This is a genomic window from Streptomyces spinosisporus (assembly GCF_022698145.1).
Classification (GTDB): Bacteria; Actinomycetota; Actinomycetes; order Streptomycetales; family Streptomycetaceae; genus Streptomyces; species Streptomyces spinosisporus.
Genome location: NZ_JALDAX010000015.1, coordinates 1 through 55,447, shown reverse-complemented (window position 1 = coordinate 55,447; position 55,447 = coordinate 1). Strand labels below are relative to the sequence as shown.

Sequence of the window (55,447 nt, the reverse complement as noted above, 5' to 3'; positions counted from 1 at the left end):
TGCACGGTCTCGACGACGGGCTCCGGAGCGGGCGGTGCGACCTCGTTGCCCCACGGGCTCTGGGCGCCCGGCAGCAACAGCAGGTCGTCGTCCTCGGCGGTGGACTCGGAGAGGTAGGTGTACGAGCCGTGCGGGACGCCCGGCTGCTCCACCGTGCCTGCGCTCTCCGGCAGTCCCTCGCCCGGGACCTGGCCGGTGTCGGTCATGCGTACCCCTCGCCCATCGGTTAGTGCTTCTCGGTCCAGCTCTTCGGGAACGGCGCACCGACCGCCCCTGCAGTGAAGAACGAGCGTCCGCGCCCAGCGGCACGAACGACCCGTCCGGAAAAGGCGACAAAGCCATTCAGTGGCATTGTCTCGGCCGCTCCGCCGTCACGACACCTTGATCCGCGACGACCCGCTGTGGACTGCGCCACGTTGCGCGTCCTCCGGTTCTGCCGTACCACACCCGCCCCAAAAGGGGCGTGTTTTCCGGACATTGGCGAACGAAGTGCCGGGCCACCCGGTGCAGTGCAACGATCGGCCAGCCTACCGCGAGCGATACGACTACAGGATCACCGGTAGGGCAGAAAACAGGATCACTGGGACGGCGCGGGGGTCACGATGCGCGCTCCGGGAGCACGCCGCTGAGCAGGAACGCCACGCTCCGCTCCGTCTCCGTCCAGGCCCTGGTGTCGAGTTCGACGGACTGCAGCAGCGCGCACTCGACGCGGTAGCCGTGCTCCGTCAGGTCGCGGCCGATCAGTTCGGCGGCGTCGCGCGTCGCGGCGTGCGTGACGATGCGCTGCGGGCGGCGGTCGGCGACCGCGGAGACCACGGCCGCTCCCCCGCCGCAGACCCGTACGACATCGGGCTCGGGGAGGTTCTCCAGGACGTGCGGGGCGGTGCCCTGCACGATCTGCAGCTGCACCCCGAAGGCGCGCGCGTTGGACTCGGTGCGTTCGCAGGCCCGCGGATCGCTGTCGACGGCGATGACGGCGGCACCGGCCCGTGCGGCCTCCGTGGCGAAGGCGCCGCTGCCGCAGCCGATGTCCCACACGAGGTCGCCCACGCGCGGGCCGAGCCGGGTGAGTTGGGCCGTGCGCAGCGGTTCCAGTTCGCCCTCGCCCATGAGACCGCCGTAGGACTCGGCGGGAAGGGTCCAGCCGCGCGGTGCGGTACCCGGGTCGCGGCCGGCGATCCACCCGCCGTCCTCCGCCGCGGCGACCGTGGCGCCGATGACGATGACGACGTTCGGGTCGCGCCAGGTGTGGTCGGCCGCCTTGTCGGAGGTGACGACGGTGACCTGTTCGCGCTCGGTGCCGAGTTCCTCGCAGATGACGAAGGTGCGGTGCACGCCCTCCAGGAGCAGGCCGAGTTCGGCGGGTCCGGCGCCCGGCGAGGTCAGAACGGCGACTTTGGTGTGGGCTCGGCACACATTCACCGCGCGTCGCAGGGTGCGGCGGTGTGCGACGACCACTTGGGCGTCGTCCCAGGGCATACCTGCGCGGGCGAAGGCCGCGGCCACGGAGGAGACCGCGGGGACGACCTCGACCTCCAGGCCGAACTCGGGTGCGCGCAGGGTCCGTACGACTCCGAAGAACCCGGGGTCGCCGTCGGCGAGCACCACCGCGGTGCCGCGATGGCCCGTGATGCGGCGGGCGGCGAGGGCGACGCTGCCCAGGCGGATGCGCTCGGCGGTCTTCGGCACTTCGGGCAGTGCCAGATGGTGGGCGGCGCCGGCCACCAGCGTGGCGGCTCCCAGGGCCGAGCGGGCGGCAGCGGTCAGCGGCGAGCCGTCCCAGCCGATCACCGTGACGCGGTCGGCCATGGTCGTCAGTCTCCAGGGGTTTTGCGCAGGTCGTCGAAGGCAGCCCGGGCGGGCTTGGTGAGGGTACCCGGTGGGGCCGGCGCGGGCGGCGGGCGGTGTGCCGTCCGCTGCGCCCCCGGGTTCAGTTCCAGTCGGGGAAGGACGTGAAACCACCGGTGTCGGCGAGCTGTTCGCCGGCGCCGTCGAGGTCCTCGGGCAGCAGGCTCCACACGATGTAGTCGGTGCGTACGTCGCTCCAGGTGCCGTCGTCGGCGCGGACCCGCGCTATGCAGGCGCCCCGCAGCACGCCCTCGCTGATGCAGCCGATCTTCTGCGCGACCTGCTGGGAGGCGGTGTTGTCGGCGGCCGTGCGCAGCTCGATGCGCTCGAACTTCTGGTCGCCGAGCAGCCATTGGGCGGTGGCGAGCGCCGCCTCCGAGGCGTAGCCCTCGCCGCGCGCCCACGGGGCGATGATGTACGACATCTCGGTGGAGCGCACATGCCAGTTGGTCTTCGCGAGCTGGACGATGCCGACAAGGCGCTGGGTGAGGAACTCGGTGACGGCGAAGTCGAGTCCGCGGCCGGCCACCCGCTCCGCGGGTGCGTCCGCGGTGATCCAGGTGCGGGCCCGCTCCTCGGTGTAGGGCTGGGGGACGCCGGTCCAGGCGCCGACCTGCTCGTCGTTCATCATCTCGGCCAGTGCGGGCACGTCGTCCTCGTCGAGGGGACGCAGCACCAACCGCTCCGTGCTGATGGAGATGTTGGGGAAGGTGCTAGTCATGCGCCGCTCCGTAACCTTCGGAAACCTTCAGGGCCTGCTGAACTGCCCAGCATGCAGCATGAACCCACCGAAGCGCACGACGGGGTCCACCCGTCCTGGACGAGTGGACCCCGTGCGGGGTGATACGCCTCAGAAGGACGGGATGACCGATCCCTGGTACTTGTCCTCGATGAACTTCTTGACCTCGGGCGAGGTGAGGAGCTTCGCGAGCTTCTTGACCCGCGGGTCCTTCTCGTTGCCCTGCTTCACCGCGAGGAAGTTGCCGTACGGGCTGTTCTTCGCGGACTCCAGGACGAGAGCGTCCTTGGCGGGCTTGATCCCGGCGGAGATGGCGTAGTTGCCGTTGACGACGGCCGCGTCCACGTCGTCCAGGGAGCGCGCGGTCTGGGCGGCCTCGACCTCCTTGAACTTGAGGTTCTTGGGGTTCTTGGCGATGTCCTGCGGGGTCGCTTCGGTGCCCGCGCCGGCCTTGAGCGTGATGAGGCCGTTCGTGGCGAGCAGCTTCAGGGCGCGCGCCTCGTTGACGGCGTCGTTGGGGACGGCGATCGTCGCGCCGCTCTTCAGTGCGTCGGCCTTCTTGACCTTGTGGGAGTAGAGGCCGAGCGGCTCCAGGTGGACCGTGACGACGGGCACGATGTGGGTGCCGCGCTTCTTGTTGAAGTCGTCCAGGTACGGCTGGTTCTGGAAGTAGTTGGCGTCCACCGAGCCGTCCTCGGTCGCGGTGTTCGGGACGATGTAGTCCTGGAACTCCTTGACCTCCAGGTCGAGACCGGCCTTCTTCGCCAGGTTCTTCTTGACGAAGTCGAGGATCTCGGCGTGCGGGGTGGGGCTCGCGGCGACGACCAGCGGGCCGCTGTAGTCGGCGGAGCCGGACGTGGACTCGGAGCCCCCGCAGGCGGTGAGCCCGAAGGTGAGGGCTCCGGCGGCGAGGACGGCGGTGGAGAGCTTTGCGGTGTTACGCACGAAAAGTGCCTTTCCTTATGGGTGCAGCGACCCCGCGGTGGGTGGTGCGGGGAGTCTGAGGGGGTGCCGGGGCGCTCAGGCGACCTTGCCGATGTCCGCCGACGCGGGCTCCTTCGCCTTGAGCAGGCGCAGCTTCGGTGCCCGTCCCGAGCGGCCGCCGCGGTTGTACAGCGAGCGGGCCGCGAAGTCGCCGGCGAACTGGATGAGCGAGATGACCACGGCGAGGATGCCCACGGTGATCCACATCAGCTCGGTCTCGAAGCGCTGGTAGCCGTAGCGGATGGCGATGTCACCGAGGCCGCCGGCGCCGACCGTGCCCGCCATGGCGGAGTAGCCGATCAGGGCGACGATCGTGGTGGTGGTGCTGGCGATCAGCGAGGGCAGCGCCTCGGGGACGAGCACCTTGCGGACGATCGTCCAGGTGTTGCCGCCCATCGCCTGCACGGCCTCGACCAGACCGCCGTCCACTTCGCGGACGGCCGTCTCGACCAGCCGCGCGAAGAAGGGGATCGCGCCGATGGCGAGCGGCACGATGGCGGCCTCACGGCCGATGGTCGTCCCGGTGATCCAGCGCGTGAAGGTCATCAGCGCGACCATCAGGATGATGAACGGCATGGAGCGGGTGATGTTCACGACCTGCCCGATGACCTTGTTGGCGACGACGTTCTGCAGCAGGTGGCCGCGGTCGGTGAGGACGAGCAGGATGCCGAGCGGGAGTCCGCCGACGACGGCGATCAGCGTGGACCAGCCGACCATGTAGAGGGTGTCCCAACAGGCCTGGGACAGCAGGGGCTGCATCTCGGACCAGGTCACTTCACGGCCTCCTTGGCGAGCGCGGTCTTGGCGTCCGAAGCGCCCACCACGTCGATCTGCAGTCCTTGTTCGCGCAGGAAGCCGATCGGTACGACGTTGTCCTCGTAGCGGCCGGGCAGTTCGATGCGCATCCGGCCGACCTGGAGGCCGCCGACGGTGTCGATGGCGGCACCGAGGATCGATATGTCGATGTTGTAGGTGCGCGAGAGCTGGGAGATGACGGGCTGGGTGGCGGCCTCGCCCTGGAAGGTGACGTCGACGACGGTGCGGTCCGGTCCTGCGGCCTCGCCGCCCACCGGGAAGAGCGCGGCGGCGAGCTCGGAACCCGGGGTCGCGAGCAGCTCGCTCACCGTCCCGGACTCCACGATGCGGCCCTTCTCCATCAGGGCGGCCGAGTCGCAGATCGACTTCACGACGTCCATCTCGTGCGTGATGAGCAGGACGGTGAGTCCGAGCTGCCGGTTCAGGTCGCGCAGCAGCTGCAGGATGGAGCGGGTGGTCTCCGGGTCGAGGGCGCTGGTGGCCTCGTCGGAGAGCAGCACCTTGGGGTCCGCGGCCAGGGCGCGGGCGATGCCGACGCGCTGCTTCTGGCCGCCGGAGAGCTGGGCGGGGTAGGCGCCCGCCCGGTCGGCGAGGCCGACCAGGTCGAGCAGCTCCAGCGCCTTGCGCGAGCGCTCCTTGCCGGACCTGCCGAGGATCTCCAGCGGCAGCTCGACATTGTCCTGGACGGTGCGCGAGGACAGCAGGTTGAAGTGCTGGAAGACCATGCCGATACGGCTGCGGGCCTGCCGCAGCTCCTTGCCGGCCCGGGGCCCGCGCCCGGCGAGGGCGGTGAGGTCCTGCCCGGCGACGCTGACCGTGCCGGCGGTGGGCCGCTCCAGCAGGTTGATGCAGCGGATGAGCGAGGACTTGCCGGCGCCGGACTGGCCGATGACGCCGTACACCTCGCCCTCGCGGACATGCAGATCGACGCCGTCGAGCGCGGTGATCTCACGGCCGCGGGAGCCGTCGGCCCCGTAGATTTTCGTCAGGCCTGTTGTCGTGATCACTGGGGTTTTCCGTCACTGTCGAGTACGCGGGCGTGGGTGTGCCCTGGTACGAAGGGGGAAGTCATGCGCGGGCATCTCGGTCACGTACGGCACAGGGCGTACGGACGTGCCACGGCGGCTCGCTTCGGGGCGCGAGGCTGGGATGGTGCGGGGGCCCTCTAGCAGGCGCGCATTCGACCCGTACAACGAGCACCGGGCGTCATGGTCGCCTCGGTCGCAGTGGTGCGGCAGCTCGTCGTGGTCATGCGATCAGTAAAACAGACGTATGGAAGTGACCAGGAACCGCTGTCCACATCGCGGACAGCGGTGGACCGGCGTCAGTCGCGGACGGAGATCTCCACTCCCCCGTCGGTGACCAGTACCGACAAGGCCGAGAGGTCCTTGACCACGAGGTCCGCCGTCACCTCGTGGGCCTGGTGCGTTGTGGCCAAGGCCACGGTGGTCATGCCGGCGGCGCGGCCGGCCTCCAGGCCCGCGGGGGCGTCCTCGAAGACGACGCAGTGGGCCGGGTCGACGCCCAGCCGGTGGGCGGCGAGGAGGTAGGGCTCGGGGTCCGGCTTGCCGCGGGTGATGTCGTCGGCGGCGATCAGTGTCTTGGGCAGGATGCCCACGGCGTCGAGCCGGGCCTCGGCGAGCCGGCGGGTGGCGGAGGTGACGACGGCCCAGCGGTCGGCGGGCAGCGCGTCCAGGAAGTCCTTGGTGCCGGGCAGCAGACGCACGCCGCCGTTCGGCACGTCCTCCACCTCCAGCAGCTCGATCCGCGCCACCGCCTCGGGCACGACGTCCGCGGGCAGCAGATCGGCGGCTATCTCCACGGCCGGGCGTCCGTGCAGTTCGACGCGGCCGAACTCCTCGGCGGTGAGGCCGTACTCCGTGGCCCAGCGGGTCCAGCAGCGGTGCACGGAGTCGAGGGAGGAGACAAGGGTGCCGTCGTTGTCGAAGAGCAGGGCCTGGGCGTGGATCTTCATGCCCTCGACCCTACGGTGGCTCTCGCGGCGGCCGTGGCCGGGGGCGACGGCATCAGGGCCTTTGGCCCGTAATAAGGTCACGGCATGCTTGATGTCCTGACGCTGGTGACCGGCGTCGCCGCCCTGCTGCTCGCCGTCTGGTGCGGCTGGGCCGCCTCCCGCGACCAGCCGACGAAGGACTGGCACTTCATCGGCATGGGCGTGGTGTCGCTGCTGGCCCTGGTGCAGCTGGTGATCGGGATCGTGCAGCTGGCGAGGGGCGAGAAGCCGGAGCAGGGCACGACGATCTTCGTGGCGTATCTGATCGGCGCCTTCGCTTGCATCCCGGCGGCGGGGTTCATGTCGCTCGCGGAGCGCACCCGGTGGGGCTCGGTGACGGTCGCCGCGGGCGGTGTGGTGCTGGCCGTGCTCGAGGTGCGGCTCTTTGACATCTGGGGAGCGTGAGTTGACCACCGTGGAACAGAAGCCGAAGCGCCTCATCAGCGGGCCCGGCATGCTGCTCGTCTGGTTCTACGGCGTGATGGTCGTCGGCGCGGTGTCGCGCTCCGTCTACCAGATCGCCACCGAGTTCGACCGGGCGCCGCTGGCCTACTCCCTGTCCGCGGTGGCGGGAGTGGTGTACGGCTTCATCACCTACACCCTGATCCGCGGCGGCGAACGGGCCCGCCGGGCGGCGCAGGTGTGCTGCGCCGCCGAACTCGCGGGTGTGCTGATCGTCGGCACCTGGACGCTGGCCGACCCCTCGGCCTTCCCGGACGCCACGGTCTGGTCGGACTACGGCATGGGGTACGTCTTCATCCCCGTCCTGCTGCCGCTGTCCGCGCTCTACTGGCTGCGCAGGAACCGCGAGGTCACGCGGTAGCGACGTACGCCTCCGCCGCCTTCTCCAGGACGATCATCGGGACGCCGTCGCTGCCCTGGGACGTGCCCACCGTCTCGTAGCCGACGCGGCGGTACAGCCGCAGGTTGTTCTCGCTGCGGTGGCCGGTGTGCAGGCGGAAGCGCTTGGCGCCGCGCTCCCCGGCCAGCGCCGACTCGGCCGCGCGCAGCAGCCGGGCGCCGATGCCGTGGCCCTGGAGGCGGGGGTGCACACAGAGCTTGCCGATGGAGGCGGAGCCGTCCTCGGTGACGCTGCCGCGCACGGAGCCGACGACCTCCTCGCCGAGCCGCGCGACGTACACGCAGTCCGCGGCCACCTCCTGCCGGACCGAGTCGAGGCTCTGGACGAGCGGGTCGATGCGGTAGTTGCCGTACAGCGCCGCCTCGCTCTGGAAGCACAGGTACTGGAGCTTGAAGATCTGCTCTGCATCCTGCTCGGTCGCCACCGAGATGGTCACGCTCATGCCCATGTGCGCACGCCTCCCGCTCACCTGATCGCCGGTCGTACACACTCCTATCCCCGCGGTTCGCGGGTCGCAACCTCCGGCGCGAGCAAACGACGCAGACATCCCAGACATCTGGAGCGTTCCGGGCCGAGACTTCCCTGTGAGATACCCAACTCCCCCGCGATTTCCCGGTATGTCAGGTCCTTCGGGGACAGCAGGGCCTCCATCAGCCGGGGGCATCGGCCGGGCAGCCGGCCGACGGCCTCGCGCAGGGCCCGGCGGCGCGCGGCGGCGAGGACCAGCTGCTCGGGGTCGCGGTCGAGGTCGTCCACGGGCTCGATGTCGTACGGGCGCTCGAAACTGGTGGTACGGCGGCTGCGGCGCGCCTCGGAGCGGACGGCGCTGCGCAGCCAGTCGTGCGGGTCGCGGGGCGGACCGTCCTCCTGGAGATGCTCCAGGAGCCGCAGCCAGACCGCCTGTTCCAGGTCGTTCGCCTCGGTGCCGGATGCATGTGCCTCGGCGGAGGCCTCGGCCGTGAGCAGCGGGCGCAGGGCAGCGACCAGGTTGTGCGTCATATGCAGCACGACGCGGCCGCCCGGGCACGGGTTGCCCGGTCGGCCGCGAATCACCCCAACCGGGGCCGCCGGCTCAGTCGTTGACGAAGTCCGCGCGGGCCAGCAGGCCGGTGTCGGCGTTGTCGGTGAAGACACCGTCGATGCCGGTGGCGAAGTACGTCCTGAACGCGCCGAAGGCGTCGCCGTATCCGTCGGCGTCGCTGCCCTTGCGGAACTCCAGCGGCAGGAACGGGTTCTCGTTGCGCATGGTGTACGGGTGCAGGATCAGCCCGACCCGGTGCGCGTCGGCGACGAGCGTGGTCCGCTTGCCGAGGCTGCCGTCGGCGTTCTTCGTGATGACCAGGTCGAGGGTCGGGCCGATGCCCTGCGCGTAGCCGGCGATCTCCCTGAGGCCCTTCGGGGTGATCAGGTCCGCGACGGTGCGCGGGTCGCCGGAGTCGACGAAGTCGTACGGCCTGCTGTCCGCCGTGGACAGCAGGACGACGAGCGGGTTGTCGACCAGGGTGTTCAGCCTCTGGATGCTGGTCGGCTCGAAGGACTGCACGATGACCGGCGAGTTCCGCTTGTCCTTGCCGTACTTGCGCAGCAGCTTGGCGACCCGTTCCTCGACGCCCAGGCCCAGCTTGCGGAAGTACGTGGGGTGCTTGGTCTCGGGGTAGATCCAGACCTGCTTGCCGCGCCTGCGGGTCTGCTCGTCCTGCCACTTCAGGACTTCCTCGAAGGTGGGGATCTCCCAGCGGCCGTTGTAGAGCGTGTTGTGCGGGCGGTTGGCCGGGATGCGCTCGATCGCGCGCAGCGTCTTCAGTTCGGCGAGCGTGAAGTCCTCGGTGAACCAGCCGGTGGTGGGGACGCCGTCCAGCACCTTGGTGGTCCTGCGGCCGGCGAACTCGGGGTGGTCGGCGACGTTGGTGGTGCCGCCGATCTCCGGTTCGTGGCGGCAGACCAGATGGCCGTCCTTGGTGGGGCACAGGTCGCCGGCCTCGACGATGTCGGCGCCGAGGTCCAGGGCCAGGTCGTAGGAGCCGAAGGTGTGCTCGGGCCGGTAGCCGCTGGCGCCGCGGTGGCCGATGATCGTCGGCTTCGGCAGGCTCTTCAGGCCGCCGCCGTGATGCGCGCCGGCTGCTCTCGCGGTCCCGGACAGGCCCAGTACGGCTCCGCCCGCACCCAGCACGGCCGCGCCGAGCAGCGCGCGCCGTCCGGTGCCGTCCCTCTGCTCGTCCTGCGATCCCATGAGCGCCTCCTGTGACGTCGGCTCGGTCGATGCGCGCCGATCGTAGGGGCGTGGACATGACGCAAGGGAGACCTTGGCCGGAACACGCGGGTGACGGGGCATGTCGCAAGGGAACCCGGGGAAGATCTCGCCGCTTGCCCGCGAGCGATGTCCGTCACACCATGACGGGGCGGCTACCGGCAGACACCGGGACGTCACCGCAGGTAAACGCGCATCAATTCCTCGTAAGACCTGGGTGAACCCGATGTGCACGACACCGGGGACCGCGAGTATCGTCCTCACCTGCACATACTCATACCGAATCCCTTGACACCGGAGGGCCCGTTGTCCCGCTTCGCGCTCATCAAGGCAGTGCTCGGACCGATCATGCGCCTGATGTTCCGCCCACGGGTGGAGGGCGCGGAGCACATCCCGGGCGATGGTCCGGTCATCCTGGCCGGCAACCACGTGACCTTCATCGACTCGATGATCCTTCCCCTGGTCTGCGACCGTCAGGTCTTCTTCATCGGCAAGGACGAGTACGTCACCGGCAAGGGCTTCAAGGGCCGCCTCATGGCCTGGTTCTTCACCGGCGTCGGCATGATCCCGGTCGACCGCGACGGCGGCCGGGGCGGCGTCGCCGCGCTGATGACCGGGCGCCGCGTCCTGGAGGAGAACAAGGTCTTCGGGATCTACCCCGAGGGCACGCGGTCGCCCGACGGCCGTCTGTACCGGGGGCGCACCGGTATCGCACGGCTGACGCTGATGACGGGCGCGCCGGTCGTCCCCTTCGCGATGATCGGGACGGACAAGCTGCAGCCGGGCGGGGCGGGGGTGCCCCGTCCCGGGCGGGTCACGGTGCGGTTCGGTGAGGCGATGGAGTTCTCTCGTTACGAGGGGATGGATCGGGACCGGTATGTGCTGCGGGCCGTGACCGACTCCGTGATGGCCGAGGTCATGCGGTTGTCGGGGCAGGAGTATGTGGACATGTATGCGACCAAGGCGAAGGCTGCGTAGCGGTTCGTCGTCGGGTGCGGGTTTTCCGTGGTTGCTCGCGCAGTTCCCCGCGCCCCTAAAAGCAAAAGACCTAGAGGCGTTGCCCTCGCAGCAGTACCCACGCTGCCGCCGCCGTTGTGAGCAGGACTGCTGCACCGACCCCTGACGCCATGCTCAGGCCGTCGACGAATGCCTCTCGGGCCGAGGCCAGCATGGTGTGGGCGGTGTCGGCCGGCATTCCGGTTGCTGCCTCCGTCGCGGCGCCCAGGGACTCGTGTGCTCCCGCAGGGGTGCCCGCCGGGGCCGGGAAGCCTCGGTAGACGCCCGTGACGATCGTGCCGAGGAGCGCGATGCCGAGGGCGGCGCCGAGTTCGTACGCCGTCTCCGAGACGGCGGAGGCCGCGCCCGCCTGTTCCTTCGGTACGGAGGAGAGGATGACGTCGGCCGTCACCGTGAAGGAGAAGCCGGCGCCCACTCCCACGACCAGCAGGGCGGTGCCCAGCAGGGGGTAGCCCGTCGACGCGTCGATCAGGGTGAGGGAGGCGAGCGCCAGGCCCACCGCGGCCAGGCCGCCCGACACCACCGCGCGGACCGAGAAGCGCCGGGCCGCCCGGCCCGCGACCAGACCCGCCGCCACCGCGCCCACCGCGGCGGGCAGTTCGGCCAGACCCGCCTCGAACGGGTGCCGGCCCTGGACGAGTTGCAGATACTGCGAGAGGAAGAAGACCAGGCCCGACAGGCCGAGGATGGTCAGCAGGTCGGCCAGGACGGCGCCGCTGAAGCCGCGGTTGCGGAACAGCCGCATGTCCAGCAGCGGTGTGGGGAGCGTCAGTTGGCGGCGCACGAACCAGTACAGGGCCGCCGCGCCCAGCAGGCCCGCGCCCGGCGCCTGCCACGAGATGCCGTGCGTGGCCGCCTCCTTGACCGCGTAGACGACGGCGATCATGCCGACCAGCGACAGCACGACGCTGATCAGATCCCAGGGGCCGGGGTCCGGGTTCTTCGACTCCGGCAGCAGCTTGATGCCGACCAGGACCAGGACCGCCATCACCGGCAGGTTGATCAGGAAGACCGAGCCCCACCAGAAGTGCTCCAGCAGGAAGCCGCCGGCGATCGGCCCGACGGCCGTGCCCGCGGAGGCCGTTGCGCCCCAGATGCCCACCGCGAGGCTGCGCTCGTGCGGGTCGTGGAAGAGGTTGCGGATCAGGGCGAGCGTCGCCGGCATCAGGGTGGCGCCCGCGACGCCGAGCAGGGCGCGGGCCAGGATCAGCAACTCGGGTGTCGTCGCATAGGCGTTGAGGACGGACAGCGCGCCGAAGGCCGTGGCGCCGCCGAGCAGGATCCGCTTGCGGCCGATGCGGTCGCCGAGGCTGCCCATGGAGACGAGCAGTCCGGCGATGACGAACGAGTAGACGTCGCCGATCCAGAGCAGCTGGGTGCCCGAAGGCTTCAGGTCCTCACTGATGAAGGGGGTCGCGAGACCGAGGACGGTCGCGTCGACGGCCACCAGCAGCACGGCGAGCACGAGGACGGACAGCGCGAGCCAGCGGCCCGGGCGCTTCACCGCCTCGGTCGTGGTCGCCGGCTGCAGGGTGCTGGTCATGATTCCTCTCTCACTGATTCGTTCGGCGCAGTGCGCCACCGAGCAGCAGCTCGGTGATCATGAAGGTGAAGTCCTTGGGTGCCACGCGGCCCTCCAGCACGGCCCAGGCGCCGGAGGCCAGCAGCCCGTAGAGCGCCTCGGTGAGCCAGGCCGGCGTGAGGTCGATACGGAACTCGCCGGACGCCTGGCCGCGCCGGAACAGGGCCGCGATGCGGTCGTCGATGCGGGTCCAGCCCGCGTGCTGCTGCTCGCCCTCGAACAGCTGGTTCTCGGTGTAGAGGAAGGCGAGCAGGGCGGCCGAGGGCTCCACCGCCGAGATGAGCCGCCGTACGGCGTCGGCCGCCGGGCCCTCGTCCGGGCGGGCCGCGTCCAGCGCGGCCTCGCACTCGGCGATGCCGAGCGACTCCAGCGCCCGTACGAGCGCGTCGCGGCCGGCGAAGTGGCGGTGCAGGGTGGCGCGGCTGATCCCGGCCGCCTTGGCGACCTCGTCCATCGTCGCGGTGGACTTGCGGGTCAGCAGGGCGGCGGCGGAGCGCAGGACGTGGTCACGGTCGACGGGCATGAGGCAAGGGTAACCCAGGTGAGACATTTTTGTCTCACCAGCGGCATGCGCGACTCAAGGGCGGTGAGTCGGGACGCTGCCGTCAGTGCCAGGGAAGGCTGCTGCGCCTGGACCAGTACGCCTGGGGCTCCTCGGCCAGGGCGGTGAGCCGGGCGAGCTGGTCCTCGTCCAGGTCCACGACCGCCGCATGCAGATTGGAGGCGAGCTGGTTGACCGTCGCCGCGCCGGAGAGCACGACCCCGGCCCAGGGCTCGCGCAGGATCACGGCGAGGGCCACCGCGTCGCAGCCCAGCGATGTTTCCACGGCCACGGCCCGGAGCGCGTCGGGGGCGTGCGGTGCCGCGAGGCGGCCGTTGGCCATGCCCTCCTTGACGATCACGGTGAGTCCGGCGTCGTGCGCCTCGGCGAGGGCGGGGGCGGCCGAGGTCTCCAGGATGTTGTACGTCGACTGGACGGTACGGAAGAGGGGCTCACCGTCGACCGTCACGGCGAGGGCGGCCCGGATGGCGTCCGCCTGGGCCGGGCCGCTGGTGGAGAAGCCGATGGTCGTGCCCTGGGCGGCCGCTTCCGCGAGCTTGGCGTGCAGTTCCTTGTCGGTGAGGGCGGGGCTGTCCGGGGTCACCGAGTGGATCTGGTAGAGGTCCAGGCGGTCGCCGAGCAGTGCGGCACTCTCGGCGCGCTGACGCTCGTACGTCGCAAGGGTGTGGTCCTTGACCTCGTGCTGCTCCGCGTCCGTCGTCCAGTCCGCGGTGTAGGTGTAGCCCCACTTGCTGCCCACGACGATGTCGTCGACGTCCGGGCGGGCCCGCAGCCAGTCGGCGAGGAACTCCTCCGAACGGCCGTAGGAGCGGGCCGCGTCGAAGTAGCGCACGCCCTGGGCGTAGGCGGCGTCGAGGAGTTCATGGGTGCGGGCGCGCAGCGTCTCGACGCTGCGGTCCTCTCCGAGGTCCTCGTCGCGGCCGAGGTTGATGTAGCCGGGGCGGCCGATCGCGGCGAGTCCGAGGCCGATGTGGCAGGTGGGGGTGGTCGCTGTTGCCAGTCGGGCGAAGGGCATCGCGGGCTCCGTTCGGTCGGCTCCGGTACGGCTTGCGACCCAACGTACCCGCGATGACCTTCGAGAACCGTCCTTGAGGACGCGGTACTCAGGCCTTCTTGGCCGTCGCCCAGGCGTGCTGCGCCGCCACGTCGGCCTTCACCTCCGCCAGCTGGACCGCGACCGCACTCGGGGCCGTGCCGCCGCGGCCGTTGCGGGAGGCCAGGGCGCCGGGGACGTCGAGGACGGTGCGGACCTCGGGGGTGAGGTGGGCGGAGATCTTGGCGAACTGGTCGTCCGTCAGGTCCGCCAGCTCCTTGCCCTCGGCCTCGGCGGCCTTGACGCACTCGCCGGCCACCTCGTGGGCGACCCGGAAGGGCACGCCCTGCCTGACCAGCCACTCGGCGATGTCGGTGGCGAGCGAGAAGCCGGCCGGGGCCAGTTCCTCCATGCGCTCGCGGTTGACGGTGAGGGTGGCCATCATCCCGGTGAAGGCCGGGAGCAGGACCTCCAGTTGGTCGCAGGAGTCGAAGACCGGCTCCTTGTCCTCCTGCAGGTCGCGGTTGTACGCGAGCGGGAGGGCCTTGAGCGTGGCCAGCAGGCCGGTCAGGTTGCCGATGAGGCGGCCCGACTTGCCCCGCGCCAGCTCGGCGATGTCCGGGTTCTTCTTCTGCGGCATGATCGACGAGCCGGTGGAGAAGGCGTCGTGCAGGGTCACGAAGGAGAACTCCTTCGTGTTCCAGATGATGACCTCCTCCGCGATCCGGGAGAGGTTCACCCCGATCATCGCCGTGATGAAGGCGAACTCTGCGACGAAGTCGCGGGAGGCGGTGCCGTCGATGGAGTTCGCGGCGCTGCCGTGCTCGAAGCCGAGGTCCCGGGCGACCGCCTCCGGGTCCAGGCCGAGGGAGGAGCCCGCGAGCGCGCCCGAGCCGTACGGCGACACGGCCGTGCGCTCGTCCCACTGGCGCAGCCGCTCGGTGTCCCGGGACAGCGACTGGACGTGGGCGAGGACATGGTGGGCGAACAGCACCGGCTGGGCGTGCTGGAGGTGGGTGCGGCCGGGCATCGCCGTGTCCGGGTGGGCCTCGGCGAGGCCGATCAGGGCGTCCTGGAGGTCGGCGATCAGGCCGCCGATGATGCGGGCGTGGTCGCGGAGGTACATCCGGAAGAGGGTGGCCACCTGGTCGTTGCGGGAGCGGCCCGCGCGCAGCTTGCCGCCGAGCTCGGGGCCCAGGCGTTCGAGCAGACCGCGTTCCAGGGCGGTGTGGACGTCCTCGTCGGCGATCGTGCCGACGAAGTCACCGGACGCCACGTCCGCCTCCAGCCGGTCGAGCCCGGCGAGCATCCGGGTCAGCTCGTCCTCGGTGAGCAGCCCCGCCTTGTGCAGCACGCGCGCGTGCGCACGGGAACCGGCGATGTCGTACGGCGCGAGCCGCCAGTCGAAGTGGACGGACGCGGACAGCTTGGCCAGGGCCTCGGCGGGGCCGTCGGCGAAACGGCCGCCCCAGAGCCGAACGTCACCGCTGTTGCTGCTCACTTGCGCTGCTCCTAGGGAGGGTTGGTCGGTGTCGGACCGGAGGGACCGGGCCGGGCGAGGTCGGGTCGGATCCGGTCGGCGTCAGGCTATGCCCGCGGACCCCGCTGCCGCATGCATGAGTATGCAGTGCTCTGCATGAATCGTCAATCCGAGGGGCGCTTGAACGTCCGCAACCGCTTTCTCGTACTTTCCCGGTGAACGCAGGCGCCGCGTTTGTGCACACCGGCCACACAGCAGTGACACATCCGTCACTCCAGACCCGAGTGAGGCATTCGCATGTCCAGGGCTCTTCCTAAGTACAACAAGCGTCGCGTCGCACTCATCGGCGGCGCCGCCGCGGTGGCGCTGTCCGGCGCGGTGATCGCCGGCACCGCTCTCGCCGGAACACCGTCTACGAGCAACGACGACGCCCGGACGCTGGCCGCATTACCCGGCACGATCACCTGCCCGGACGTCGCCTCCCAGCTCCCGGAGATCCCGGCCTCCGCCAAGGCCGAGGTCGACCGCAACCTCGCGCTCCTCGACACCCAGATCGACGAGGCCAACAAACGCCTGCAGTCCACCGTCGGCCAAGGCGGACCGAACTTCGTCCAGAACGCCATCCTCGGCCCCCTCGAAGACAAACGAATCTCCACCGTCAACCGCATCGCCACCGCCATCGGACGCACGGCCGAGAAGCCGACAGGTCTGGACGCGCTTGCGCCGTGCACGCTCGACGCGGACGGTGCGGCGAGCGGTGCCGGCGCCGAGTCGGGGGCGGGGGACGCTGCGGGCACCGGCGACCAGTCCACCGCCACGCCCAGCGCGACGGCCTCGGCCTCGGACGGCGCGGACGACGCCACGGGCGAGAGCGGGAACACCGGAGTCGGCACCATCACCTGCCCGGACGTCGCGTCACAGCTCCCGGAGGTCCCGGCCTCCGCCAAGGCCGAGGTCGACCGCAATCTGGCGCTGCTCGACACCCAGATCGACGAAGCGAACAAACGCCTGCAGTCCACCGTCGGCCAAGGCGGACCGAACTTCGTCCAGAACGCCATCCTCGGCCCCCTCCAAGACAAACGGATCTCCACCGTCAACCGCATCGCCACCGCCATCGGACGCACGGCCGAGAAGCCGACGGGCCTCGACTCCCTGGCCGCCTGCACGCTCACCGAGTGACGTGACAGGCGCTGTGGCCGCCCCGATTCAGCGCCGGCCGGGGTGGCCACGGCCGGAGTCCGGCAGGTGATACGGGACAAGCGGACGCCGCAATTCATTAGACAGACGAAAGACCTGCGCGGATAATCGCCAGGCGTGGGAAAAACTTACGAGCGCATCGACGGCAGGCTGCGGACCTTCATCGAGGAGCAGCCCCTCTTCTTCACCGCGACCGCGCCCCTGTCCGGCGACGGCACGGTCAACCTCTCCCCCAAGGGCCTCAAGGGTTCCTTCGCGGTGCTCGACGAACGCACCGTGGCCTACCTGGACTTCGCCGGTTCCAACGCGGAGACGATCGCGCATCTGCGGGAGAACGGCCGGATCACGCTGATGTGGTGCGCCTTCCAGGGCCCGCCGAACATCGTGCGCGTGCACGGCCGCGGCGAGCCGGTCTTCCGTGACGACGCCCGCTTCGGCGAACTGCTCACCCACTTCCCGGACATCGACGCCTACGGGCACGGACTGCGCGCCATCGTCGTCGTGACCGCGGAACTCATCCGTGACACCTGCGGTTACGCGGTGCCCTTCATGACGTACGACGAGGATCGCGACCTGCACGGCAAGCGCTTCGCGCGCGAGGACGACGCCTCCCTCAGCGCGTACTTCGCGAAGAAGGAGCATGTCGCGACGAGCCTGGATGGCCTACCCGGGCTGCCGTTGCCGCTGCCGCCGTCTACGGTCTGAGCCATGCGAACCGCAGTCGCCGCGGGCGCCCTGGTGTCCGCCTCCGTCCTGGTGCTCGGCGCCGTACCGCCCGCGTCGGCCTCCTCCTCCGCGCCGCCCTTCGCCGCGAGCGCTCCGCTGCCCGCCCGTATGGCCGACACCGGTGGCGGTACGCAGCTGATCACCGCCGTGGCGCCGGGCAGGGGCTCGACGACGGGCACGGTCACCTGGTGGGACCTGCGGCGCGGGCACTGGGTGAAGTCCGGTTCGGCGTCCGCCCGGTTCGGGGCGAAGGGGCTCGTGGAGGGGACCTCCCGCAAGCAGGGCACCAACACGACGCCCACCGGCCTGTACGACCTCCCCTTCGCCTTCGGCATCAAGGCCGCACCGTCCGGGACGGTCTACAAGTACCGCCGTGTGCACCAGAGTTCGTGGTGGTGCGAGGACAACGCCTCCCGCTCCTACAACCGCTGGACCGAACCGCGCCCGGCCGACTGCCGCGCCTCGGAGTCGGAGCACCTGGTCGCGTACCCGACGCAGTACGCGTACGCGCTCGTCATCGGCTTCAACTACCACCGACGCGTGCACGGCCGCGGGGCCGGGATCTTCCTCCACGTCAACGGCCGGGGAGCGACGGCCGGTTGTGTCTCCGTACCGTCCGCCGCGATGCGCAGGATCCTCACCTGGGCCCGCCCTGGGCGTGCGCCGCACATGGCGATCGGCACGACGAGCGGCAGCACCGCCATCACACGGTACTGAGCCGCACGACGAACGCGGTCGAACCCGGCCGGCTCTCCAGGCCCACGCTGCCCCCGTGTGCCTCCGTCACCGCCGCGACGATCGACAGCCCGAGCCCCGCTCCCGCGCCGGGGGCGTCGGTGCGGCGGCGGTCGGCCCGGGTGAAACGCTCGAAGACGCCGGGCCGGAGGTCCTCGGGTACGCCCGGGCCGTCGTCGTGCACGGTGAGCACGGCCGAGGTGCCCTCCGTCTCCAGGGACACCGTGACCTCGGTGCCGGGCGGAGTGTGCACACGCGCGTTGGCCAGCAGATTGGCCAGCACCTGATGGAGCCGGTGCTCGTCGCCGGTGACCGTGACGGGCTCCGTCGGCAGCTCCAGGGCCCAGCGGTGGCCGGGGCCGGCGGCCCGGGCGTCGGTGACGGCGTCGAGGACCAGCCGGGTCAGGTCGACGGGCCGGCGTTCCAGGGGACGTCCCGCGTCCAGCCGGGCCAGGAGCAGCAGGTCGTCGACCATCGCGCCCATACGGCCGGACTCGGCGGCGATGCGTTCGAGGGCGCGGGTGACCTCCGGCGGCACGGGGCCCGGGTGCAGCAGGGCGAGCTCCGCGTGTCCGCGCACCGAGGCGACCGGCGTACGCAGCTCATGGCTGGCGTCGGCGGCGAAGCTGCGCAGCCGCTCCTCGCTGGCGTGCCGCTTGGTCAGCGCGTCCTCGACATGGCCCAGCATCCGGTTGAAGGCACCGGCGACCCGGCCCACCTCGCTGCGCGGGTCGGGCTCGGGGGCGCGCGGCGGCAGCGCCACCTCGCCGCTGGCCAGCGGGAGTTCACTGACCCGGGCGGCGGTGGCCGCGACCCGGCTCAGCGGCCTGAGCGACCAGCGCACCCACAGCGCGCCCGCGACGCCGGTGAGGGTGAGGGCGGCGCCGAAGACGATCCCGGCGACCAGTTCGAGGCGGTGAACGGTGGCCTCCACCGGCTCCAGGGGCAGCCCGGTGAGCAGGACGTCGCCGTCGCGGCCCCGGGTCGCCGTCACGCGGTAGTCGTCCAGGGCGGAGAGTTCGACGGTGTGGCCCTGTCCGTCGACCGGGACGGCGGCGAGTTCCTTCGTGTCGTGCGCGGTGGGCGTGATGTGGACGATGCCGGTCGGCCGGATGACCGCCGCCGAGGTGACCGTGGGGCCGACCAGGCGGGCGCCGAAGGTGCCGGTGGCCTGTCTGCGGTCGTCGCCGTGCTCGTCGCCGTCGTGGTCGTCCGGCAGGCTGCCGCCGTGTTCAAGGCTCACGGCGAAGCGGTTGCCCGTTTCGGCCAGCTGTTCGTCGAGGCGGCTGGTCAGGAACCCGTTCAGCTCGATCACCGCGGCCAGGCCGACCGCGGCACAGCTGATCGCGAGGAGCACGACCAGACCGAAGGTGAGGCGGGCGCGGAGCGTGCGCGGCCACGGCGGACGGCGCCACCGGCCCCTCATGGGGACACCGGCTTGAGGACGTATCCGGCTCCCCGCACCGTGTGGATCATCGGCTCCCGGCCCGCGTCCACCTTCTTGCGCAGATACGAGATGTACAGCTCGACGACATGGGCCCGGCCGCCGAAGTCGTAGGACCACACCCGGTCGAGGATCTGCGCCTTGCTGAGGACGCGGCGGGGGTTGCGCATCAGGAAGCGGAGCAGCTCGAACTCGGTCGGGGACAGTTCGATCAGGTCTCCCGCGCGGGTCACCTCACGCGCCTCCTCGTCCATGACGAGGTCGCCCACGGTCAGCCGCGGTCCCTCCTCCTGCTGCCGGGCCATGCCCGCGCGGCGCAGCAGGCCACGGACCCGGGCGACGACCTCCTCCAGGCTGAAGGGCTTGGTGACGTAGTCGTCGCCGCCCGCGGTGATGCCCGCGATCCGGTCCTCCACCGCGTCCCGCGCGGTCAGGAACAGCACGCAGACGTCGGGTTTCACGGTGTGCAGGGAGCGCAGCACGGCGAAGCCGTCGGTGTCCGGGAGCATCACGTCCAGGACGACGGCGTCGGGCATCAGCTCCCGGGCCTCGGCGAGGGCGGCGGCGCCGTCGCCCGCGGAGCGGACCCGCCAGCCCTCGTAGCGCAGGGCGCCGGACAGCACCTCGGCGAGGTCCGGGTCGTCGTCGACGACGAGGACGCGCAGCGGGGTGCCGTCGGGGCGGGTCAGTGCGGGGCGGCCGGAGCGGGTGGTGTTCATGGCTCCACCAGCATCTCTCCGCTCCGGGTCCGCGGGCGGCCTTGGATGCTCTGAGTTTCCTCTGAGTGCGCTCTCAGGCCGCCCGTTCAGAGCTGTCTGAGAGGTTGCGGCGGCACAGTTGCGTCCCGAACAGGCGAAAGGACGCATCCATGACCACTGTGTACGAGCGGCGGACGGTGTCGGCGGCGCCGGCCGCCCCGCGCTCCCCCGCGGGCGCCGTGCTGGCGCTGCTGTGGGCGGGGGTGGCCGCCGTTCTCGCCGTGTGGTGGGTGGACACCGGTTCGGTGGTCGGCACCGCGGGTGTGCTGACGGGGGCCGGGCGGATCGCCGGGCTGCTGTGCGGGTACTCCTGCGCGGTGCTGGTCGGGCTGATGGCGCGGGTGCCGCTGCTCGAGCGCCGGGTGGGCTCGGACCGGGTGGCCCGCTGGCACGCGATGGCCGGCCGGTACACGGTGTGCCTGCTCGTCGCGCACATCGTGCTGATCCTCCTCGGATACGCCGCCCAGGACAGCGCCTCGGTGTGGCACGAGACGGTCACCGTGATCCTGGACTACCCCGAGATGCTCAAGGCCACCGCCGGCACCGTGATCCTGTTCGCCGTCGGCATCACCTCGGCGCGCGCCGTGCGCCGTCGCACCGGTTACGAGTTCTGGTACTACGTCCATCTCCTCACCTACGCCGCCGTGTTCCTCGCCTTCGGCCACCAACTGGCCCTGGGCAACGACCTCAGCGGCAACTCCCTGGCCACGGCCGCCTGGTACGCGCTCTACCTCGGCGTCGCGGCCCTGGTGCTGTGGTTCCGGATCCTCGCGCCGGTACGGCTGAACCTGCGGCACCGGCTGCGGGTGGAGTCGGTGCACCGGGAGGCGCCGGGCGTGTTCTCGGTCGTCGTGCGGGGCCGCGATCTGGACGAACTGGGCGCACAGGCAGGGCAGTTCTTCCGCTGGAGGTTCCTCGGCGCGGGCCTGGGGTGGACGTCGACGCCGTACTCGCTGTCGGCGCCGCCGCGCCGGGACCTGATGCGGATCACGGTCAAGGCGCTCGGCGACCACAGCGCGGCGGTCGCCCTGCTGCGTCCCGGGACGCGGGTGTGGGCGGAGGGCCCGTACGGCTCGCTGACCGCGGACCGGCGGACCGCGCCGAAGTCGCTGCTGATCGCCGCCGGTGTCGGCATCACCCCGCTGCGGGCCCTGTTCGAGACCCTGCCCGGCGAGGTCACGCTCCTGTACCGGGCCCGTACGGCCGAAGACCTCGCCCTGGGCGGGGAGTTGGAGGCGATCGCACGCTGGCGCGGCGCGCAGGTGCGCTACGCGCTCAACGGGCCGGACGGAAGCCGCCCGGACCTGTCGCCGCAAGCGCTGCGCGCGAACTTCCCGGACCTGGCGGGCCACGACGTCTACATCTGCGGACCCCACGGCTTCGCCCGCGATCTGTACGCGGCGCTGTGCGCCGCCGGTGTCCCCGACCGCCGTATCCACCATGAGTCGTTCGAGTTGTGAGGCAGTGCCCGTGCATGCGTTGAAGAAGAACCGCCCGCTGCGCCGCGTCGTGCTCGCGAGTGCCGCCACCGTCTCCTCGATGGTGCTGCTGCTGTCGCTCAAGCCGCACTCGACGCCCGCGCCCGCCGTGGCGGTGCCCGCGCCTTCCGGAAGCGCGGGTGCCGTCACCGGTACGAGGACCGTGACCGGCGACTCGGTGCAGACCCGCTGGGGCCCGGTCCAGGTCCGTATCACCCTCAAGAGCGGCAAACTCACCGAGGTGACGGCGGTCGTCTACCCGACGGAGAACCCACGCGACCAGGAGATCAACAGCTTCGCCCTGCCACGGCTGCGCAGCGAGGCGCTCCAGGCGCAGAGCGCGGACATCGACACCGTCTCGGGTGCCACGTACACAAGTGACGGTTACCGCCAGTCACTCCAGTCCGCACTGGACTCGGCACGCGGCTGAACACTCCTGCGCCCCGGCACGTATTCCAGGGCCAAGGGACCACGTCGACCCCCTTGCCCCCGCCCCGGAGGAACAGTGACCACCACGCTCGCAGGCGGCCGCGCCGCCCGCCGCCAGACGATGCGCCGCATCCGCCCGCGCCGCTCCCCGGCGACCGCCCTGCTGCTGGCCGTGGGAGCCGGCGCGGTCGGTGTGCTGTGGCTGTGGTGGCACAACACGCCGTCGATCGCCGACAACAACGGCAAGATCCTCAACGCGGGCCGGATCACCGGTCTGCTCGCCGGCTATCTGATGGCGCTCGTGGTGCTGCAGATGGCGCGCGTGCCCGCGCTGGAACGGCGCGTCGGCTCCGACCGGGTGGCGCGCTGGCACGCGATGAGCGGCCGCTACACGCTCAGTCTGATCGTCGCGCACGTCTTCCTCACCATGTGGGGCTATGCGCTGCAGGCCGGCAAGTCGCTCGGCGACATCGTCCAGCAGACGATCGACTCCATCAATCAGCTGCCGGACATGGGCAAGGCGGCCATCGGCGCGGGCCTGTTCGTGCTCATCGGGCTGACGTCGATCGCCCCGGTCAGGCGCAGGCTGCCGTACGACACCTGGTACCACGTCCATCTGCTGACGTACGCGGCCGTGTTCCTGACGTTCTGGCACCAGATCACCACCGGCAACGACTTCGCGGTCGAGCCGATGGCGAAGACCTTCTGGTACGCCCTCTACGGCGTCGTCACCGCGCTGGTGCTCTGGTACCGCATCCTCACGCCGATCCGGCTCAACCTGCGTCACCGCATGCGGGTCGAGGCGGTCATCGAGGAGACGCCGGGCATCGTGTCGGTGCTGATCGGCGGGCGCAAGCTGCACCGGATGGGCGCCGAGGCGGGACAGTTCTTCCGCTGGCGGTTCCTCGCGCCGGGCATGCGGTTCAGCTCCCACCCGTACTCGCTGTCGGCGGCTCCCCGCCCCGACGTGCTGCGGATCACCGTGAAGGCGATCGGCGACCACAGCGCCCGGCTGCGCGAACTGACGCCCGGGACCAGGGTGTGGGCCGAGGGTCCCTACGGCGCGATGACCGCCCAGCGGCGCAGCCGCGGCAAGGTGCTGCTGGTCGCGGGCGGCGTCGGCATCACGCCGATGCGGGCGCTGTTCGAGACGCTGCCGGGCGCGTCCGGCGACATCACGCTGCTCTACCGGGCCAACACCACGCAGGACCTGGCCCTTTGGGACGAGCTGGCGGCCATCGCGGACGACCGCGGGGCGCGGCTGATGTACGCGGTCAACAGCCCGGACGGGGAGCGCCCCGACATCTCGGCGGAGCGGCTGAAGCAGAAACTGCCCGACATCGACAAGCACGACGTGTTCATGTGCGGGCCGGCCGGCTTCGCGCAGACCGTGTACGAAGCACTGCGCGGAGCGGGAGTGCCCGCCCGCCGCATCCATCACGAGTCGTTCGAGATGTGAGCGACGGGACTTCAGGAGTCTGGGAACCGATGAGGAAGAGTCATCCCATCCGGCGTGTCGTGCTGGCCACCGCCGCCACCGTGTCGGGCGTCGTGCTGATGCTGTCGCTGAAACCGGCGTCCGACCCGAACGCCGAGGCGGCGGGCGGCACGGCCCCGCAGCAGAGCGCGGCGGCACAGGAGTCACCGCAGGGCGGCGCCGCCGGAGCCGGGTCGGGCACCGTCGACGGTGCGGTGGTCCAGACCCAGTACGGCAACGTCCAGGTACGGCTGACCGTCAGCAACGGCAAGATCACCAAGGCCGACGCGGTGCAGGCACCCAAGGGCGGCACCAGCGACCAGAAGACCGCACTGGCCGTGCCCAAGCTCAACCAGGAGGCGGTCGCCGAGCAGAGCGCGCAGATCGACTCGGTCTCGGGGGCGACGTACACCAGCACCGGCTACAAGAAGTCGCTGCAGTCGGCGATCGACAAGATGAAGGCGAGCGCCGGGGCTTCGCAGGGCAGCGGCTCCTCGCAGGGCGGCGGCGCCTCGCAGGCGAAGACCGTCACCGGCAAGGTCGTGCAGACCCAGTACGGGCCCGTGCAGGTCCGTATCACCGTCAGCAACGGAAAGATCACCAAGGCCGACGCGGTGCAGGCACCCGAGGGCGGCACCAGCGACCAGAAGACCGCGCTGGCCGTCCCGAAGCTCAACCAGGAGGCGGTGGCGGCCGGCAGCGCGGACATCGACTCGGTGTCGGGCGCCTCGTACACCAGCGCCGGGTACAAGCAGTCGCTGCAGTCGGCGCTGGATCAGGCCGGTGGCTGAGTCGGTGGCCGAATCGGCTGAAGCCCCCGCCGCGGTACGTCATGCGGAGGAGGTCATGGGGACCGTCTTCTCCTTCGACGTCCGCGGCGGGCGGCCCGGTGCGGTGCAGGCGGCGCTGGAGAAGGCGGTCGCCGGGCTGCACCGGGTCAACGAGGTGTTCAGCATGTACCGCGACGACAGCCAGCTCGCCCGGCTCTCGCGCGGTGAGCTGACCGTCGCCGACTGCGCGCCCGAGGTCGCGGAGGTGCTCGAACTGGGTGCCGAGGCGGAGCGGGTGAGCGACGGCTGGTTCAGCATGCGCTACGAAGGGCGGCTGGATCCGACCGGCATCGTCAAGGGCTGGGCCGCCGAGCGCGCGGCGCGGCTCCTCGCGTCGACCCCCGGCGTGTGCGGGGTGAGCATGAACGGCGGCGGCGACGTCCAGCTGCTCGGGGCGCCCGAGCCGCACCGGCCCTGGCGGGTCGGGGTGGCCGACCCGCTGCGTCCGGGCGGTCTCGCGGCGGTCGTCTCCTCGGCGGGCGCGGACGAGCTGGCGGTGGCGACGTCCGGCAGCTATGAGCGCGGCGCCCATATCGTCGACCCGCGCACGGGCCGCTCCGCGGTGACCGACCTGGTCGCGGTGACGGTGGTGGCGCCCACGCTGACCTGGGCCGACTGCTGGGCCACGGCCGCCTTCGCGATGGGATCGAGGGCGGGGCTGCGCTGGCTGGAGTCCCTGCCGGACGTGGAGGGACTGCTGATCACGGCGGGCGACGAGGTGCGCTGCACCGGAGGGTTGGCGGCCCGCCTGGGCTGAGCCCTGCCGGGAGCGGACGGGCGGGACGAACCCCCATGCGGGTCCGGGGCGCCACGGGACATCCGTGCGCCCCGGACTCGTTCGTGCCGGTGGCCGTGCCGTTCGGCCGGGCAGCGCTCAGTGCCCGTTCTGCGCCAGGCGCAGCAGATGCTCCGCCAGGGCCTGGCCGCCGGTGGGCTCCCGGCTGATCAGCAGCAGGGTGTCGTCGCCCGCGATGGTGCCGAGGATGTCGTGCAGCTCGGCCTGGTCGATGGCCGAGGCCAGGAACTGGGCGGCGCCCGGGGGCGTCCGCAGCACGACCAGGTTCGCCGAGGCCTCCGCGGAGATCAGCAGCTCCTGGGAGAGCCGCCGCATCCGCTCCTCCTTCGCCGACTCGCCGAGCGGGGCCCGCGGGGTGCGGAAGCCGCCCTCGCTGGGGACCGCGTAGATGAGGTCGCCGTCGTTGTTGCGGATCTTCACCGCGTTCAGCTCGTCCAGGTCCCGGGAGAGCGTCGCCTGCGTGACGGTCAGCCCGTCGTCGGCGAGCAGCTTCGCCAACTGGCTCTGGGAGCGCACCGGTTGCCGGTTGAGGATGTCCACGATCCGGCGGTGGCGTGCGGTGCGGGTCTGCGGCACGGCAGGCCCGGCGTGCTGTGCGTCGTCCTCGGCCTGGCTCATCGTCGTCTCATTCTCCGGATCCGTCCCCGTGTGCTCGGTCCAGGACGCCGGGAAGTGCCCCGAGGAACGCGTCCACCTCGTCGTCGCGGAGATTCAGCGGCGGCATCAGCCGTACGACGTCGGGCGCGGGCGCGTTCACCAGGAATCCGGCCTCCTGAGCCGCCTGTCGCACCTGGGGCGCGAGCGGCTCGGTGAGCACGATACCCAGGAGGAGGCCCGCACCCCGGACATGGGCGATCGACGGGTTGCCCAGGGACTCGATTCCGTCCCGCAACCTCTCGCTCTGCCGCTTGACGTTCTCCAGCAGCCCCTCGTTCTCGATGGTGTCGAGCACGGCGAGTCCGGCGGCGCAGGCGACCGGGTTGCCGCCGAAGGTCGTGCCGTGGTGGCCGGGCTGCAGCAGCTCGGCGGCCCGGCCGAAGGCGACGGTCGCGCCGAGCGGCAGCCCGCCGCCGAGGCCCTTGGCGAGGGTGACGACGTCCGGCAGGACGCCCTCGTGCGCCTGGTACTCGAACCAGTGCCCGGTGCGCCCGATGCCGGTCTGCACCTCGTCGAGGACGAGCAGCGCGCCGGTCGCGGCGGTGATCGCGCGGGCGGCCTTGAGATAGCCGGGCGGCGGGGTGACGACGCCGATCTCGCCCTGGATCGGCTCCAGGATCACCAGCGCGGTCTCGTCGGTGACGGCGGCCGCGAGGGCCTGCGCGTCACCGAACGGCACATGCGTGACGTTGCCGGGCAGCGGCAGGAAGGGCTCCCGCTTGCCCTGCTGGCCGGTCATCGCGAGGGCGCCCATGGTGCGGCCGTGGAAGGCGTCCTGGGTGGCCACGACATGCGTACGCCCGGTCAGCCGGCCGATCTTGAAGGCGGCCTCGTTGGCCTCGGCCCCGGAGTTGCAGAAGAAGACCCTGCCCTCGCGGCCGAACAGGCTCAGCAGCCGTTCGGCGAGCGTGACCGTGGGGTCGGCCATGAAGAAGTTGGAGATGTGGCCGAGGGAGGCGATCTGGGTGCTGACGGCCTCGACGATCGCCGGGTGGGCGTGGCCGAGCGCGTTGACGGCGATGCCGCCGACGAAGTCGAGGTACTCGTTGCCGTCGGCGTCCCACACCTTGGTGCCCTCGCCGCGCACGAGGGGCAGCAGCGGGGTGCCGTAGTTGTTCATGAGCGAGCCCTGCCACCGCTCGGCGTACTCCTGATGGGCGGTCATACGGCATCCCCCTCTTGTTCGTCGGGCACGACGTGTTCGTCGGGCACGACCATCGTGCCGATGCCCTCGTCGGTGAAGATCTCCAGCAGGATCGAGTGCGGGACCCGGCCGTCGATGACGCGGGCGGTGTTGACGCCGTGGCGCACCGCGTACAGGCAGCCCTCCATCTTCGGCACCATGCCGGAGCTCAGATCCGGCAGCAGCTTCTCCAGCTGGGAGGCGGTGAGGCGGCTGATCACCTCGTCGCTGTTCGGCCAGTCCTCGTAAAGGCCCTCGACGTCCGTGAGGACCATGAGCGTTTCGGCGCCAAGAGCAGCAGCGAGTGCCGCAGCCGCCGTATCAGCATTGACGTTGTAGACATGTCCGTCGTCCTGGCTACGGGCGATCGACGAGACGACCGGGATGCGGCCGTCGGCGAGCAGTGCCTCGATCGCGCCCGTGTCGATCTCGGTGATCTCGCCCACCCGCCCGATGTCGACCAACTCGCCGTCGATCTCGGGCTGGTGCTTGGTGGCGGTGATGGTGTGCGCGTCCTCGCCCGTCAACCCCACGGCCAGCGGCCCGTGTTCGTTGAGCAGGTTGACCAGCTCGCGCTGCACCTGCCCGGCCAGCACCATCCGTACGACGTCCATGGCGTCCTCGGTGGTGACCCTCAGGCCTGCCTTGAACTCGCTGACGATGCCGTGCTTGTCGAGCGCAGCGCTGATCTGGGGGCCGCCGCCGTGCACGACGACCGGCTTGAGCCCGGCGTGGTGCAGGAAGACGACGTCCTGGGCGAACGCGGCCTTGAGGTCCTCGTCGATCATGGCGTTGCCGCCGAACTTGATGACGACCGTTTTGCCGTTGTGCCGGACCAGCCAGGGCAGCGCCTCGATGAGGATGCGGGCCTTGGGCAGTGCGGTGTGTTTCCGCGTGGGATGGTTCATGAGGAGTAGGCGCTGTTCTCGTGGACGTAGTCGGCGGTGAGGTCGTTGGTCCAGATCGTGGCGGTCTCGGACCCGGCGGCGAGGTCGGCGACGATGTGCACCTCGCGGTAGCGCATGTCGACCTTGTCGCGGTCCTCGCCGACGCCGCCGTTCTTGCAGACCCAGACGCCGTTGATGGCGACGTTCAGCCGGTCGGGCTCGAAGACGGCCTTCGTGGTGCCGATCGCGGAGAGCACCCGGCCCCAGTTGGGGTCCTCGCCGTGGATGGCGCATTTGAGGAGGTTGTTGCGGGCGATGGAGCGGCCCACCTCGACGGCGTCGTCCTCGCTGGCGGCGCCCACCACCTCGACCTTGATGTCCTTGCTGGCGCCCTCGGCGTCCCGGATCAGCTGCTGCCCGAGGTCGTCGCAGACCTGGCGTACGGCCTCGGCGAACTCCTCGTAGTCCGGGGTGACGTCGGCGCTTCCGGAGCTGAGCAGCAGCACGGTGTCGTTGGTGGACATGCAGCCGTCGGAGTCCACGCGGTCGAAGGTCGTGCGCGTGGCGTCCCTGAGCGCCTTGTCCAGTACGTCGCTGTCGACGACCGCGTCCGTGGTGAGGACGACCAGCATGGTGGCGAGGCCGGGGGCGAGCATGCCCGCGCCCTTGGCCATGCCGCCGACGGTCCAGCCGTTCCTGGTCACGACGGACGTCTTGTGGACGGTGTCGGTGGTCTTGATGGCGATGGCGGCCTTCTCGCCGCCGTGCTCGGAGAGCTGGGCGGCGGCCGTCTCGACTCCCGGGAGCAGCTTGTCCATCGGGAGCAGGACTCCGATGAGGCCGGTGGAGCAGACGGCGACCTCGATGGCGCCCCGGCCGAGCACCTCGGCGACCTTCTCGGCGGTGGCGTGCGTGTCCTGGAAGCCCTTGGGGCCCGTACAGGCGTTGGCGCCACCGGAGTTGAGGACGACGGCCGAGACCTGGCCGCCCTTGAGGACCTGCTCGGACCACAGCACCGGCGCGGCCTTCACACGGTTGGAGGTGAAGACGCCGGCGGCGGCGCGGCGGGGCCCGGTGTTGACCACGAGGGCCAGGTCCGGGTTGCCGTTCTCCTTGATCCCGGCGGCGATGCCCGCCGCCGTGAATCCCTTTGCTGCCGTCACGCTCACGGCGCAACTCCGATCGTCGTCAGCCCGGTGGTCTCGTCGAGACCGAGGGCGAGGTTCATGCTCTGGACGGCACCGCCCGCGGTGCCCTTGGTGAGGTTGTCGATGGCGCTGATCGCGATGATGCGGCCCGCCGCCTCGTCGTACGCGACCTGCACCTGAACGGCGTTGGAACCGTAAACGGACGCCGTGGCGGGCCACTGGCCCTCGGGGAGCAGATGGACGAAGGGCTCGTCGGCGAAGGCCTTCTCGTAGGCGGCGCGAACGGCCTCGGCCGTCACGCCCTCGACGGCGGACGCGCTGCAGGTGGCGAGGATGCCGCGAGGCATCGGCGCGAGGGTCGGCGTGAAGGAGACGGTGACCCGCTCCCCGGCCGCCGCGCTGAGGTTCTGGATGATCTCCGGGGTGTGCCGGTGGCCGCCGCCCACGCCGTACGGCGACATGGAGCCCATGACCTCGCTGCCCAGCAGATGCGGCTTGGGCGCCTTGCCCGCGCCGGAGGTGCCGGAGGCGGCGACGATCACGGCCTCGTTCTTCGCGAGTCCGGCGGCGTAGGCCGGGAAGAGCGCGAGCGAGACGGCGGTCGGGTAGCAGCCGGGCACCGCGATGCGCCTGGACCCCGTGAGCGCGGCGCGGGCGCCCGGCAGTTCGGGGAGGCCGTAGGGCCAGGTCCCGGCGTGCGGCGAGCCGTAGAACTTCTCCCAGTCGGCCGCGTCCTTCAGCCGGAAGTCGGCGCCCATGTCGACGACCAGGACGTCCGGGCCGAGCTGTTCGGCGACGGCGGCGGACTGGCCGTGGGGCAGGGCGAGGAAGACGACGTCGTGTCCGGCGAGGGCCTCGGGCGTGGTCTCCTGCAGCTCCCGGTCGGCCAGCGGCAGCAGATGCGGCTGCAGCGCGCCGAGTCGCCTGCCCGCGTTGGAGCTGCCGGTCAGGGCCCCGATCTCGGTCTCCGGGTGCGCCAGGAGCAGCCGCAGGAGCTCTCCGCCCGCGTATCCGCTCGCTCCGGCCACTGCCGCACGTACCGCCATGTCACCCTCCTCTGGATGGCATGACTATACGTTTCGCTGCACGTTTATGCAATCAGCGCGCTTTGCGGGCCTCGTACGCACGCGCCGCCCGCACCCGGTTCCCGCACTTGGTCGTGCACCAGCGCCGCGCCGCGTGGGAGCGCAGGAACCACCGGGTGCAGCCGCGGGCGGCACACGCGGTCAGCTGGTCCGCCTCGCCGCCGGTGAGCAGGTCGGTGGCGTCCTCGGCCAGCAGGGAGAGCGCGGCTGCGGCCGGGTTCGCGGTGTCGGGCACGTCGGCGCGGTGCGGGCCGTCCGCGGTCCAGGCGAGCCGCGGGGTCGAGGGGGCGGCGGCGAGCGCGGCGTTGAGGGTGGCGAGGTCGTCCGCGGCGGGGCGGCCCTGGGCGCCGTACGCCTCGAAGAGCGCGCGCAGCGCCTCGCGCAGACCGAGCAGCCGCCCGTACTGCCGACCGTTCAGGGCCACCCGGTCGGGCAGCAGCTCGTGCCGCACCAGCCACAGATGGGCGGCCTCGGTGTCGTCGAGCAGGTCGACCGTGCCGTGGCTGAGCGCGAAACGGGTGTTGACCAGGGCCAGCGAGAGGTAGCGCTCCTCGCCGGGCACCGGGAGCTGATGCAGATAGACAGGGGCCTCGTGATCCACGTCCCTCATGGTAATCCTTGCGATTCTCCGTGAGGAGGCCTAGCGTTCCTCACGGCAAAGCGTGGTATATACCGTGAGAGGTGATGACGCCGTGGGCTTCGACGTGGACGAGTTGCGCGAGGACTTCCCCATCCTGGGGCGGACGGTGGACAGTGGCGCCCGTCTCGTCTACCTGGACTCCGGTGCCACGACCCAGAAACCCCTCCAAGTCCTGGACGCGGAGCGGGACTTCTACCTCACGCGCAACGCGGCCGTGCACCGCGGCGCGCACCAGCTGGCCGGGGAGGCGACGGAGGCGTACGAGAACGCGCGGCACACGATCGCGCGCTTCGTCGGCGCCGCGGACGACGAGATCGTCTTCACCAAGAACACCACCGAGTCGATCAACCTCGTCGCCTACGCCCTCGGCAACGACCGCCGGATCGGGCCCGGCGACCGGATCGTGGTGACGGAGATGGAGCACCACGCCAACCTGGTGCCCTGGCAGCAGCTCGCCGAGCGGACCGGGGCGACGCTGGACTGGTTCGGTCTGACGGACGACGGGCGCCTGGACCTGACCCGGATCGACGAACTGCTGGACGAGCGCACCAAAGTGCTGGCCGTCTCCCACCAGTCCAATGTGCTCGGCACGATCAACCCGGTGCGCGAACTGGCCGACCGTGCCCACGCGTTCGGCACCCTGGTCGTGGTCGACGGGGCGCAGTCGGTCCCGCACCGCCCGGTCGACGTGACGGAGCTGGGCGCCGACTTCCTCGCCTTCTCCGGGCACAAGATGCTCGGCCCGAACGGCATCGGCGTGCTGTGGGGCCGCCGCGAACTCCTCGCCGGACTCCCGCCGTTCCTGACCGGCGGCTCGATGATCGAGATCGTGGAGATGGACCGCACGACCTTCCTGCCGCCGCCGCAGCGCTTCGAGGCGGGCGTGCCGATGACCTCGCAGGCGGTGGGGCTCGCGACGGCCGTGGACTATCTCCAGGCCCTGGGCATGGCGGAGGTCGCGGCGCACGAGGACCGGCTGACGGCCCGCGCGCTGACGCTGCTCGGCGAGGTCCCCGGGGTGCGGATCGTCGGCCCCCGGGACCTCACCGACCGCGGCGCGGCCGTCTCCTTCACGGTCGACGGCATCCATCCGCACGACGTCGGCCAGGTCCTGGACGAGCGGGGCGTCGCCGTCCGCGTCGGCCACCACTGCGCCCGCCCGATCGTGCGGCGCTACGACATCCCGGCGACGACAAGGGCGAGCTTCTACGTCTACAACACCGAGGCCGAGGTGGACGCGCTGGTGGACGGCGTCCGCGCGGCGCAGGAGTACTTCGGGGTGTGAAGGTCCCCCGGCGGTGCGGGCCGCCGTCGCCCGGACGGCGGCCCACTGCAGGTGCTACTTCTGCTTGATCCGCAGGAAGGTGACCGAGTTCGCCGGGAAGGTGTACGTGAACCTGTCGGCGACTCCCGAGAAGGTGGACGCCACCGGTGCGACGGGCGTGCTCGTCTCGGTGTTCACCGCGTCCGGTGCGGCGGCGAGCGTGGTCACCCGGGCCTTGGCGGCGACCTTCGCGCCGCCGAGGTCGATCGCCGTACGGGCCGCCGCGGACTGGGCGTTGACCACCTTGACGATCAGGTCGCCGGTCCGTGCGTCCTCGGTGACGACCTGACGGAACGGCTCGGCCGGCTTGTCGTCGGTGAAGCTGCCCCACTCCTGGCCGTCCAGGTACAGGGTGACCTGGCGGCCGCGCACCTTGACGTCGATGTCGTAGGCCCGCCCGGTCTCGACGGAGCCCGCCTTGGCGATCAGCGTCGACTTGCCGCCGTCCACGGCCTGTTCGACGGCGGTCTGGGTGTTGTTCCAGCCGCCGATGTTCCACCAGTAGTAGTTACCGGTGTCCTTGACGCCGAAGGCGACGAGGAAGCCCTCCTTGCCGGACTGCTTGGTGGCCTTCACATGGAGGTCGTAGTCGTGCCAGGACGGGTCGCCGGCCGAGACCATGGTGTTCTCGGCGGCGGTGTCCGTCTGGACGTACTGCCCGTCCTGGATGCTCCAGCTGCCGCCGCCGGTGTGCGTCCACTTGGCGGCGTCACCGGAGAAGTCGTCGCTGAGCAGCGTGTTCCCGTCGGCGTCCGTCACCGTCACGTCGTCGTAGGCGGCGCTGGTGGCCCAGGTCGACAGGCCGACGGCGCCGGAGATGGGGGCGAGCAGTGACGGTGTGCTGGTGGCGGTCGAGGGCACGACGCAGTCGCCGACGTTGGTCATGAACAGCTTCTGCACCTCGTAGTCGGCCGAGTTCCAGGAGGCGTGGTTGTTGAACCACACCATGTCGGGCCGCCACTGGACGTAGTCCTCGTTGGCGAACAGCGGTGCGTACGAGGCGAGTTTCACGACGTCCGCGTTGCGTTCCAGGCCGGTCATGTACGCCGCCTCGGCGAGGCCGTTCTTGAAGGCGTTGCCGCCGGAGGCGTACTCACCGAGGAAGACCTTGGGCCCGCCGCGGTCGTAGGAGTCGTAGCGGTCGTTGTTCTGCAGGAACCACTGCGGGCTGTTGTAGTAGTGCTCGTCGACCATGTCGACCTTGGCGTCCCTGTTGAGCTGCCAGGCCGTGTCGAAGGTCGAACCGGAGTCGTCCGGGCCCGCGTTGGAGATCACCGTCATATAGGGGTACTTGGCGTCGATGGCGGCGCGGAACTGCTGGAAGCGGGCGAAGAACTCGTTGGGCAGGTTCTCCTCGTTGCCGACCTCGATGTGGGTGAGGTGGAAGGGCTTCGGGTGGCCCATCCGCGCGCGCAGCTTGCCCCACTTCGACGTCACCGGTCCGTTGGCGAACTCGATGAGGTCGAGGGTGTCCTGGATGTGCCGCTTCAGCAGCGCGTCGTCGTCGACGGCCCGGTTCTGGCCGCAGCCGGTGACCAGTGCCGGGACGACGGGCAGCGGCATGGCGCCGATGTCCTCGGCGAAGCGGAAGTACTCGTAGTAGCCGAGGCCGTAACTCTGGTTGTAGCCCCAGAAGTTGGCGTTCGTGGCGCGGGTCTCGACCGGGCCGACGGTGTCCTTCCACTGGTACGAGCGCTTGCGCTGGTAGCCGGAGGCCTCGCTGTAGTCCTCCATGGAGCCGGTGTTGACCAGACAGCCGCCGGGGAAGCGGACGAAGCCGGGGTGCAGGGCAGCGATCTTCTCCGCGAGGTCCTTGCGCAGCCCGTTCGGCTCGTGCTTGTAGGTGTCGCGCGGGAAGAGGGAGACCATGTCGAGCGCGGTCGCGGCCGAAGAGGCCACGGTGAGGCGGCCGTCGGAGCTGGTGCGGGTGGCGGTGAACGCCGCCCTGTACTGTGCCCAGCCGCCCTTGCGCACGGCCACCCGGCGGGCGGTGGCCAGTGTCCCGTCGGCGTCCTGCAGCGACACCGTGAGCGAGGTGCCGCTCTCGGCGCGGGCCCACACCGAGAAGTCGTAGGCCTTGCCCTTCTCGACCCGGACACCGGTGTTGTAGCCCGCGTTGGTGACGGCCGAACCGGCGCCCAGGGAGAGGTAGTTGCGGTTGCGGGCGTTCAGCCGGCCGTCGTCGTCCACGACCTGCGCGGTGCCGTCGACGGTCCACGCGGTCAAGGGCGTGTACGACGTGTTGTCGGCGGTGGAGTACTCGAAGGACCTGTTCTGCACGAGTTCGGCGTACAGACCGCCGTCGGCGGCGCGGTTGATGTCCTCGAAGAAGACGCCGTACATGGTGTCGTCGATCTTCGCACCCCTGGTGGCGGGGTCGACGGTGATCGCGTAGTCGGTGACGTCCGCGGTGCCGTTGGGGTCCGCGGTGTCGGCGGCGTGGGCGGGGGTGGGGGCGAGGGGGGCGGCGAGGAGGAGGGTGCTGGCTCCGAGGGCGAGTCTCAGCCGGGTGCTGGGCGGGCGACGAGTGGTATGTGACATGGCACTCCACGGCTCGTTCGAAATATCAGACAATGGTCAGCACTTCGAACGGCAAGATAGGGAAGGGGCGTGAGCACGTCAATGGAACCGGCAGCGCCCGGCGTAAGGTCGAGGGCATGCATGCGCCATTGCCCTTTCCCTCCCCCACGGGCGAGCTCTGGCCCGTTCCGGACGTACTGGCCCATCTGGCCGGGCGCTGGCGCGTCCACCGGATCGTGCGGGACCTGGCGAGCCGGGACGAGGGGTGGTTCGAGGGAACGACGGTCTTCAGCCCGCTCGACGAGGGCGGTCTGCTGCACGAGGAGTCCGGCACCTTCACCTGGCGGGGCGTCTCCCGCCCCGCCGAGCGCACCCTGCGCTTCCTGCCGGGGAGTTCACCCGGCACCGCGGACGTCCGCTTCGCCGACGGCCGCCCCTTCCACGACCTGGACCTGGCCTCCGGCCACCATGTCGCCGACCACCCTTGCGCGGCGGACCTCTACCGCGGCGAGTTCACCGTCCGCGACGCGGACCACTGGCGGACCGTGTGGCGGGTGGGCGGACCGGCGAAGGACCTGGTGCTCAGCACCGAGTACGAGCGGGTGGGCTGAGCCCGAGCGCTCAGGCGCGCGACGTCTGCGCCCGCGTCGCGTCGAAGCGGAGGTTCCAGCGGCCCTCGTGGCCCGTGACGTTGATGGTCGACAGCGGGCGGACGTCGATGTTCCAGTAGGTGGACGGCGGAGCCTTGAGGACGTAGACGAGGGCCGCGCGGACGACGGACGGCTCGGCCACGGCGACGATGCGGCCGCCGTCCTCGAAGGGGCGGGTGTCGAGCCAGTTGCCGACCCTGGTGATGAAGCTGATCAGCGACTCCCCGCCGTGCGGGGTGCCCCGCGGATCGGCGAGCCAGGCGTCGACGGCCTCCGGCTCACGGGCCATCGCCTCGCCCAGGGTCAGCCCGCGCCAGCGGCCCATGTCGCAGTCGCGCAGGGCGAGTTGGACGAGCGGCGCATAGCCGAGGGCGTCCCCGGTGGCGCGGCTGCGCAGGGTGGGCGAGCAGTAGCGCAGCTCGGCCGCCGCCAGCGGGATCAGGTCATGGGCGACGCGCTGCACCTCGTCCCAGCCGGCCTGGTCGAGCGGCCGGGGATCCTCGAAGCGCTCGGCAAGCAGCGGGGAACTGCGCGCGGCCGCGACGAAAGTGACCCTAAGTTGCATGCGGCGATGGTGTGACGAAGAAGTGCGCAGGTCAAGGGACATTGCCTCGGAGTCACCGACGGTGGCCAGGACTTTACTTCAAGGTCAGGACCTGGCGGACAAGCCACACAAACCGCCGGCTCAGAAGACCAGCGCCATCCACTGGTCGGGCCTCGCCAGCTCCCGGAACCCGAGCTTCTCGTACACACCGTGGGCATCGTGCGTGGCCAGCAGGATGCGCCGCAGCCCGAACGGCTCCAGATGATCCCGCACGGCGCCCACCATGGCCGTCCCGATGCTCTTGCCGCGCACGGAACGGTCGACATAGACGTCGCATAGCCAGGCGAAGGTCGCCCGGTCGGTGATGACCCGGGCGTAGGCCACCTGATCCCCCGAAACCGTGTCGTACACCCCGAAGTTGAGCGAGCCGGCGATCGCCCGCTCCTGCTTCTCCCGTGGCCGGCCCGTGGCCCAGTAGGCGTCGGTGGACAGCCAGCCGTGGACGCGGTCGACGTCGAGGCGGTCCGGGTCGGTCGAGATCTCGTAGCCCTCGGGAAGGCGCACCGTGTCGGTCATGGCCGGAGGTTCGCAGGCCCGGGAAGGAGGCGTCGAGTGGTTTTCGGCGTGGCTCATCGCCCGAGCATCTCCGCACAGGCCGCCCGCAACCGCCGTACCCCCTCCGTGATCTCGCCCGTCCCCGCGACCGCGGCGAAGCTCAGGCGTACGTGGGCGGCCGGGGGTTCGGCGCTGAAGTAGGGGCGGCCCGGGGTGATGGCGACGCCTGCGCGCAGGGCGGCGGAGGTGAAGGACAGGTCGTCGGTGCCGTCGGGGAGGCGGAGCCAGAGGTGGTAGCCGCCCGACGGGACGTGCGGCAGGGCCAGTTCGGGCAGGCTCAGCCGCAGCGCCGCCGTCATCGTGTCGCGGCGGGCCCTCAACTCGGCCGCGACCGTGCGGAGATGGCGGGGCCAGGCCGGGGATCCGACGAGTTCGACGGCGGCCTCCTGCAGCGGCCGGGGGACGAAGAAGGTGTCGACGATCTGGATGGCGCGCAGCCGTTCCAGGACCGGCCCGCGGGCGGCGAGCGCGCTGACCCGGAAGCTCGGCGAGGTCGCCTTGGTCAGGGAGCAGACGTGGACGACGACGCCGTCGGGGTCGTCGGCCATGAGCGGGCTCGGCAGCGGGCCCGCGTCCTCGTGCACCAGCCGTCGTACGAAGTCGTCCTCGACGACGAACGCACCGGCCTCGCGGGCGATCCGCAGCACCTCGGCGCGGCGCTCGGGCGCGAGGACGGCACCGGTCGGGTTCTGGAAGAGGGGCTGGCAGACGAAGACCCGGGCACCGGTCGCGCGGAACGCGTCGGCGAGCAGGGACGGCCGGACGCCGTCCGGATCCACCGGCACGGGCACGGGGCGCAGACCGGCCGAGCGCGCGATCGCCAGCATGCCGGGGTAGGTGGGGGATTCGACGAGTACGGGCGCGCCGGGCGGTGCCACCGCGCGCAGGGCCGTGGTCAGCGCGGACTGGCCGCCCGCGGTGATCAGCACCTCGGCGGCGGTGACCCCGCCGCCGATGCCCCGCGCGAACCACTCCCGCAGCTCCGGCAGCCCCTCCAGCGGGGGCCGGCCCCAGGCGCCGGGACGCCGCCCGGCCCGCGCGAGGGCCGCCGCCATGGCCCGCTCCGGCTGCAGGGACGGGTGCAGATAGCCGCCGTTGAACTCGACGACCCCGGGCGGCGGCGCGGTGAGCGAGACGACCACCCCCGAGGCGTCCACGGTGCGCGGTACGAGGTCGGCGGCGCCGTCCGCGCTGAGCGCGACCTCCTGCCAGGAGGTGTCACCACCGGCGGCGGTCGCGGCACGGGGTTCGGCACGGAAGGCTCCCGCTCCCGGCCGGGTCACCACCAGTCCCTCGGCGGCCAGCTGGGCGAGGGCCCGCGAGACGGTCACCGGGCTCACACGGAACCGTTCGACGAGGGAGCGGCTCGACGGGAGCTTTCCACCGGGAGAGTAGCGGTCCAGCTCTCGTCGCAGCTGTGTCGCCAGCTCACCTACGCTGCTACGCTGTTGCATGACAGCACAGAATAGCGCTACTGCCCCGGAGCGGATAGCGGTCGCCACCCGGCCCACGAGACCGTCCGCCTCCGGCACCCTCCAGGCCGTCCTCGGCGTCGTCGCCTTCTCCCTCACCTTCCCGGCCACCGCCTGGGGTCTCGAGGGCTTCGGGCCCTGGTCGCTCGTCGCCGTCCGCAGTGTCCTGGCCGCGCTCATCGCGGGCGCCTGTCTGCTGGCCACCGGCGCCCGGGTGCCCGAGCGCCACTCCTGGCCGGGGCTCGCTGTCGTCGCCGCCGGGGTCGTGGTCGGCTTCCCGCTGCTGACCACCCTTGCGCTGGAGACGTCCACCACCGCGCACGCGGCCGTCGTGGTCGGCCTGCTCCCGCTCACCACCGCCCTGTTCTCCGCTCTGCGCACGGGCCACCGCCCCTCCCGCACCTTCTGGACGGCGGCCCTCGCGGGCGCGGCCGCGGTCGTCGCCTTCACCGTGCAGCAGAGCGGCGGCGCGCTGACGACCGCCGACATGTATCTCTTCGCCGCGCTGCTGATCTGCGCGGCCGGCTACACCGAGGGCGGCCGGCTGGCCCGCGTCATGCCGGGCTGGCACGTGGTCGGCTGGGCGCTGGTGCTGTGTCTGCCGCTGGGCGTGCCGGCCGCGGCACTGGCCCTGTCGTACGAGCCGGTGCATGTGACCGCGCACAGTGTGACCGGGCTGCTGTGGGTCGCGGCGGGCTCGCAGTTCCTCGGTCTGGTCGTCTGGTACCGCGGCATGGCGGCCATCGGCATACCCAAGGCCAGCCAGTTGCAGTTGGCGCAGCCGCTGCTCACACTGGTGTGGTCGGTGCTGCTGCTGGGTGAGCACCTGACGGCCGCCGCACCGCTGACGGCCGCGGCGGTCCTCGTGTGCATCGCCGTCACCCAGCGGGCGCGGGGCTGAGCGGCGTGCACGCGCCGGTCCCAACCCCGGCCCTGCGCCGTAGACTCAGGGCCACGGACCGCTGCTCCCGCACATCGGTGAGGAGGCGCCACACATGCAGGCAACCGTGGGTGACCAGCTTGTCCAGCACGGCAGGGTGGTCGGACAGCACGACAAGGTCGGCGAGATCGTCGAAGTACTGGGCCCGGGGGGCAACCCTCCGTTCCGCGTCCGCTTCGAGGACGGGCATGTGGGTGTGTGCTCCCCCGGCCCCGACACCGAGATCCGGCACAAGGAAACGCAGCACTAGTTCACACCGCAGTAGTGCACCCAGCAGTAGTTCAGCGTGGGCGACGGATCAGCGCGGGGGCCTCGCCGGCTGCCGGTAGTGGTCGGCGACGACCCGCGCCATGGCCCCGATCCGGTCCGTCGCCACGTCCTTGGCGGCGAAGAAGACGTGCCCGCGCGCCTGCGGGTACTTTTTCGCCAGGGTGAGGTGCCGGGAGAGTTCGGCGGGGTCCTGCCAGGCGGCGGGCTGCGCCGGGTCGCCCGCCTTGTACAGCGCCTCCCCCACGTAGAGCCGCGTGCCAGTGCCCCGTGCCACCTCCGCCCACCAGGGCAGCAGCTTGGCGTAGTCGGCGGCGGCGAAGCCGATGTTCCAGTAGATCTGCGGCACGACGTAGTCGATCCAGTTCTCCCGCACCCACGTGCGGGTGTCCGCGTGCAGGTCGTCGTACGTCTGCACACCCGCCGTCGTGTCCGAGCCGAGCGGGTCCGTCGCCGCGTTGCGCCACACCCCGAACGGGCTGATGCCGAAGCGGGTGCCGGGGCGGGTCCGCTTGATGCGCGCGGCCATCTCGCGCACCAGCCGGTCGATGTTGTCGCGGCGCCAGGCCGCCCGGTCCGGAAAGCCGCCGCCGTGGCGTGCGTAGGCCTCGTCGTCGTCGAAGGTCTCGCCGGCCACGGGATACGGATAGAAGTAGTCGTCGAAGTGCACGGCGTCCACGGGGTACTTCCGCACCGCGTCGAGCATCGCCTCCTGGACGAAGGCGCGGACCTCGGGCAGCCCCGGGTTGTAATAGAGCTTCCCGCCGTACGGCACCACCCAGTCCGGGTGCCTGCGCGCGGGGTGCGAGGGGACGAGCCGCGTCGGGTCGGTGTGGAGGGCGACGCGGTACGGGTTGAACCACGCGTGCAGCTCCAGCCCTCGGGCGTGCGCCTCCTCGACCGCCGTCCGCAGCGGGTTCCAGCCCGGGCCTTGGCCCTGGGTCCCGGTGAGGTACTCCGACCAGGGCTCGTACGGCGAGGGCCACAGCGCGTCGGCCGTCGGACGCACCTGGAACATCACGGCGTTGAGGCGGTCGCGCACCGCCACGTCGAGGTGTCCCACCAGCTCCGCGTGCTGCTGGGCCGCCGTGAGGCCCGGGCGGGAGGGCCAGTCCCTGTTCCCCACGGTGGCCACCCACACGCCCCGCATCTCGCTGCTCACGCGCCGGTGCCGCGGTGCGGCACTCGCGTCCGGCGCCGCCGCCAGCGTCGCGAGCGCGGCCAGTGCGAACGTCCTGCGTGACAGTCGCCCCATCGTCACAACACCCCCATACCGTACGAATCCGCGCGGTCACGGATCGTTTCCGCCGCCCAGGATGCCCGTACCCGCGCGATCGATCATCGATACTTGGGAGTAACGTGCACGATCGGAGCAGGCGCCGAACCAGAGGGGTCCTGCTGGAACCCGTAAGACCAGCGAAGGGGTCGATGTGACAGACATCCCGTCGGGAGACATTGCGCGCGTCGGAGTCGTGGGCTGTGGCCAGATGGGGGCCGGCATCGCCGAGGTGTGCGCCCGATCCGGGCTGGAGGTCATGGTCGCGGAGACCACCGGCGAGGCCCTGGAGATCGGCCGCACCCGGCTGTTCAACTCCCTGTCCAAGGCGGCCGAGCGCGGAAAGATCAGCGCGGAGGAGCTCGATGCGACGCAGGCGCGGCTCAGCTTCACCACCGACCTCGGCGAGTTCGCCGACCGTGATCTGGTGATCGAGGCCGTCGTCGAGAACGAGCAGGTCAAGACGGAGATCTTCCAGGTGCTCGATCAGGTCGTGACCCGGCCCGACGCGATCCTGGCCTCCAACACCTCCTCGATCCCGCTGGTCAAGCTCGCGGTCGCCACCTCGCGCCCCGACCAGGTCGTCGGCATCCACTTCTTCAACCCGGCGCCCGTGCAGAAGCTGGTGGAGCTGATTCCCGCGCTCACCACCTCCGAGGGCACGCTCAGCCGCGCCCAGCTGTTCGCGGAGAAGGTGCTCGGCAAGCACGCCATCCGCGCGCAGGACCGCTCCGGCTTCGTGGTCAACGCGCTGTTGATCCCCTATCTGCTGTCCGCGATCCGGATGTTCGAGTCGGGCATCGCCAGCCGCGAGGACATCGACAACGGCATGGAGCTCGGCTGCGCCCACCCGATGGGCCCGCTGAAGCTCTCCGACCTGATCGGTCTGGACACGGTCGCCTCGGTGGCGTTCTCGATGTACGAGGAGTACAAGGAGCCGCTGTACGCCGCTCCCCCGCTGCTGCAGCGCATGGTCGACGCGGGCCGGCTCGGCCGCAAGTCCGGCTCGGGCTTCTACAGCTACGCCGCCTGACCGGTAGCCACGTCTGACCGGTGTCCACCACAGTGTCCTGTCCAGGGTGCTGACTACACAGTGCGACGAACGCGGGCCCGGCACCTTTGTTGGTGCCGGGCCCGCGTCTTTCACACACCGTGTGCGCGCCGGGCTCGCATATGCCGCTCGCACACGCTCCCCACGCGTCCACCAGGCGAGTTGACTCATCATGCGCATGCAACGGATGTGACGACTACGGAAAGGAGCGGACCCGTGACCGCCGACCCGGAGCATCCCGTGGTCCAAGGAGAACTCGCAGAGTTACGCCGCCGGCTCGATGTCGCGTACGCACGCGTCGAGGGCGGACTGGCTCTGCTCAACCATCGCACCGAGGAGACCGACAAGGAGATGGACGACTTGAGCGCACGGATCGTCGCGCTGGAGCACACCCGTTGGCCACTGCCCGCGATAGCGACACTGACCGCGGTGGGCGCGCTCGTGGCGACGATCTGGCAGGCCCTGGGCCGCTGACACCGGCCCAGGACGCGGTAGGGGGATCAGGGCATGGTGTCCTGGCCGAGCCTGAGGTGATGCAGGAACAGTAACGCGGCCGCCATGTTGGCGGCCGGGACCTCTCCGCGGGCGACCATGTCGGGGACGAGCTTGAGGGGGACCCATTCCCGGCGGTCCGACTCGAAGTCGTCCACGGGATGCCCGACGTATTCGCCCTCGTCGGCCCAGTAGATGTGGTGCCGGGCGTCGGTGAGCCCGTTGGACGGCTCCACACTCATGAGGTGCTGCAGAGGTCCCGGCCGCCATCCGGTCTCCTCCTCGAGTTCCCTGGCGGCCGCGACGGCGATGTCCTCCCCGTCCTCGACCACCCCGGCGGCGAGTTCCCACCCCCAGCTGTCGGTGATGAAGCGGTGGCGCCACAGGAGGAGGACCTCGTTGGCCTCGTTCACCACCGTCGCCACGGCCACGGGCCGCAGCCGTATCAGAAAGTGATCGAGATGCCGGCCGTCCGGCAGCTCGACATCGGCGAGATTGACGTTGAACCAGCGGTTTGCGTACACAGTTTGTTCGTTCTGTTTCGTCCACTGCACGGTTCTGCCACCTTCCGTCGAGTAAGTGGCAATATCGCAGCAGGGACTGTGGTACGGCGGTGCCCGGGAAGCGGTCTACAGCGGTACGCGCAGTGCGCCGTCGATGAGTTCGGCGGCTTCCGCGGTGCCCGCGCCGCCGCTGCGCACCAGGTGTTCGCGCACCGCCCGGAGTCTGTCGCGCAGCCGCTGGGACTCCATTCCACGCGCCTGTTCGGCCATCTGCACCGCGGTGGCCACGGCCTTGTCGGCATTGCCCCGGCGCAGTTCGATCGTGCTGAGCATGGCCAGCCGGTGCACCCGGCCGCGATCGTGCGCCGGGTTGTCGACGGCCGCCGCCGCGTGCTCCCCCGCGGCCACCAGCTCGCCCAGGCTGAGCAGCGCCTCCGCCACCTGGACGTTGACCAATCCCGGCTGGACATAGCCGGTCTCGTCGGGTTCGTAGCCGCGCCGGATGCGTTCCGCGGCCTGTTCGGCCCGCCGGATGCAGGACAGCGCGGTCGTGCCGTCGCCCAGGTGCGCGTACGCCTTGGCCTGCATCGCGTAGAGATCGCAGGCCAGCGCCGGGGTGATGTGCTTGCCTGCGGCCCGCAGCGCGGCCTCCGCGAAGGCGACGGCCTGCCGGTACTCCCGCATGAACAGCGACTGGTTGACCAGCAGGGCGATGACATACGCCCCGAGTCCCCGGTCCCCGCTGGCCTTGGCCAGCCGCAGCGCCTGGTGGAAGTAGCGCTGGGCCAGACCGTGCGCATCGGAGTCGTAGGCGCAGATGCCCGCGATGGCCACCAACCCGCCCGTCGCCCGGTGCAGTTGGCGTCCGGTGGCGTCGGTGTAGCTGCCGCGCAGCAGCGGGGCGGCCTCGGCGTTGAGGAAGCCGACGATCCGGGTGCGGGTCGCTATGCCGCCCGCCTTGCGGTACATCTGCTCGTAGTGGGTGCGGGCCGCGCGCAGCATCTCCAGGTCGCCGGGGGTGACCCGGTGCCGGCCGCCGCGTGAGACGTCCGTGTCCTCGGGCGGGTTCTCCCACTCCCACACGGGCATGACCGCGGGCGTGCCGGTCACCGCGGGCGCACCCAGAATGTGCGGGCGCTGCTGCTCGTCGGAGCGCCACAGCGCGGTCGCCCGCTCGACGAAGCCGGACAGGGACGTGCCGTGCGGCGTGGACGGCTCGCCCGGTACGCCGAGACCGATGTCGTCGAGGGTGACGGGGCGGTGCAGCCGGCCCGCCAGCACCTCGCAGATCAGGTCGGGCACCTGCCCCCGGGGCCGCTGCCCCTTCAACCACCGTGCCACGGCGGTGTGTTCGTAGCGCAGTGCGAGGCCGCGTGCCCGCCCCGCCTGATTGACGTGTGCTGCCAGCCCCGCATGCGAGATCCCGGCCTCGTCCAGGATCGCGTCGAGCAGAGTGTTGGGCTGCATGTATGCCCCCCGGGTGGCTCGGTGCCCGTCAGACTAGTGCGAACACCTTCACACGGGGTGTGAACGGAGTGCTCGAATCCGCAGCGTGCGCGCGCTGTCGCGGAGAGTTTCCTACCGGTTGACTGAAATGCCTCGCAAGAGGCCGGCCGGGCCGCCGGCTCCCCCTCGTACAGTGCGGCGGCCCGTTCTCGCGCCGTCCGCCCAGCTGCCTGCCCGACACTCCGTGGCGGGCGGACGGCCTGCCGGCAGCTTGGCAGTGCGACCACGCGCCGTCGCGTCACAGGTGCGTGGTCGGCTGCGGATGCGTCGTGGCTGTTCGCGCCGTTCCCCGCGCCCCTGATGTCGGCTGCAGTCGGCGGTCGTTGCACAGGGCGAGGAGAGCCACGTCGTCCGCGGGGGCGCCGGCCGTGTGGCGCAACAGCGCCGTGAAGATCGAGCCGAGGACCTGTTGAGGGACGGGTACCTGGGTGTCACGTACGCAGCGGGCCAGGACCTCGCCCAAGGGAAAGAACCGGCCACGGCCGTCCCGTGCGTCCTCCACGCCGTCCGTGTGGAGGAGCAGGGTCTCTCCGGGGAGCAGGCGGCCGCAGTGCTGCACGTCCAGTTCGGGCGGGAGCGGGAACGGCCCGAGCGGAGGGAGGGGATCCGCTCGGGCCACGGGCTCCACCCGTCCACCGCTGAGCAGATGGGGCCAGGGGTGCCCGCAGTTGAGCAGGCGCACCTCACCCTCGGGCCCGATCTCCAGCAGCAGTACGGTGACGAACTCCTCCGCCACCGGGTTGTCGGGCTCGGCTCCGGCCGAGGGATGCTCGCTGCGCGCCCGCTCGCGCAGATGCCGGGCCAGGGCGCGCTCCAGCCGCCGTGCCACGGAGGCGAGTTCGGGCTCGTCGTGCACGGCCTCGCGGAAGCTGCCGAGCACGGCGGCCACCGTGCCGATGGCGGCGATCCCGTGCCCGCGCACATCACCCATCACGGCCCGGACACCGTGCTCGGTGGCGACGGCCTCGTACAGGTCGCCGCCGATCGCCGCATCACGGTCGGCGGACAGCTGGGCGGCCGCGACGTTCAGCCCGCCGACCCGCGGCGGCAGCGGTCGCAGCAGCGCGCTCTGCGCGGCGCCCGCGATCCGGCGGACCCGCCTGAGCTCACGCAGCAGCGCCTGCCGGACGTGGAGTATCAGCCCTGTCCCGACGGCGAAGAAGACCGCACAGGTCACGGCCCGTGCACCGAGGCCGTCCTGCTGGGCGAGCGGACAGATCATCTTGTACGAGACCGCCACGGCGCCCCACAGGGTGGGCAACGCCAGCGCGAGCGCCCGGCACAGCGGCCGCCTCCTCGCGCTGCGGCGGATTCCGGGCTTGATGCGGATCATGCCGATTGGCCCCCCAATTCAGGCCCCGACAGCACAGATCGGACCGGCCCCGAAAGACCGGTCCGATTCTGTCGACCGCATGACCCGACTGAGCCAGATCACCCGGGTTTGTCACCCGAACGAGTGAGCACCCCCAAGCAATTCGCATTTATGCAGGTGAGGGGCATATTCGCGGGGTAACTGCGGGGCTTCCCCCACCCCTTGGACTAACCCCGAAGAACAGCTCCGGTCCGCTCGCCCGCGAGGGCGACCGCAGCATCCCGAGCCGCGGAAGCCTCGTCCACGGTCAGCGTCCGGTCAGCGGCCCGGAACCGCAGCGCGTACGCCAGCGACTTGCGGCCCTCACCCAGCTGCTCGTCGTTCTCGTAGACGTCGAACAGCCGGATCCCCTCGAGGAGTTCACCCGCCCCCTCGCGCAGTGCGGCCTCCACGTCGGCGTGCGGCACGGCCTTGTCGACGACCAGGGCGACATCCTGCGTCGCCACCGGGAACGTGGAGATGCTCGGCGCCTGCGGGGTGTCGTCGCCGACCGCCTCCAGCGCGTCGAGATCGATCTCCATCGCGCAGGTGCGCGCGGGCAGGCTCAGCGCCTTGATCACGCGCGGGTGCAGCTCGCCGGCGTGACCGACGACCTTCTCCGCGCCGCCCGCGACGACCACCAGCTCGGCGGTGCGCCCCGGATGCCAGGGGCCGTACTGCCCGCCCCTGACGATCAGTTCGGCGCCGGCCTCACGGGCCACGATGCGGGCGGCCTCGATCGCGTCGGCCCAGTCCGCCGGACGGCCCTTGCCCCACCAGCCCGCCTGCTCACGGGCGCCCGCGAGGACGACGGCCGCGTGGCGCGGCTGCTCGGGCAGCGCGGCGTCCAGCTCGGCGATCTCCTCGTCGGTGGGACGGCGGTCGACCGGAAGGGCCGCGGCCACCCGCTGCTCCGCGTGCGGCAGGAAGACCAGGCCGGTCTCGAAGAGCGCCAGGTCGTGCGCGCCGCGGCCGTCGTTGCGGCGCAGCGCGCCGAACAGGCCCGGCAGCAGCGACGTACGGAGCGCGGGCTCCTCGTCGCTCAGCGGGTTGGTCAGCTTCACGACGCGGCGGGCCGGGTCGTCGGCCTCCAGCAGCAGCTGGTCGAAGACCTGCTCACCGATGAAGGGGTAGTTCGGCGCCTCGACGTAGCCCGCCCCGGCCAGCGCGCGGCCGATGCGGCGGTGCAGCCGCTGGCGGTGCGTCAGGCCACGGCCGGACGGCGGCTTGGGCAGCGTGGAGGGCAGGTTCTCGTAGCCCTCCAGGCGGATGACCTCCTCGGCGAGGTCGTTGATCTCCAGCAGGTCCGGCCGCCAGGACGGCACGGTGACGATCAGCTCGTCCTGGCCGTACACGTCGCAGCCGATCTGCTGCAGCCGCCGGACCACGGTCTCGCGGCCGTAGTCGACACCGGCCACCTTGTCCGGGTGGTCGGCCGGCACGGCGATGGTGTGCGGCGCGGACGGCGCGACGACCTCGGTGACACCGGCCTCGGCGCTGCCGCCCGCGAGCAGCACCAGCAGGTCGACCGTGCGCTGCGCGGCGGCCGCCGCGGCCTGCGGGTCGACGCCGCGCTCGAAGCGGCGGGACGCCTCGGAGGACAGCTTGTGGCGGCGGGCGGTGCGCGCGATGGAGACCGCGTCGAAGTGCGCGGCCTCGATGACGACGTCGCTCGTCGCGTTGTCGGCGTCGTCGTGGTCGGCGATCTCGGTGTTGGCGCCGCCCATGACGCCCGCGAGGCCGATGGGGCCGCGGTCGTCGGTGATCACCAGGTCCTCGGGGTCGAGCGTGCGCGCGACGCCGTCGAGGGTGACGAGCTTCTCGCCCGGCTCGGCACGGCGGACGCCGATGGTGCCCTGGACCAGGGAGCGGTCGTAGGCGTGCAGCGGCTGACCGAGCTCCATCATCACGTAGTTGGTGACGTCCACGGCGAGCGAGATCGGGCGCATGCCGACCTTCTGCAGCCGGCGCTGCAGCCAGATCGGGGAGCGCGCCTCGGGGCTGAGGCCGGTCACCGTGCGGGCGGTGAAGCGGTCGCAGCCGGCCGGGTCGGAGACCTTGACCGGGTAGCCGAAGGCGTTCGGGCCAGGGACGTCGAGCAGGGCCGGGTCGCGCAGCGGCAGACCGTAGGCGATGGCGGTCTCGCGGGCGACGCCGCGGATGGACAGGCAGTCGCCGCGGTTGGCGGTGACGGCGATGTCCAGGACCTCGTCGACCAGTTCGAGCAGTTCGACGGCGTCCTTGCCGACCTCGGTCTCCGGCGGCAGCACGATGATGCCCTTGCTGCCGTCGTCGCCCATGCCCAGCTCGTCGCTGGAGCAGATCATGCCGTGCGAGACCTTGCCGTAGGTCTTGCGGGCGCTGATCGAGAAGCCGCCGGGCAGGGTGGCGCCGGGCAGCACCACGACGACCTTGTCGCCGACGGCGAAGTTGCGGGCGCCGCAGACGATCTCCTGGGGCTCACCGGTGCCGTTGGCCCGGCCCACGTTCACCGTGCAGAAGCGGATCGGCTTCTTGAAGCCCTCCAGCTCCTCGATGGTCAGCACCTGGCCGACGACCAGGGGGCCCTTGAGGTCGGCGCCGAGGTGCTCGACGGTCTCGACCTCGAGCCCCGCCGAGACGAGCCTCTCCTGGACGTCGCGGCCGGTTTCCGTCGCCGGCAGGTCGACGTACTCCCGCAGCCAAGAAAGCGGGACCCGCATCAGATCTCCATCCCGAACGGCCGGGTGAACCGGACGTCACCCTCGACCATGTCTCGCATGTCTTCGACGTTGTGGCGGAACATCAGCATCCGCTCGATACCGAACCCGAAGGCGAATCCGCTGTACTTCTCCGGGTCGACGCCGCAGGCGGTGAGCACCCGCGGGTTGACCATGCCGCAGCCGCCGAGCTCGATCCAGCCCTCGCTGGAGCACGTGCGGCAGGGCCGGTCGGGGTTGCCGACGGACTCGCCACGGCAGACGTAGCAGACCATGTCCATCTCGGCGGACGGCTCGGTGAAGGGGAAGAAGTTGGGCCGCAGCCGGGTCTTCATGCCCTCGCCGAACAGCGACTGGACCATGTGGTCGAGGGTGCCCTTGAGGCCGGCCATGGTCAGGCCCTCGTCGATGGCGAGCAGCTCGACCTGGTGGAAGACGGGCGTGTGCGTGGCGTCGAGCTCGTCGGTGCGGTACACGCGGCCCGGGCAGATCACATAGACCGGCAGCTCACGGCTGAGCAGCGAGCGGACCTGGACCGGGGAGGTGTGGGTGCGCAGCACGACGCCGGACTCGGTGCCGCCCTCGGGGCCCTGTACGAAGAACGTGTCGTGCTCGCCGCGCGCCGGGTGGTCCGGGCCGATGTTCAGGGCGTCGAAGTTGAACCACTCGGCCTCGATCTCGGGGCCTTCGGCGACCTCGTAGCCCATGGCCACGAAGACGTCCTCGATGCGCTCCGAGAGCGTGGTCAGCGGGTGGCGGGCCCCGGCCGGCACGCGGTCGTGGGGCAGCGTGACGTCCACGGCCTCCTCGACGAGCACGCGCGCGTCGCGCTCGGCCTCAAGCTCGCTCTGGCGGGCGGCGAGGGCCTTGCTCACGGCGCCGCGGGCCTGGCCCACGCGCTTGCCGGCCTCGGCCTTGGCGTGCGGGGGCAGGGCGCCGATCTCGCGGTTGGCGAGCGCCAGCGGGGAGGTGCCCCCGGTGTGGGCGACCTTGGCCTCCTGGAGGGCGTCGAGGGAGTCCGCGGCGGCGAAGGCGGCGAGCGCCTCGTCCCGCATGCGCTCGATCTCTTCCGGTTTCAACGCCTCGACCTCGACCGGGTCGTACGACTTGTTCGGTGCCGACATCTCTTCCCGTGCTTCCGATTGTTTCCCAGCTGTCGCTGGTGGGAGGTGCCCCCAGGCTGACGTGCCCCGTCTCGGCCTCGAGACGCTCCGTCTCGGGCTTCGAGGACGCAAAGGTGCCAGGGGCCGAGTCTAACGGGGTCGGAGTATGCGAATGCGCCCGTGGGCCGCTAGGCGAGATACGCCGGGGCTGCCACGGGCAACGTAAATCGGAACTCGGCTCCGCCCCCGGGCGCGCGGCCGACCGTGATGGTGCCGCCGTGGGCCTCGACGATGCCCTTGACGATATAGAGCCCGAGGCCCGTGCCGCCGCGCTTGCTGCCCCGCCAGAAGCGGGTGAAGACGCGGTTCATGGACTCCTCCGGGATGCCGGGCCCCTCGTCGCTCACCGTGACCGACGTACCGGTGTCCTCCCCCTCGCGTGGGGAGGCCGTGGCCGTGACGTCAATCGTGACGGTTCCCTCGCCGTGCCGCACGGCATTTTCCAACAGGTTGCTGAGCACCTGGTCGACCTTGTCGGGGTCGGCCCACAGCGCGGGCAGGGGCTGCTCGATGCGCAGCAGGAAGCGGTCGGCGGGCTGTCCTGCGGCGACGTAGGCCTGGATGTGCCGGCCGACGGCCGCGCCGATGTCGACGGGCTGGCGCCTGACCTCGAGCCGTCCGCTGTCGATCCGCGAGATGTCCAGCAGCTCGGCTATGAGCCGGGTGACCCGGTCGGCGTCGGCGTCGACGGTCTCCAGCATCAGCCGCTTCTGGTCGTCGGTGAAGCGTTCCCACTTGGCGAGCAGCGTGGCGGTGAACCCCTTCACGGAGGTGAGGGGCGAGCGCAGTTCATGGGCGACCGTCGCGATCAGTTCGGCGTGGCTGCGCTCGGTGCGGCGGCGGGCCTCGGTGTCGCGCAGGGAGACCACGACGCGACGGACCGGACCGGCGGGCTCGGCGCGGACGTAGCGCGCCGATACGAGGACCTCGCGGCCGCCCGGCAGCAGGAGGTTGCGCTCGGGCTGGCGGACCCGGGTGGCGAGGCCGCCGTACGGGTCGGTCAGCTGCCACCAGCGGCGGCCCTCCAGGTCCTCCAGGGGCAGCGCCTTCTCCAGCGGCCGGCCGAGGGCGTCGTCGGCGCGGACGGTGGTGATGCGCTCGGCGGCGGCGTTGAAGCAGATGACCCGGCCCTGCTCGTCGGCGACGACGAGGCCGTCGGGCAGCTCGTCGGGGTCGATGCCGAGCTCGGCGAGGTCGCCGTCCCGGGGCGCGGGCGCGCTATGCGCGTCACATGCCCTGCTCGTATCGACACTCATCCCCGTACCCCACCTCTCAGACGGCGCAGGTGGCCCCCCGGGCTGGTCACCCTACTAGCTCTCGGTGACGGAGCGGCACCCTCCGGAGGCGCGCTGTGCACGCGCCGACGCATACAGACATACGGCGGCGGCGGTGGCGAGGTTCAGGCTCTCGGCCTTCCCGTGGATCGGGACGCGCACCACGGCGTCGGCCAGCGCGCGGGTCTCCTCCGGGAGCCCCCACGCCTCATTGCCGAACACCCACGCGGTGGGTCCGCCCATGGTGCCCTGGTCGAGCTCGTCGTCGAGGTCGTCCTTCCCGGCGCCGTCCGCGGCGAGGATGCGTACACCGGCGCCCTTGAGCCCCGCGACGGCCTCTTCCACGGGCACTCCGACGGCGACCGGCAGATGGAAGAGGGAGCCCACAGAGGCCCGTACGGCCTTGGGGTTGTAGAGGTCGACGGAGGCGTCGGTCAGCACGACGGCCTCGGCGCCTGCGGCATCGGCGCACCGGAGCACGGTGCCGGCGTTCCCGGGGTCGCGCACATGGGCCAGGACGGCGACCAGCTTCGGCCGGGCGGCCAGGATGTCGGCGAAGGGGGTGTCCAGGAAGCGGCAGATCCCGACCAGGCCCTGCGGGGTGACGGTCGTCGAGATGTCGGCGACGACCTGCTCGGACGCGAGATGGATGCGGGCCCCGGTGGAGCGGGCCTCGCCGATGATGTCGGCGTACCGCTCCGCGGCCTCGACCGTGGCGAACAGCTCCACGAGAGTGTCGCCGTGGCCGGCCGCCTCCCGCACGGCCTGCGGCCCCTCCACGAGAAACAGCCGCTCCTTCCCCCGGAAGTTCCGCTTGGCGAGCCGCCGGGCGGCGACGACGCGGGCGGAGCGGGGGGAGATCAGCTCGGGGGTCGCGGAGGGCATGGGTTCACCTTTGCAGCTCAGGAAACAGCGGACCCGCAGGCTTTCTCAGCCTGCGGGTCCCTCATGTCACGTCGGCTCTGGGCCGCGTCGGCGTCAGGCGGCCTTCGGGGCGTTGACGTCGGCGGGCAGCGCCTTCTGCGCGACCTCGACCAGGGCGGCGAACGCGGTGGCGTCGTTCACGGCCAGCTCGGCGAGGATCTTGCGGTCGACCTCGACGTTGGCGGCCTTCAGGCCCTGGATGAAGCGGTTGTACGTGATGCCGTTGGCGCGGGCAGCGGCGTTGATGCGCTGGATCCAGAGCTGGCGGAAGTCACCCTTGCGCTTCTTGCGGTCGTTGTAGTTGTAGACCAGCGAGTGGGTGACCTGCTCCTTGGCCTTGCGGTACAGGCGCGAACGCTGACCGCGGTAGCCGGAGGCCTGCTCGAGGATCGCCCGGCGCTTCTTGTGGGCGTTGACTGCCCGCTTGACGCGTGCCACTTGTTAACTCCTTGTAGCGGGGCCGCGGTTGGACTCACACGGCCCGGAAACGATTGGGTCCCGGTCGAGACGTACGGCGCTCGGCGATCGAATGATCAGGCGCCGCGGACGTCACTTGCCGAGAAGCTTCTTGATCTTCTTGGCGTCGCCCGGGGCCATCTCGGCGTTGCCGGTGAGGCGACGCGTCAGGCGCGACGACTTGTGCTCGAGCAGGTGGCGCTTGCCGGCGCGCTCACGGAGCACCTTGCCGGAGCCGGTGACCTTGAAGCGCTTGCTGGCACCGCTGTGCGACTTGTTCTTCGGCATGGCGCCGTTATCTCCTCGTCGGTGGCGTTCCGGTGCCCGGTCGTGAAACCGGGCACGGTGGAACGTCGCTCTTGTATCGGTTACGTCCTGGGGACTCGCGCCCCCCGGGATCACGCCTCGGCGGAAGCCTCGACAGAGTCCTCGGCGTCCGCGGCGTTCTGCGACTTGCCGGGGTTGGCCTTCGCTTCGGCCTTGCGGGCCTCCTGCGCCTGGCGTGCCTCGGCCATCGCCTCGGTCTTCTTCTTGTGCGGACCGAGAACCATGATCATGTTGCGGCCGTCCTGCTTCGGGTTCGACTCCACGAACCCGAGGTCGGCCACGTCCTCCGCGAGACGCTGCAGCAGTCGGTAGCCGAGTTCCGGCCGGGACTGCTCGCGACCACGGAACATGATCGTGATCTTGACCTTGTCGCCCTGCTTGAGGAACCGGACGACGTGACCCTTCTTGGTGTCATAGTCGTGCGGGTCGATCTTCGGCCGGAGCTTCATCTCCTTGATGACCGTGTGCGCCTGGTTCTTGCGCGCCTCACGGGCCTTCATGGCCGACTCGTACTTGAACTTCCCGTAGTCCATGAGCTTGCACACGGGCGGACGGGCGTTCGCCGCTACCTCGACGAGGTCGAGGTCGTACTCCTGGGCAAGCTCCAGTGCCTTGGCCAGGGGGACGATGCCCACCTGCTCGCCACTGGGACCGACAAGTCGCACCTCGGGAACGCGAATCCGGTCGTTGATGCGGGGCTCGGCGCTGATGGATCCTCCTCGGTTAGCACCACACGGCGGTCTGGCGGACAGCCGCGTTTGTCTCTTTTCGACAGACCTAACCGCGCCGAAGCACAAAAAATGCCCCGGACGATCACAGGCGGGGCTCCAAAGGCACTACCGGAGCACCGCCGCGACGAGCCGCGGGGCGCGCTTTCGGGCGACTCCATCGTCCGTACGGAACGATGGTGACCGCCTGACCGGGGTGACCCGCCGTCCCGGGGGACGGTCAGGTGGGAGATCGGAGCCTCCACTTGTGGGCCGGGCTCGCGCACTGCGTGGCGTGTCCGGCCGGTCGTCACACAAGGTTAGCAGCTACCCGGGGGTGGTGCGAACCGGTGTGCACCGGGCCCTATCGTGTGGGGCATGAGTGACACCCCTCCTGAGTCCCCCGCCGACTTCGACGCCATGACCCGCGACATCGCGGAGGTCCCCGCCGTCGAGGTGATCGTGACGGTCGCCGTCAACCTGATGAGCGCCGCCGCGGTGAAGCTCGGCCTGACCGACGAGGGCGACAAGTACAAGGACCTCGACGAGGCCCGCAAGCTGGTGCACGCGCTGGCCGGTCTGCTGGACGCGAGCGCGACCGAGATCAGCTCCTTCCACGCGGCGCCGCTGCGCGACGGCCTGAAGTCACTGCAGCTGGCCTTCCGCGAGGCGTCACTCGTCGCGGACGAGCCGGGCCAGGGTCCGGGAGAGAAGTACACCGGCGCGATCTACGGCTAGCCGGTCGCCTCACGTACAAGGGCTCGCCCGGTGGCGTCCGGTGCGGGCTCCCGGCGTGCCCGGGCGCGGGCGCACGTACTGGATGTACTCGGATCCGTGCCGCCGCGGGCGGGGGCCCGGGCCGGGGGGCGTCGCCGGGAGGCGGGGCTTTCGCGACAGGCCCCGGTCGGTCACCTCATGTACAGGGGCTCGCCCGGTGGCGTCGCCCCGGGCGGGAGCAGGGCCAGGTCGAGGCCGTGCACCAGGCGGGCCCTCAGGGTCTCGTCGGCGGCCAGGCGCTCGGCGACCGCGCGGGCGGCCTCGGCCGGCGCGGCGGACGCGTCGAGTACGAGGGCGAGGGTGCCGTCGGCCCGGCCGGGCCCGAGGTGGGCGCGCAGGACGGACGGCTCGGCCTCGACGACGGCGCGCACGGCCTGCCGCACCGCGGGGTCCGCGAGCGGGTCGGTGGTGGTGCGGCCCTCGGCGAGCGCGAGCAGGGCGGGGCCGGTCAGCTCGAAGGCCACCGGTCCGGCCAGGTCCAGCACCACCGTGTCCGCCTTCTCGTGCGCCGCGGCCTGCAGGGCCTGGTGCAGGGGTACGGCGACGGGGCGGGCCGCCGGGTCCCAGCGGGCCAGCGACTCGGTGGAGGTGAAGGCCGGCAGGGCGGTCCGGGACCCGGCCTTCAGGGTCGGCACGGCCATGTCGCTGGTCTTCTCGCGGCGCAGCCCCTTCTCGTCCTCCTCGACCTCGCCGAGGACGGCCACCACGGGGACGAGCAGCCGGGCGCCCTTCAGGGCCTCCAGGACCGGACCGACGGCCGTGCGGTCCTCGGCCCAGGCGGTGAGCGCCGCGCTCAGCCGGGGGTCGGCGGTGCCGTCGTCGTCGGAGAAGCCGGGGTCGGGAATGTTCTTGTTCGCCACGGTCGTCGACCCTATCGGGCGGATATCGAGGGGTTGCCGCTGGGCGTGTGCGGTCCCGGAAACCCGGCGTTCACGGGCTTCACGGCTTTCTCAGCATCCCCTGACGCACATTTAACAACCGTCCAACGGCACGCACAGTCGCGGCCCCGAGCATCGCGGGCATGGAGTCCCCCGGAGCCGCCCGACGCCGCCGCGCACGTCCGTCCCGAGCGCGCTCCCTGCTCTACGTCGGCCTCGCCGCCGTGACCGTGGTGGGTGGTACGGCCGCCGGGACCGCGTACGTGAGGGCCCAGGCGCACTCCGGTACGGCCCCCGTATCGTCGTCGGCGACGGCGGGCGGGGAGGGAACCGTGGAACCTGTGACGCAGCCGACGGTCGACCGGGACGCGCTGCTGGCCGCGGCCTTGGGGTCGGTGTCCGTCGAGGACGGCGCGGACGTGTCGGTGGCGGTGCTGGATCCGGACTCCGGCGAGGGCGCCTCGTACGGTACGGGTGCCTTCGACACGGCGAGCATCGTCAAGGTCGACATCCTCGCGACGCTGCTGCTGCAGGCGCAGGACGCGGACCGGCAGCTCACCGCGGACGAGAAGTCGTACGCCACCGCGATGATCGAGAACAGCGACAACGACTCCGCGTCGGCGCTGTGGCGCGTCATCGGCGAGGCGGAGGGTCTGGACGCGGCCAACGAGCGGTTCGGGCTCACGGGCACCACCGGCGGCGACGGCATGCTGTGGGGGCTGACCCAGACTACAGCCGCAGATCAACTCACCCTGCTGCGGCAGGTGTTCGGGGACGACTCACAGTTGAGCGAGGCGTCGCGGACGTATCTGCAGGGGCTGATGGGGCGGGTCGCCGCCGACCAGCACTGGGGTGTGTCGGCCGCGGCCGACGGCTCGCAGTGGGCGCTGAAGAACGGCTGGCTGGCCCGCAGCACCACCGGGCTGTGGGACGTCAACAGCATCGGGCGGGTGACGGTGGACGGGCGTGACTGCCTGGTGGCCGTGCTGTCGAACGGCAACTCGACGAAGGCAAAGGGGATCTCGCTGGTCGAGGCGGTCGCGAAGGCCGCTGTGTCGGCCGTGAACGAGGAGGGC

At 71.1% G+C, this 55,447-nt stretch carries 56 protein-coding genes and 1 pseudogene (1 of these 57 cut by a window edge); 19 read left to right on the top strand and 38 right to left on the bottom strand.

The features are described 5' to 3' along the window. The 7 genes from cobT to MQN93_RS31880 all read right to left on the bottom strand — a co-directional run. Positions 1–206, bottom strand: the 5' end (the start) of a protein-coding gene (cobT, locus tag MQN93_RS31910) for a nicotinate-nucleotide--dimethylbenzimidazole phosphoribosyltransferase (RefSeq protein ID WP_242712308.1). 3,961 nt of this gene lie to the left of the window's left edge; 206 of the gene's 4,167 nt are visible here — the first part of the coding sequence; its start codon is at positions 204–206; its stop codon lies beyond the left edge, outside the window. A 391-nt stretch (positions 207–597) separates the two neighbouring features. Continuing rightward, positions 598–1,809 (bottom strand): precorrin-6y C5,15-methyltransferase (decarboxylating) subunit CbiE, encoded by a 1,212-nt coding sequence (cbiE, locus tag MQN93_RS31905; RefSeq protein WP_016434294.1) that lies wholly within the window; start codon positions 1,807–1,809, stop codon positions 598–600. 121 nt (positions 1,810–1,930) lie between these two features. Further along, positions 1,931–2,569, bottom strand: a complete 639-nt coding sequence (locus MQN93_RS31900) for a GNAT family N-acetyltransferase (RefSeq protein WP_016434295.1) — start codon at positions 2,567–2,569, stop codon at positions 1,931–1,933. A 129-nt stretch (positions 2,570–2,698) separates the two neighbouring features. Further along, positions 2,699–3,532 (bottom strand): MetQ/NlpA family ABC transporter substrate-binding protein, encoded by an 834-nt coding sequence (locus tag MQN93_RS31895; protein WP_016434296.1) that lies wholly within the window; start codon positions 3,530–3,532, stop codon positions 2,699–2,701. 75 nt (positions 3,533–3,607) lie between these two features. Further along, positions 3,608–4,345 carry a methionine ABC transporter permease gene (locus MQN93_RS31890; protein WP_242712307.1) on the bottom strand — a complete coding sequence of 246 codons (738 nt, stop codon included), beginning with the start codon at positions 4,343–4,345 and terminating at the stop codon, positions 3,608–3,610. Beyond that, complete coding sequence (locus MQN93_RS31885; protein ID WP_242712306.1) at positions 4,342–5,394, bottom strand: methionine ABC transporter ATP-binding protein; 1,053 nt, start codon at positions 5,392–5,394, stop codon at positions 4,342–4,344. Before MQN93_RS31885 ends, MQN93_RS31890 begins: the two co-directional genes overlap by 4 nt. Positions 5,395–5,711: 317 nt before the next feature. Beyond that, entirely contained in the window at positions 5,712–6,362 is a 651-nt protein-coding gene (locus MQN93_RS31880; RefSeq protein WP_242712305.1) for an HAD family hydrolase, read from the bottom strand. Between the two features lie 84 nt (positions 6,363–6,446). Between MQN93_RS31880 and MQN93_RS31875 the strand changes: the two genes are divergently transcribed. Beyond that, positions 6,447–6,806: a hypothetical protein gene (locus tag MQN93_RS31875; protein WP_016434300.1), complete on the top strand. Its 360-nt coding sequence runs from the start codon at positions 6,447–6,449 to the stop codon at positions 6,804–6,806. 49 nt (positions 6,807–6,855) lie between these two features. Continuing rightward, positions 6,856–7,224: a hypothetical protein gene (locus tag MQN93_RS31870; protein WP_242712413.1), complete on the top strand. Its 369-nt coding sequence runs from the start codon at positions 6,856–6,858 to the stop codon at positions 7,222–7,224. Here the strand turns inward: MQN93_RS31870 and MQN93_RS31865 are convergent. The 3 genes from MQN93_RS31865 to MQN93_RS31855 all read right to left on the bottom strand — a co-directional run bounded on the left by MQN93_RS31865 (position 7,214) and on the right by MQN93_RS31855 (position 9,493). Next, a complete protein-coding gene (locus MQN93_RS31865; protein WP_242712304.1) occupies positions 7,214–7,711 on the bottom strand; it encodes a GNAT family N-acetyltransferase in 498 nt (165 codons plus the stop codon). The genes MQN93_RS31870 and MQN93_RS31865 overlap by 11 nt on opposite strands. A 44-nt stretch (positions 7,712–7,755) precedes the next feature. After that, positions 7,756–8,262, bottom strand: a complete 507-nt coding sequence (locus MQN93_RS31860) for a sigma-70 family RNA polymerase sigma factor (RefSeq protein WP_242712303.1) — start codon at positions 8,260–8,262, stop codon at positions 7,756–7,758. 73 nt (positions 8,263–8,335) lie between these two features. Then, positions 8,336–9,493: a glycerophosphodiester phosphodiesterase gene (locus MQN93_RS31855; protein ID WP_242712302.1), complete on the bottom strand. Its 1,158-nt coding sequence runs from the start codon at positions 9,491–9,493 to the stop codon at positions 8,336–8,338. Positions 9,494–9,817: 324 nt separating this feature from the next. On the opposite strand from MQN93_RS31855, the gene MQN93_RS31850 reads away from it, so the two are divergent. Next, the gene (locus MQN93_RS31850; protein ID WP_016434305.1) at positions 9,818–10,489 is read left to right on the top strand and encodes a lysophospholipid acyltransferase family protein; all 672 of its coding nucleotides are present in this window, start codon (positions 9,818–9,820) and stop codon (positions 10,487–10,489) included. A 70-nt stretch (positions 10,490–10,559) separates the two neighbouring features. Here MQN93_RS31850 and MQN93_RS31845 read toward each other — a convergent pair whose 3' ends face one another. From MQN93_RS31845 to argH, 4 genes are all read right to left on the bottom strand, one after another. Further along, complete coding sequence (locus MQN93_RS31845) at positions 10,560–12,071, bottom strand: MFS transporter (RefSeq protein WP_242712301.1); 1,512 nt, start codon at positions 12,069–12,071, stop codon at positions 10,560–10,562. 10 nt (positions 12,072–12,081) lie between these two features. Further along, entirely contained in the window at positions 12,082–12,633 is a 552-nt protein-coding gene (locus tag MQN93_RS31840) for a TetR/AcrR family transcriptional regulator (RefSeq protein WP_037781638.1), read from the bottom strand. Positions 12,634–12,715: 82 nt separating this feature from the next. Then, positions 12,716–13,687: an aldo/keto reductase gene (locus MQN93_RS31835; RefSeq protein ID WP_242712300.1), complete on the bottom strand. Its 972-nt coding sequence runs from the start codon at positions 13,685–13,687 to the stop codon at positions 12,716–12,718. Between the two features lie 88 nt (positions 13,688–13,775). After that, positions 13,776–15,206 carry an argininosuccinate lyase gene (gene argH, locus MQN93_RS31830; protein WP_242712299.1) on the bottom strand — a complete coding sequence of 477 codons (1,431 nt, stop codon included), beginning with the start codon at positions 15,204–15,206 and terminating at the stop codon, positions 13,776–13,778. A 276-nt stretch (positions 15,207–15,482) separates the two neighbouring features. Between argH and MQN93_RS31825 the strand changes: the two genes are divergently transcribed. From MQN93_RS31825 to MQN93_RS31815, 3 genes are all read left to right on the top strand, one after another. After that, positions 15,483–16,364 (top strand): hypothetical protein, encoded by an 882-nt coding sequence (locus MQN93_RS31825; RefSeq protein ID WP_242712298.1) that lies wholly within the window; start codon positions 15,483–15,485, stop codon positions 16,362–16,364. 135 nt (positions 16,365–16,499) lie between these two features. Beyond that, positions 16,500–17,087, top strand: a complete 588-nt coding sequence (locus tag MQN93_RS31820) for a pyridoxamine 5'-phosphate oxidase family protein (protein WP_242712297.1) — start codon at positions 16,500–16,502, stop codon at positions 17,085–17,087. Between the two features lie 3 nt (positions 17,088–17,090). Beyond that, on the top strand, positions 17,091–17,825 hold the full coding sequence (locus MQN93_RS31815; protein ID WP_242712296.1) for a L,D-transpeptidase family protein: 735 nt from the start codon (positions 17,091–17,093) through the stop codon (positions 17,823–17,825). On the opposite strand, the gene MQN93_RS31810 is transcribed toward MQN93_RS31815, so the two are convergent. Continuing rightward, positions 17,812–19,269: a sensor histidine kinase gene (locus MQN93_RS31810; protein WP_242712295.1), complete on the bottom strand. Its 1,458-nt coding sequence runs from the start codon at positions 19,267–19,269 to the stop codon at positions 17,812–17,814. The two genes, MQN93_RS31815 and MQN93_RS31810, sit on opposite strands and share 14 nt — an antisense overlap. Beyond that, positions 19,266–20,006, bottom strand: coding sequence for a response regulator transcription factor (locus tag MQN93_RS31805; RefSeq protein ID WP_278191401.1), 741 nt, complete (start codon positions 20,004–20,006; stop codon positions 19,266–19,268). Before MQN93_RS31805 ends, MQN93_RS31810 begins: the two co-directional genes overlap by 4 nt. Before the next feature lie 149 nt (positions 20,007–20,155). Between MQN93_RS31805 and MQN93_RS31800 the strand changes: the two genes are divergently transcribed. The 5 genes from MQN93_RS31800 (at position 20,156) to MQN93_RS31780 (ending at position 25,016) form a co-directional block, all read left to right on the top strand. Further along, positions 20,156–21,505, top strand: a complete 1,350-nt coding sequence (locus MQN93_RS31800; RefSeq protein ID WP_242712294.1) for a ferredoxin reductase family protein — start codon at positions 20,156–20,158, stop codon at positions 21,503–21,505. A gap of 10 nt (positions 21,506–21,515) precedes the next feature. Then, positions 21,516–21,953, top strand: coding sequence for an FMN-binding protein (locus MQN93_RS31795; RefSeq protein ID WP_242712293.1), 438 nt, complete (start codon positions 21,516–21,518; stop codon positions 21,951–21,953). Positions 21,954–22,028: 75 nt separating this feature from the next. Continuing rightward, the gene (locus MQN93_RS31790; RefSeq protein ID WP_242712292.1) at positions 22,029–23,411 is read left to right on the top strand and encodes a ferredoxin reductase family protein; all 1,383 of its coding nucleotides are present in this window, start codon (positions 22,029–22,031) and stop codon (positions 23,409–23,411) included. A gap of 29 nt (positions 23,412–23,440) precedes the next feature. Then, positions 23,441–24,220: an FMN-binding protein gene (locus MQN93_RS31785; protein WP_242712291.1), complete on the top strand. Its 780-nt coding sequence runs from the start codon at positions 23,441–23,443 to the stop codon at positions 24,218–24,220. Between the two features lie 55 nt (positions 24,221–24,275). Continuing rightward, the gene (locus tag MQN93_RS31780; protein ID WP_242712290.1) at positions 24,276–25,016 is read left to right on the top strand and encodes an FAD:protein FMN transferase; all 741 of its coding nucleotides are present in this window, start codon (positions 24,276–24,278) and stop codon (positions 25,014–25,016) included. A gap of 117 nt (positions 25,017–25,133) precedes the next feature. Here MQN93_RS31780 and MQN93_RS31775 read toward each other — a convergent pair whose 3' ends face one another. The 6 genes from MQN93_RS31775 to MQN93_RS31750 are packed head-to-tail and all read right to left on the bottom strand — an operon-like array spanning position 25,134 to position 30,625. Further along, complete coding sequence (locus MQN93_RS31775; RefSeq protein WP_016434321.1) at positions 25,134–25,673, bottom strand: arginine repressor; 540 nt, start codon at positions 25,671–25,673, stop codon at positions 25,134–25,136. 7 nt (positions 25,674–25,680) lie between these two features. After that, on the bottom strand, positions 25,681–26,877 hold the full coding sequence (locus MQN93_RS31770) for an acetylornithine transaminase (RefSeq protein ID WP_242712289.1): 1,197 nt from the start codon (positions 26,875–26,877) through the stop codon (positions 25,681–25,683). Continuing rightward, the gene (argB, locus tag MQN93_RS31765; protein WP_242712288.1) at positions 26,874–27,803 is read right to left on the bottom strand and encodes an acetylglutamate kinase; all 930 of its coding nucleotides are present in this window, start codon (positions 27,801–27,803) and stop codon (positions 26,874–26,876) included. Before argB ends, MQN93_RS31770 begins: the two co-directional genes overlap by 4 nt. Beyond that, positions 27,800–28,951, bottom strand: coding sequence for a bifunctional glutamate N-acetyltransferase/amino-acid acetyltransferase ArgJ (gene argJ / locus MQN93_RS31760; RefSeq protein ID WP_242712287.1), 1,152 nt, complete (start codon positions 28,949–28,951; stop codon positions 27,800–27,802). The genes argB and argJ overlap by 4 nt, the downstream gene beginning before the upstream one ends. Next, positions 28,948–29,976: an N-acetyl-gamma-glutamyl-phosphate reductase gene (gene argC, locus MQN93_RS31755; RefSeq protein WP_242712286.1), complete on the bottom strand. Its 1,029-nt coding sequence runs from the start codon at positions 29,974–29,976 to the stop codon at positions 28,948–28,950. Before argC ends, argJ begins: the two co-directional genes overlap by 4 nt. Before the next feature lie 52 nt (positions 29,977–30,028). Next, positions 30,029–30,625, bottom strand: coding sequence for an ABATE domain-containing protein (locus MQN93_RS31750; RefSeq protein ID WP_242712285.1), 597 nt, complete (start codon positions 30,623–30,625; stop codon positions 30,029–30,031). Between the two features lie 82 nt (positions 30,626–30,707). On the opposite strand from MQN93_RS31750, the gene MQN93_RS31745 reads away from it, so the two are divergent. Then, complete coding sequence (locus tag MQN93_RS31745; RefSeq protein WP_242712411.1) at positions 30,708–31,940, top strand: cysteine desulfurase; 1,233 nt, start codon at positions 30,708–30,710, stop codon at positions 31,938–31,940. 54 nt (positions 31,941–31,994) lie between these two features. On the opposite strand, the gene MQN93_RS31740 is transcribed toward MQN93_RS31745, so the two are convergent. Beyond that, positions 31,995–34,520, bottom strand: coding sequence for an alpha-L-arabinofuranosidase family protein (locus MQN93_RS31740; RefSeq protein WP_242712284.1), 2,526 nt, complete (start codon positions 34,518–34,520; stop codon positions 31,995–31,997). 116 nt (positions 34,521–34,636) lie between these two features. Here MQN93_RS31740 and MQN93_RS31735 point away from each other — a divergent pair, with 116 nt between their 5' ends. Beyond that, positions 34,637–35,110: a DUF6314 family protein gene (locus MQN93_RS31735; RefSeq protein WP_242712283.1), complete on the top strand. Its 474-nt coding sequence runs from the start codon at positions 34,637–34,639 to the stop codon at positions 35,108–35,110. Between the two features lie 10 nt (positions 35,111–35,120). On the opposite strand, the gene MQN93_RS31730 is transcribed toward MQN93_RS31735, so the two are convergent. From MQN93_RS31730 to MQN93_RS31720, 3 genes are all read right to left on the bottom strand, one after another. Then, the gene (locus tag MQN93_RS31730; RefSeq protein WP_242712282.1) at positions 35,121–35,714 is read right to left on the bottom strand and encodes a histidine phosphatase family protein; all 594 of its coding nucleotides are present in this window, start codon (positions 35,712–35,714) and stop codon (positions 35,121–35,123) included. Between the two features lie 120 nt (positions 35,715–35,834). Further along, positions 35,835–36,269, bottom strand: a complete 435-nt coding sequence (locus MQN93_RS31725; RefSeq protein ID WP_037781645.1) for a GNAT family N-acetyltransferase — start codon at positions 36,267–36,269, stop codon at positions 35,835–35,837. 53 nt (positions 36,270–36,322) lie between these two features. Further along, positions 36,323–37,762, bottom strand: coding sequence for an aminotransferase-like domain-containing protein (locus MQN93_RS31720; protein WP_242712281.1), 1,440 nt, complete (start codon positions 37,760–37,762; stop codon positions 36,323–36,325). Between MQN93_RS31720 and MQN93_RS31715 the strand changes: the two genes are divergently transcribed. After that, positions 37,761–38,681 (top strand): DMT family transporter, encoded by a 921-nt coding sequence (locus tag MQN93_RS31715; protein ID WP_016434333.1) that lies wholly within the window; start codon positions 37,761–37,763, stop codon positions 38,679–38,681. The genes MQN93_RS31720 and MQN93_RS31715 overlap by 2 nt on opposite strands. A 94-nt stretch (positions 38,682–38,775) precedes the next feature. Continuing rightward, positions 38,776–38,970: a DUF1918 domain-containing protein gene (locus MQN93_RS31710; RefSeq protein WP_016434334.1), complete on the top strand. Its 195-nt coding sequence runs from the start codon at positions 38,776–38,778 to the stop codon at positions 38,968–38,970. A 48-nt stretch (positions 38,971–39,018) separates the two neighbouring features. On the opposite strand, the gene MQN93_RS31705 is transcribed toward MQN93_RS31710, so the two are convergent. Continuing rightward, positions 39,019–40,242, bottom strand: a complete 1,224-nt coding sequence (locus tag MQN93_RS31705; RefSeq protein ID WP_242712280.1) for a glycoside hydrolase family 10-like protein — start codon at positions 40,240–40,242, stop codon at positions 39,019–39,021. Between the two features lie 175 nt (positions 40,243–40,417). On the opposite strand from MQN93_RS31705, the gene MQN93_RS31700 reads away from it, so the two are divergent. Continuing rightward, the gene (locus MQN93_RS31700) at positions 40,418–41,296 is read left to right on the top strand and encodes a 3-hydroxybutyryl-CoA dehydrogenase (RefSeq protein WP_308404455.1); all 879 of its coding nucleotides are present in this window, start codon (positions 40,418–40,420) and stop codon (positions 41,294–41,296) included. 234 nt (positions 41,297–41,530) lie between these two features. Next, positions 41,531–41,788, top strand: coding sequence for a hypothetical protein (locus tag MQN93_RS31695; protein WP_016434337.1), 258 nt, complete (start codon positions 41,531–41,533; stop codon positions 41,786–41,788). Positions 41,789–41,814: 26 nt separating this feature from the next. On the opposite strand, the gene MQN93_RS31690 is transcribed toward MQN93_RS31695, so the two are convergent. The 10 genes and pseudogenes from MQN93_RS31690 to infC form a co-directional block, all read right to left on the bottom strand. Beyond that, entirely contained in the window at positions 41,815–42,360 is a 546-nt protein-coding gene (locus MQN93_RS31690) for an NUDIX hydrolase (protein WP_016434338.1), read from the bottom strand. A 75-nt stretch (positions 42,361–42,435) separates the two neighbouring features. Beyond that, entirely contained in the window at positions 42,436–43,776 is a 1,341-nt protein-coding gene (locus tag MQN93_RS31685) for an NsdA family TPR-like regulatory protein (RefSeq protein ID WP_016434339.1), read from the bottom strand. Positions 43,777–44,053: 277 nt separating this feature from the next. Then, a complete protein-coding gene (locus MQN93_RS31680) occupies positions 44,054–45,148 on the bottom strand; it encodes a PP2C family protein-serine/threonine phosphatase (protein WP_242712279.1) in 1,095 nt (364 codons plus the stop codon). 206 nt (positions 45,149–45,354) lie between these two features. Beyond that, positions 45,355–47,868 (bottom strand): phenylalanine--tRNA ligase subunit beta, encoded by a 2,514-nt coding sequence (pheT, locus tag MQN93_RS31675; RefSeq protein ID WP_242712278.1) that lies wholly within the window; start codon positions 47,866–47,868, stop codon positions 45,355–45,357. Beyond that, positions 47,868–48,989 carry a phenylalanine--tRNA ligase subunit alpha gene (gene pheS, locus MQN93_RS31670; RefSeq protein ID WP_242712277.1) on the bottom strand — a complete coding sequence of 374 codons (1,122 nt, stop codon included), beginning with the start codon at positions 48,987–48,989 and terminating at the stop codon, positions 47,868–47,870. Before pheS ends, pheT begins: the two co-directional genes overlap by 1 nt. Before the next feature lie 167 nt (positions 48,990–49,156). Next, a complete protein-coding gene (locus tag MQN93_RS31665) occupies positions 49,157–50,284 on the bottom strand; it encodes a sensor histidine kinase (RefSeq protein ID WP_016434343.1) in 1,128 nt (375 codons plus the stop codon). Positions 50,285–50,338: 54 nt separating this feature from the next. Beyond that, positions 50,339–51,187 carry a TrmH family RNA methyltransferase gene (locus MQN93_RS31660; protein ID WP_242712276.1) on the bottom strand — a complete coding sequence of 283 codons (849 nt, stop codon included), beginning with the start codon at positions 51,185–51,187 and terminating at the stop codon, positions 50,339–50,341. Between the two features lie 93 nt (positions 51,188–51,280). Beyond that, the gene (gene rplT / locus MQN93_RS31655; RefSeq protein ID WP_004933571.1) at positions 51,281–51,664 is read right to left on the bottom strand and encodes a 50S ribosomal protein L20; all 384 of its coding nucleotides are present in this window, start codon (positions 51,662–51,664) and stop codon (positions 51,281–51,283) included. A gap of 111 nt (positions 51,665–51,775) precedes the next feature. Further along, entirely contained in the window at positions 51,776–51,970 is a 195-nt protein-coding gene (gene rpmI, locus MQN93_RS31650; protein WP_007829094.1) for a 50S ribosomal protein L35, read from the bottom strand. 110 nt (positions 51,971–52,080) lie between these two features. Then, positions 52,081–52,744 (bottom strand): annotated as a pseudogene (gene infC, locus MQN93_RS31645) (translation initiation factor IF-3). A 350-nt stretch (positions 52,745–53,094) separates the two neighbouring features. Between infC and MQN93_RS31640 the strand changes: the two are divergent. Continuing rightward, positions 53,095–53,454, top strand: coding sequence for a DUF1844 domain-containing protein (locus MQN93_RS31640; RefSeq protein ID WP_016434346.1), 360 nt, complete (start codon positions 53,095–53,097; stop codon positions 53,452–53,454). 170 nt (positions 53,455–53,624) lie between these two features. Here MQN93_RS31640 and MQN93_RS31635 read toward each other — a convergent pair whose 3' ends face one another. Then, positions 53,625–54,353, bottom strand: a complete 729-nt coding sequence (locus MQN93_RS31635; RefSeq protein WP_242712275.1) for an SseB family protein — start codon at positions 54,351–54,353, stop codon at positions 53,625–53,627. Between the two features lie 161 nt (positions 54,354–54,514). Between MQN93_RS31635 and MQN93_RS31630 the strand changes: the two genes are divergently transcribed. After that, a partial coding sequence (locus MQN93_RS31630) for a serine hydrolase (protein WP_242712274.1) occupies positions 54,515–55,447 on the top strand: 933 nt, incomplete at its 3' end.

What these genes read in the sequence shown, in the direction of transcription:
- cbiE (WP_016434294.1), bottom strand. Translation starts at nt 1,809, where the DNA reads ATGGCCGACCGCGTCACGGTGATCGGCTGGGACGGCTCGCCGCTGACC.
- MQN93_RS31900 (WP_016434295.1), bottom strand. Translation starts at nt 2,569, where the DNA reads ATGACTAGCACCTTCCCCAACATCTCCATCAGCACGGAGCGGTTGGTG.
- MQN93_RS31880 (WP_242712305.1), bottom strand. Translation starts at nt 6,362, where the DNA reads ATGAAGATCCACGCCCAGGCCCTGCTCTTCGACAACGACGGCACCCTT.
- MQN93_RS31875 (WP_016434300.1), top strand. Translation starts at nt 6,447, where the DNA reads ATGCTTGATGTCCTGACGCTGGTGACCGGCGTCGCCGCCCTGCTGCTC.
- MQN93_RS31870 (WP_242712413.1), top strand. Translation starts at nt 6,856, where the DNA reads ATGCTGCTCGTCTGGTTCTACGGCGTGATGGTCGTCGGCGCGGTGTCG.
- MQN93_RS31865 (WP_242712304.1), bottom strand. Translation starts at nt 7,711, where the DNA reads ATGGGCATGAGCGTGACCATCTCGGTGGCGACCGAGCAGGATGCAGAG.
- MQN93_RS31860 (WP_242712303.1), bottom strand. Translation starts at nt 8,262, where the DNA reads ATGACGCACAACCTGGTCGCTGCCCTGCGCCCGCTGCTCACGGCCGAG.
- MQN93_RS31855 (WP_242712302.1), bottom strand. Translation starts at nt 9,493, where the DNA reads ATGGGATCGCAGGACGAGCAGAGGGACGGCACCGGACGGCGCGCGCTG.
- MQN93_RS31845 (WP_242712301.1), bottom strand. Translation starts at nt 12,071, where the DNA reads ATGACCAGCACCCTGCAGCCGGCGACCACGACCGAGGCGGTGAAGCGC.
- MQN93_RS31840 (WP_037781638.1), bottom strand. Translation starts at nt 12,633, where the DNA reads ATGCCCGTCGACCGTGACCACGTCCTGCGCTCCGCCGCCGCCCTGCTG.
- MQN93_RS31835 (WP_242712300.1), bottom strand. Translation starts at nt 13,687, where the DNA reads ATGCCCTTCGCCCGACTGGCAACAGCGACCACCCCCACCTGCCACATC.
- MQN93_RS31825 (WP_242712298.1), top strand. Translation starts at nt 15,483, where the DNA reads ATGTCCAGGGCTCTTCCTAAGTACAACAAGCGTCGCGTCGCACTCATC.
- MQN93_RS31815 (WP_242712296.1), top strand. Translation starts at nt 17,091, where the DNA reads ATGCGAACCGCAGTCGCCGCGGGCGCCCTGGTGTCCGCCTCCGTCCTG.
- MQN93_RS31810 (WP_242712295.1), bottom strand. Translation starts at nt 19,269, where the DNA reads ATGAGGGGCCGGTGGCGCCGTCCGCCGTGGCCGCGCACGCTCCGCGCC.
- MQN93_RS31805 (WP_278191401.1), bottom strand. Translation starts at nt 20,006, where the DNA reads ATGAACACCACCCGCTCCGGCCGCCCCGCACTGACCCGCCCCGACGGC.
- MQN93_RS31800 (WP_242712294.1), top strand. Translation starts at nt 20,156, where the DNA reads ATGACCACTGTGTACGAGCGGCGGACGGTGTCGGCGGCGCCGGCCGCC.
- MQN93_RS31785 (WP_242712291.1), top strand. Translation starts at nt 23,441, where the DNA reads ATGAGGAAGAGTCATCCCATCCGGCGTGTCGTGCTGGCCACCGCCGCC.
- MQN93_RS31780 (WP_242712290.1), top strand. Translation starts at nt 24,276, where the DNA reads ATGGGGACCGTCTTCTCCTTCGACGTCCGCGGCGGGCGGCCCGGTGCG.
- MQN93_RS31775 (WP_016434321.1), bottom strand. Translation starts at nt 25,673, where the DNA reads ATGAGCCAGGCCGAGGACGACGCACAGCACGCCGGGCCTGCCGTGCCG.
- MQN93_RS31770 (WP_242712289.1), bottom strand. Translation starts at nt 26,877, where the DNA reads ATGACCGCCCATCAGGAGTACGCCGAGCGGTGGCAGGGCTCGCTCATG.
- argB (WP_242712288.1), bottom strand. Translation starts at nt 27,803, where the DNA reads ATGAACCATCCCACGCGGAAACACACCGCACTGCCCAAGGCCCGCATC.
- argC (WP_242712286.1), bottom strand. Translation starts at nt 29,976, where the DNA reads ATGGCGGTACGTGCGGCAGTGGCCGGAGCGAGCGGATACGCGGGCGGA.
- MQN93_RS31750 (WP_242712285.1), bottom strand. Translation starts at nt 30,625, where the DNA reads ATGAGGGACGTGGATCACGAGGCCCCTGTCTATCTGCATCAGCTCCCG.
- MQN93_RS31740 (WP_242712284.1), bottom strand. Translation starts at nt 34,520, where the DNA reads ATGTCACATACCACTCGTCGCCCGCCCAGCACCCGGCTGAGACTCGCC.
- MQN93_RS31735 (WP_242712283.1), top strand. Translation starts at nt 34,637, where the DNA reads ATGCATGCGCCATTGCCCTTTCCCTCCCCCACGGGCGAGCTCTGGCCC.
- MQN93_RS31730 (WP_242712282.1), bottom strand. Translation starts at nt 35,714, where the DNA reads ATGCAACTTAGGGTCACTTTCGTCGCGGCCGCGCGCAGTTCCCCGCTG.
- MQN93_RS31725 (WP_037781645.1), bottom strand. Translation starts at nt 36,269, where the DNA reads ATGACCGACACGGTGCGCCTTCCCGAGGGCTACGAGATCTCGACCGAC.
- MQN93_RS31715 (WP_016434333.1), top strand. Translation starts at nt 37,761, where the DNA reads ATGACAGCACAGAATAGCGCTACTGCCCCGGAGCGGATAGCGGTCGCC.
- MQN93_RS31720 (WP_242712281.1), bottom strand. Translation starts at nt 37,762, where the DNA reads ATGCAACAGCGTAGCAGCGTAGGTGAGCTGGCGACACAGCTGCGACGA.
- MQN93_RS31710 (WP_016434334.1), top strand. Translation starts at nt 38,776, where the DNA reads ATGCAGGCAACCGTGGGTGACCAGCTTGTCCAGCACGGCAGGGTGGTC.
- MQN93_RS31705 (WP_242712280.1), bottom strand. Translation starts at nt 40,242, where the DNA reads ATGGGGCGACTGTCACGCAGGACGTTCGCACTGGCCGCGCTCGCGACG.
- MQN93_RS31685 (WP_016434339.1), bottom strand. Translation starts at nt 43,776, where the DNA reads ATGCAGCCCAACACTCTGCTCGACGCGATCCTGGACGAGGCCGGGATC.
- MQN93_RS31680 (WP_242712279.1), bottom strand. Translation starts at nt 45,148, where the DNA reads ATGATCCGCATCAAGCCCGGAATCCGCCGCAGCGCGAGGAGGCGGCCG.
- pheT (WP_242712278.1), bottom strand. Translation starts at nt 47,868, where the DNA reads ATGCGGGTCCCGCTTTCTTGGCTGCGGGAGTACGTCGACCTGCCGGCG.
- pheS (WP_242712277.1), bottom strand. Translation starts at nt 48,989, where the DNA reads ATGTCGGCACCGAACAAGTCGTACGACCCGGTCGAGGTCGAGGCGTTG.
- MQN93_RS31665 (WP_016434343.1), bottom strand. Translation starts at nt 50,284, where the DNA reads ATGAGTGTCGATACGAGCAGGGCATGTGACGCGCATAGCGCGCCCGCG.
- MQN93_RS31660 (WP_242712276.1), bottom strand. Translation starts at nt 51,187, where the DNA reads ATGCCCTCCGCGACCCCCGAGCTGATCTCCCCCCGCTCCGCCCGCGTC.
- rpmI (WP_007829094.1), bottom strand. Translation starts at nt 51,970, where the DNA reads ATGCCGAAGAACAAGTCGCACAGCGGTGCCAGCAAGCGCTTCAAGGTC.
- MQN93_RS31640 (WP_016434346.1), top strand. Translation starts at nt 53,095, where the DNA reads ATGAGTGACACCCCTCCTGAGTCCCCCGCCGACTTCGACGCCATGACC.